Source organism: Gilliamella sp. B14384G10, assembly GCF_016101685.1.
Classification (GTDB): Bacteria; Pseudomonadota; Gammaproteobacteria; order Enterobacterales; family Orbaceae; genus Gilliamella; species Gilliamella apis_A.
The window spans coordinates 749,728-807,398 of sequence record NZ_JACFQA010000002.1 but is presented as its reverse complement, the minus strand read 5'-3'; the positions used below and the strand labels follow the sequence as shown (position 1 = coordinate 807,398).

Sequence of the window (57,671 nt, the reverse complement as noted above, 5' to 3'; positions counted from 1 at the left end):
AACCGGCGCACCTAAAGTAAGAGCAATGCAGTTAATTGCTGAATCAGAAAAAATAAAACGTGGCAGTTATGGTGGAGCAGTGGGGTATTTAACCGCTAGTGGTGATTTGGATACCTGTATTGTTATCCGTAGTGCTTATGTTGAAGATGGCATTGCCACGGTGCAAGCTGGTGGTGGGGTGGTTTTAGACTCAGAACCTCAATCAGAATCCGACGAATCACGTAACAAAGCTCGTGCTGTTGTTCGCGCGATTATGGCAGCACATAATGTAGAAGGTGTATTTTAATGGCTAATATCTTATTTATTGATAATGTTGATTCGTTTACTTATAACTTAGTTGATCAGTTACGTCATAATCAACATAACGTGACGATTTACCGTAATACTATTCCGGCGGATGTGATTATCGAAAAATTATCACATATGCAAAATCCTATCTTAATGTTATCGCCAGGACCAGGTACGCCAAGCGAAGCTGGTTCAATGCCTGAATTACTAAAACGTTTAAAAGGGAAATTACCGATTATTGGTATCTGCTTAGGCCATCAAGCGATTGTCGAATCTTATGGTGGTATGATTGTACCAGCTGGTGATATTTTGCATGGTAAAGCCTCATTAATTGAACATGATGGTCAAGCTATGTTTAAAGGCTTACCAAATCCATTACCGGTGGCTCGTTATCACTCTTTAAAAGGTGAAAATATACCGAAAACATTAACGATTAATGCCATGTGTAATAACATTGTTATGGCAGTACGTAATGATGAGGATCGGGTTTGTGGCTTTCAATTTCATCCTGAATCGATTTTAACCATTCAAGGGGTAAAATTATTAGAGCAAACCATTGAATGGGCTCTTAATCCAGTCCAAAAACAACCGCAAGCAAAACAAGAGGCAATTGTCGATAAGCAAGAATACAACATTCAACCGATTTTAAATAAATTGTATTTAGGACAAGTATTGTCACAACAAGAGAGCAAAATACTATTTAACTTAATTATTCAAGGTAAAATTGAACCAACTGTTTTGGCAACTGCGATTATAAGTATGAAAGTGCGAGGTGAAAAACCAGATGAAATTGCTGGTGCTGCGCAAGCATTACTTGAAAATGCAGATGCTTTTGAAGTCCCTGATTATGATTTTACCGATATTGTTGGTACAGGTGGTGATGGCACTAATAGTATTAATATATCAACAGCTAGTGCTTTTGTTACTGCAGCCTTAGGGTATAAAGTCGCTAAACATGGTAACCGAGGGGTATCAAGTAAATCAGGATCTTCCGATGTACTATCTGCTTTAGGTATTAAATTAAACATGTCAGCGGAAGCCTCACGTAAAGCGCTTGATGAATTAGGGGTATGTTTCTTATTTGCTCAACAATATCATTCAGGTTTCCGTCATGCTGCGCCAGTTCGTCAACAATTAAAAACACGAACAATTTTTAATGTGCTAGGTCCGTTGATAAATCCATCACGACCAAAACGTATTTTACTCGGTGTTTATCATCCTGATTTGATAAAACCGATTGCAGAAACATTAAAAATGTTGAACTATACCCATGCATATGTAGTACATGGTGCAGGTATGGATGAAGTGGCTATTCATGGCGAGACTCAAGTAGCCGAAGTAAAAAATGGTGAAATCAGCTATTTTACGCTAACACCAAAGGATTTTGGTTTACAACAATATACTTTAAAAGATATTGAGGGTGGTACACCTGAAATGAATCGTGATTTGTTGTTAGCTATTTTACAAGGACATGGTAAACCAGCTCATGAAGCGGCTATTGCTGCAAATGTAGCTATGTTAATTAGCTTGTTTGGTGAACCAGACTTAAAACAAAATGCACAACGTGCAATTGAATTGATGCATAGTGGCAAGGCTTATGAGCTATTACAAAAGTTAGCAGCAAGATAATAAGTGGAGAATAACATGGCAATTGCAGCATTAACCGAAAATGTTGAAATGGCAACAGTATTAAAAAAAATCATTGAAGATAAACAACTATGGCTGGCTGAACAGCAAGCTAAAAATCCACTGGCTAACTTTAAAAGCAAAGTTGTACCGAGTGATCGTGATTTTTATCAAGCATTAACACAACCGAAAACGGTATTTATCTTAGAATGTAAAAAAGCGTCACCATCTAAAGGCTTAATTCGTGATGATTTTGATCCGGCAACTATTGCTAAAGTTTATAAAGATTATGCTTCAGCGATTTCAGTTTTAACTGATGAAAAATATTTTCAAGGTAGCTTTGAATTTTTGCCTATGGTACGTAATGAAGTCACACAACCAGTACTTTGCAAAGATTTTATTATCGATGAATATCAAATTTACTTAGCTCGATATTATCAAGCGGATGCTATTTTGTTAATGTTATCCGTGGTAAATGATGATGAGTATCGCCATCTTAGCCAAATTGCTCATCAACTTAAAATGGGAGTTTTAACTGAAGCAAGTACGGAACAAGAAGTTGAACGAGCCATTAATCTTGGCGCCAAAGTTATTGGTATTAATAATCGTAATCTTCGTGATCTGTCAGTAGATTTAAATCGAGTAAAAACATTATCTAAATCTATCCCCGATGATCGAATTATTATCAGTGAATCGGGTATTTACACTCATAATCAAGTTAAAGATCTTAGCCATTATGCTAACGGTTTTTTAATTGGTAGCGCGTTAATGTCTGAGTCAAATTTAAATCTAGCTATTCGTAAGGTGATCCTAGGTGAAAATAAAGTCTGTGGTTTAACCAGAGCGCAGGACGCGATAACTGTCTATCAAGCAGGTGCGATTTATGGCGGATTAATTTTTGTCTCTAATTCACCAAGATATATTACACCAACTAAAGCACGTAGTGTTATTGCAGCAGCACCATTAAATTGGGTGGGAGTTTTTAAAAATAGTGATATAGACGAAGTTTGCCAAATAGCGCAACAATTATCACTGTACGCAGTACAATTACATGGTCATGAAGATGATAATTATATTCAAACACTCCGCCAACAATTGCCAACAACTTGTCAAATTTGGAAAGCATTAAGTATTAGTGATAGTATTCCGAACCATGATAATCCATTAGTCTCTCGTTATATATTTGATAATGGTGCTGGCGGAACGGGTAAAAGTTTTGATTGGTCATTATTAAAGGGTAAAGATTTAAGTAATGTCATTTTGGCTGGTGGTATTAATCCACAAAATGTAAGTCAAGCACTCGCTACTGATGTTATTGGCGTTGACCTTAACTCAGGTGTTGAAATATCGGCCGGAATTAAAGATAAACAAAAAATTACAGCAGTATTTGAACAAATTTAACTAATTATATTGAAGGAATGGTTATGTCTAAATTAAATCCTTATTTTGGCGAATTTGGTGGTCAATATGTACCACAAATATTAATGCCAGTGCTAGAACAACTTGAGGATGCCTTTATATCGGCGATACACGATGCAAGTTTTCAAAAAGAATTTAATGACCTTTTGGTGAACTATGCAGGTCGACCAACCGCATTAACATTGTGTAAAAATCTTACTGCAGGTACCAAAACAAAACTTTATTTAAAACGAGAAGATTTAGTCCATGGTGGTGCCCATAAAACTAACCAAGTACTAGGCCAAGCATTACTGGCTAAAAGAATGGGTAAAACAGAGATTATTGCCGAAACGGGTGCTGGTCAGCATGGTGTCGCTTCAGCATTAGCTTGCGCATTATTAGGTTTAAAATGCCGAATTTACATGGGAGCAAAAGATGTTCAACGCCAAGCTCCAAATGTATTTAGAATGCGATTAATGGGTGCTACTGTCATTCCAGTTGAAACCGGTTCTGCCACGTTAAAAGATGCTTGTAATGAAGCATTACGTGATTGGTCTGGTAGTTATGAAACCGCACACTATATGTTAGGTACAGCTGCTGGCCCACATCCATTTCCGACCATTGTGCGTGAATTTCAACAAATGATTAGTCGTGAAGCAAAACAGCAAATTATGGAAAAAGAAGGTCGTTTGCCTGACGCAGTCATCGCCTGTGTTGGTGGTGGTTCAAACGCAATTGGTATGTTTGCTAATTTTATTGATGATAAATCAGTTAGATTAATTGGTGTAGAGCCCGGTGGACATGGTATTGAAAGTGGTGAACATGGTGCATCGCTAAAACATGGTAAACTTGGTATCTACTTTGGTATGAAAACACCAATGATGCAAACGGATGAAGGGCAAATTGAAGAGTCTTATTCGGTTTCTGCTGGCCTTGATTTTCCGGCAGTCGGACCACAACATGCATATTTAGATAGTATTGGTCGAGCAGAATATGTCTCTGCCACTGATGATGAAGCGCTTGAAGCCTTCAAAGCATTATCTCGAAGTGAAGGTATCATTCCTGCATTAGAGTCATCGCATGCATTAGCTTATGCACTGAAAATGATTAAAGAAAATCCAAATAAAGAACAATTATTAATTGTTAATTTATCTGGTCGTGGTGATAAAGATATCTTTACGGTTTATGATATATTTAAAGCAAAAGGAGAAATAGAATGAGTCGTTATCAAAAACTGTTTGATCGTTTAACAGTCGAAAAACGAGGTGCATTTGTTCCTTTTGTTCCAGTTGGTGACCCAAATCCACAACTTTCAAGTCAAATTATTCAAACCATGATTGATGCAGGGGCTGATGCGTTAGAATTAGGTATTCCATTTTCTGACCCAATGGCGGATGGACCAACAATTCAAAATGCTAATATTCGTGCTTTTAATGGCGGTATAACTGTTGAGAAATGCTTCGAAATCTTAACTAACATTCGAACTAGCAATCCAGATATTCCTGTTGGATTGTTAATCTATGCCAATTTAGTATTTAAAAATGGTATTGATAACTTTTATGCTAAATGCGCTAAAGCTGGTGTTGATTCTGTTTTAGTTGCTGATTTACCGGTTGAATATGCACAAGAGTTTACTGGTTCTGCAGAAAAACATGGCATAGCTCCGATATTTATCTGCCCACCTAATGCTGATGATGAGGTAATAAAAAATATTGCTAAGCATGGTAAAGGTTATACTTATTTAGTCTCACGAGCTGGTGTAACCGGTACTGAAAATCGTGCGAATAAACCGTTAACTCATTTACTGGAAAAATTGACAGAGTTTAAAGCACCGCCTGCGATTCAAGGATTTGGTATTTCAGAACCAAATCAAGTGAGTGAAGCAATTAAAACTGGTGCTGCTGGCGCAATTGCAGGATCGGCAACGGTCAAAATTATTGAGAATAACCTTAATAATCCAACCAAAATGTTGAGCGAACTAGCTAGTTTCGTTAAAACGATGAAAGCTGCAACGCAAAAATAATAACAGTAAAACTATCCGCTGATTATTCAGCGGAATTTATTACTTGAAAAAACAATAATTGTACTTATATTAATCATAACTTGAGATTAATTGTAATTAGTTGCGACACAAAATTATAGCTGCTTAGTTTTCAATGACTTTAAACGATTTTGATAATTCTAGTATGATTTTGGGTTGCATATTTTACAAAACATAGTATAATCTTCAGCCATCTATCGCGGGGTGGAGCAGCTTGGTAGCTCGTCGGGCTCATAACCCGAAGGTCGTTGGTTCAAATCCAGCCCCCGCAACCACTTAAATTTTCATTCATACATTAATCTATCCTATTATTATTGTCTGAAAGTTCGAATCAAGTGGCTTCATTATATTAAATTTTAAATGTAGCCTCGCTTGTCGGGGTTTTTTTATGCGTTATGATTCAAACGTGAGTTTAAAAGGAATGTTGGGCTTTATGCCCTTTTTTATTTTCTGCAGTGGAGGTTTGTTTGGCTAATTTAGAACAGCAATTGACCGATATCATTCAAGAACCAGTTAATGCGCTTGGTTTTGAGCTAGTTGGTATTGAATATATTCGTGGTCGCTATCCCGTTTTACGCGTATATATTGATAGTGAAAATGGTATTACCGTTGATGACTGTGCTGATGTTAGTCGACAAATTAGTGCGGTACTTGATGTTGAAGACCCTATCACAGACGCCTACAATCTTGAAGTTTCATCTCCAGGTATGGATAGGCCTTTGTTTACGCTTGAACACTATCAACGTTTTGTTGGTGAAGAAGTCATCGTCAGTTTGCGTATTCCTGTTGCCAATCGTCGCAAGTGGAAAGGACAGATTAAATCCATTGAGAATGAAATGATTACGTTTAATGTAGATGGAAATGATGAAGTGTTTGCTTTTAGTAATATTCAAAAAGCAAACATTGTACCGAATTTTAACCTTAAATAGAGTACAGGTGTAAAGGATGAATAAAGAAATTTTAGCTGTTGTTGAAGCAGTATCTAATGAAAAAGCACTTACCCGAGATAAGATTTTCGAAGCGCTTGAAACCGCATTAGCGACGGCCACTAAAAAGAAACATACTGTTGATATCGATGTTATTGTAAAAATCGATCACAAAACTGGCGATTATGATACGTTCCGTCGTTGGTTAGTGGTAAATGAAGTAACTCAACCTACCAAAGAAATAACCCTTGAAGCAGCACAGTTTGAAGATCCTGATGTAAAATTGGGTGATTACGTAGAAGAACAAATTGAGTCAGTCGCGTTTGACCGTATTACAACTCAAACCGCAAAACAAGTTATTGTCCAAAAAGTACGTGAAGCTGAGCGTGCAATGGTGATTGACATGTTTAGAAACCGAATCGGTGATATCGTTACTGGTATTGTTAAAAAGACCAATCGTGATAGTGTTATCCTTGATTTAGGTAATAACGCTGACGCAATGATGTCTCGCCATGATATGTTACCTCGTGAAAATTTCCGAATTGGTGATCGTGTGCGAGGTATTTTATATCTTGTTGAACAAGATAATAAACCAGCACAACTTTGTGTTAGCCGTTCAAATCCGAAAATGATGGAAGAGTTATTCCGCATTGAAGTGCCGGAAATCGGTGAAGAGATGATAGACATTAAAGGTGTATCTCGTGATCCAGGTTCTCGTGCAAAAATTGCGGTTAGCAGTAACGATCGTCGTATTGATCCTGTTGGTGCTTGTGTTGGTATGCGAGGCGCACGTGTTCAAGCGGTTTCAAATGAATTTGGTGGTGAGCGTATCGATATTGTTCTTTGGGATGATAATCCTGCACAATATGTTATCAATGCTATGGCGCCAGCCGATGTAGTGTCAATCGTGGTTGATGAAGATAAACACACTATGGATGTCGCAGTTAATGCTGAAACATTACCACAAGCAATTGGTCGTAATGGACAAAATATTCGTTTAGCATCACAACTTACTGGTTGGACGTTAAATGTTATGAGCACAGAAGATTTGCAAGAAAAACATCAAGCAGAATCTTTTGCAGCAATTAATAATCTAATGAAACATTTAGATATTGAAGAAGATCTTGCCCAGCTTTTAGTTGAAGAAGGTTTTACTTCATTAGAAGAACTAGCTTATGTACCAGTTGAAGAGTTATTAGAAATTGATGAACTTGATGAAGAGCTGGTTGAAGCATTAAGAAATCGAGCAAAAGATGCATTAACAACTATCGCTCTTGCTCATAGTGGTGACAAACGACCTGCTCAAGATTTATTAGATCTACCAGGTATGACACAAGAATTAGCCTATCAATTAGCACAACGAGATGTGGTAACTTTAGAAGATTTAGCTGAACAAGGTACAGATGATCTTGCGGATATTGAAGGTTTAACAAGCACACAAGCTGGCGATTTTATTATGGCTGCCCGTAATATTTGTTGGTTTGCAAATGAATAATTGAGGGAAAGTAATACATGACCAAAGTATCAATCGAAACACTGGCTCAAGAGATAAAAACTCCAGTGGAAACGCTTTTGCAACAGTTTGCTGATGCTGGTATTAAAAAAACTGCATCTGATTCTGTTACCCAAAAGGAAAAAGAAGCTTTGCTTGCGCATTTAAATCCTCAGCAAGGCCCAACAAAATTAACACTACAACGTAAAACACATTCAACATTGAATGTGTCAAGTGGCGGTGGTAAAAGCAAAGAAATTAAAGTTGAAGTTCGTAAAAAACGAACTATTGTTAAACAAGATCCAGCTGAATTAGAAAAAGCACGTCTTGAAGCAGAACAAAAAGCGCAACAAGAAGCTGAGTTAAAAGCGAGTAAAGAAGCCGAAGAAAAGGCAAAATTAGCTGCGGAAGAACAAAAGAAACGTGATGAAGCAGAAGCTAGAAAGCGTAGTCAAGAACAAAAGGCTAAAGCAGCTCAAGAACAAGCAGCTGATCCAAAAGTGAAAAAAGCACAAGAAGAAAAAGCACGTTTAGAAGCTGAAGCTAACGAAATTAAACGTAAAGCTGAAGAAGAAAACCGCCGTAAACTTGAAGAAGAAGCCAAACGTATGGCGGAAGAAGCGCGTAAACTTGCTGAACAATATAACGAAACAGAAGAAACCAATAATAACAGTGATGATGAAGATTATCACGTAACTACTTCTAAATATGCTCGTGCTGCTGAAGATGATACCGATCGTGAAGTCGAAGGCGGTCGAGGTCGTGGTCGTGGTACTAAACAGACTAAACAGAAAAAAGCCAGCAAATTATCTGAAGGTAAAGCTGAACGTGAAGAAGCTCGGGCTGTCACTCGTGGTAACCACAAGAAAAAAGGCAAAAGTACTTTACAACAAGGCTTTAACAAACCAGTTCAGGCTGTTAACCGAGATGTGGTTATTGGTGAAACCATTACTGTTGCCGAGCTAGCCAACAAAATGGCTGTAAAAGGCTCAGAAGTTATCAAAACCATGATGAAAATGGGGGCAATGGCAACTATTAATCAGGTTATTGACCAAGAAACAGCACAATTGGTTGCTGAAGAAATGGGACACAAAGTGGTACTTCGTCGTGAAAACGAACTTGAAGAATCACTAATGAGCGACCGTGATACAGGTGCAGAAAAAGTTTCACGTGCTCCAGTTGTGACTATCATGGGACACGTTGACCATGGTAAAACATCGCTTCTTGACTATATTCGTAAAGCGAAAGTTGCTTCAGGTGAAGCCGGTGGTATTACCCAGCATATCGGTGCTTACCATGTTAAAACCTCAAGTGGTGAAATCACCTTCTTAGATACCCCGGGCCATGCTGCATTTACTTCAATGCGTGCTCGTGGTGCTAAAGCAACGGATATCGTGGTATTAGTTGTTGCAGCAGATGATGGTGTTATGCCACAAACCATCGAAGCGATTCAACATGCTAAAGCCGCTAATGTACCAATTGTCGTTGCGGTTAACAAAATTGATAAACCTGAAGCCGATCCAGATCGTGTTAAAGGCGAACTAGCTCAATATGGCGTTATGTCAGAAGATTGGGGTGGGGATACTCAATTCGTTCATGTTTCAGCAAAAGCGGGAACAGGGATTGACCAATTATTAGAAGCGATTCTGTTACAAGCGGAAGTTCTTGAGCTTACTGCTTATGAAACGGGTATGGCTAGTGGTGTGGTTATTGAATCATTCCTTGATAAAGGTCGTGGTTCAGTAGCAACTGTGCTGGTTCAATCAGGTACTTTACGTAAAGGCGATATTGTATTGTGTGGTTTCGAATATGGCCGTATTCGTGCGATGCGTAACGAATTAGGTAAAGAAGTTACTGAAGCTGGTCCTTCAATTCCGGTAGAGATTTTAGGTCTTTCTGGTGTACCGTCAGCAGGTGATGAAGCGACAGTTGTTCGTGATGAAAAGAAAGCTCGTGAAGTAGCCCTATATCGTCAAGGTAAATTCCGTGATGTTAAACTAGCTCGTCAACAGAAAGCTAAACTTGAAAACATGTTTACTAACATGACTGAAGGTGATGTATCTGAACTTAATATCGTCCTTAAAGCTGACGTACAAGGTTCCGTTGAAGCAATTTCTGATTCATTACTTAAACTATCTACTGATGAAGTTAAAGTTAAAATCATTGGTTCAGGTGTAGGTGGTATTACTGAAACTGACGCATCACTTGCTGCAGCATCTAATGCAATCATTTTAGGTTTCAACGTTCGTGCTGATGCATCTGCGCGTAAAGTTGTAGAGGCTGAAAACTTAGACTTACGTTATTATTCAGTTATTTATGACCTTATTGATGAAGTTAAACAAGCAATGAGCGGTATGCTTGCTCCAGAATATAAGCAAGAAATTATTGGCCTTGCCGAAGTACGTGATGTGTTTAAATCACCTAAATTTGGTGCAATTGCTGGTTGTATGGTTACTGAAGGCGTAGTTAAGCGTCATAATCCAATTCGTGTATTACGTGATAACGTGGTTATCTATGAAGGCGAACTTGAATCACTACGTCGCTTCAAAGATGATGTTAACGAAGTTCGTAATGGTATGGAATGTGGTATTGGTGTTCGTAACTACAACGATGTTCGTGTTGGTGATAATATCGAAGTCTTTGAAACTGTCGAAATCAAACGTACTATTTAATTAATACGTTAACATGTTATAAGCAAGGTTTTAGCCTTGCTTATTCACATTTTAAGGAAAATAGATATGGCAAAAGCATTTAATCGATCATCTCGAGTTGGACATGAATTACAAAAAGAGATTGCGATTATTTTACAGCGTGAAATCAAAGATCCACGCTTAGGCATGGTGACTGTTTCTGGTGTAGATATTTCACGTGATCTCTCTTATGCCAAAGTATTTGTCACTTTTTTAAATGATGATGATCCACAAGTTATTGAACAAGGATTGAATGTCTTAAATGATGCAAAAGGGTATATTCGAACGTTGATCGGTAAAGCTATGCGTTTACGAATTATTCCTGAAATTAAATTCTTTTATGACGAATCGCTTGTCAAAGGTATGCAGATGTCTAGTTTAGTCTCTGATGTGATTAAGCAAGACAATGAACGTCATAAAGATTAATAATTAAAAGCACTCAATTTTTGTAAAAAATATTGAGGAGTGTTATCCGTTTCAAGTTAAATATCTATGATAAATATAAAAAAAATTCGCCGTGATGTTCACGGCGTTTTGTTATTAGACAAACCACAAGGCATGACATCAAATGATGCATTACAAAAAGTGAAAAGACTATTTAATGCTAAAAAGGCAGGTCATACTGGTGCTCTCGATCCTTTAGCAACGGGAATGTTACCGATTTGTTTTGGCGAAGCAACTAAATTTTCACAATACTTATTAGATTCTGACAAGCGTTATCGAGTAATTGCTAAATTGGGTGAGCGTACAGACACATCTGATGCTGATGGGCAAATAATCTGTACCAAATCCGTTGATGTTACTCAACTTCAAATTGAGCAAGCATTAACTCATTTTCGTGGTGATATTTTACAAGTTCCCACCATGTTTTCTGCTTTAAAATATCAAGGTAAGCCGCTTTATGAATATGCTCGTCAAGGTATTGTCATTGAACGGGAAGCCAGACCGATCACGGTTTACGAAAACCAGTTTATTCAATATGATTCGGCTAAACAGGAATTAACGTTAGAGATCCATTGTTCAAAAGGGACTTATATCCGTACTATCATTGATGATTTAGGTGAATTACTCGGTTGTGGAGCCCATGTGATTTATTTAAGACGTTTACAAGTGTCAAATTATCCAATCGATAAAATGATTAGCTTGGATGAGTTAGAAAATATTACTGATAAAACACAATTACTCATGCCGGTAGATAGTCCATTACAAGATAGTCCGAAAGTGCAATTGAATGATAGCCAAGGTAGCGATATCTTATTAGGTAGAACTATCAAATTAGCTGACAGTGTAGCAGTAGAAACTTTAGTTAGAATTTATCAAGATCAGCAATTTATTGGTGCAGGTATACAACTGTTGAATAAATTGTCACCTAAAAGATTGATTTCAACTTCCTAACTTTTTTAATTATCTTATTATTAACAAATAATTAGTTGATAAAAAAAGCTTCTGTTTCGATAATATGGCATCGTGCTAACGATGTCATATTTTGTTTAAGTAAATCACAAAGTAAGTGTACTGATTTATTGCCCATCTCATAGAGTGGTTTGTTAATTCTATTCAATTTATCCAAGTCATTATATTGATATTCATTGCTATGGCTAATATAAGCAATTGACAGCGATTTTAACAGATTTGATTGGCCTTTATTGACTTGATGTAAGGCACCAAATAGAGAACGATAACAAGATAAATAATTTTGTGCATGATAACTATCTGAATCGAAAAAAGATAAACTGCTTAAATCTTCAAAAATAATAGCTGTTGGTGGTTTATTACTATTTAATAAGGTTTTAATTGCATCTCGACCATGTTCATAAGTTAAACAGCCTTGAATGATATAGTCAGAATCAATTGATAAATTATGTCGTTGTAAGGATTGTTGATAACCTTGTAGAAAAAACGATGAGTTGATGCTTTTATCGCTATTAACAAAAATAGCGATCCGTTGGTTGCCTTTTTTAATTAATTGTTGCGTTGTTTTAAAACCAATTGTGAGATGATCAAAATAGACACAAGAAAAATTATGTTTAAAATGATTCACAAATACCATTGGCGGTAGTGATTTTTTATAACTATACAGATGGTCTAAATAAGGTGCTTGATTAATTATTAAAATACCAATAAAGCGATTTTGAGTAATGTACTGAATCAAATGATAAATATCACTGTCGTCTTGGTAAGAAAATTGTAAATAGCAAAATTGTAATTTAACTTCATATAAAGCTTGTTCAATACCAAAATTGATTAAACTTTTTGAAATAAGTTGGTTATCAATAATTAGTATTCTATTACTGGAATGATCTAGTTGGTAATCTTTCAAGTTTTCTGACAGATCAACATTTAAAGCTTTCATGGCTTGATAAACAATAGATTGAGTTCGTGACGATGTCATATTAGGAGTTCTTAGTACTCTAGATACAGATGCTACTGAAACCTTAGCTTTTTTCGCAATCGCTGATAATGTGATTTTTGCCATAATTCTCACTGCAATCGAATAACTGATAAAATCACTTTAACGAACAACAGCGAAATTGTAATTAGCTAATATCTATTTTTTCGAGCAATATTCCAAAGTTAGAAAACATCTTTTTTGCAAAATCTTTGGCAATATAGTGGTATAATTACTGCCATATTTTTTTAATTTGGGTTTAATATATGACTGCATGGAATATAGCTATTGTTGGTGCAACAGGGCAAGTAGGCTCTGCGTTGGTTGAGTTATTGCAAGAACATAGCTTACCAAAAAAAAGTTTTGAAATTGATAATCTTTACCTAGTAGGTAGTGATAACAGCGCTGGCGAAGTGGTGCGTTTTGCTGGTAAAAATTTAACGGTTATTGATAGTGAGCAGATGGATTGGAGTCAATGTCATTTTGCTTTTTTTGTTGCCGGCAGTAAAACCAGTGAAAAATATGCTCAAACAGCAGCGCAAGCAGGCTGTATTGTTATTGATGCTAGTGGTTTTTTTGCTGATCAGGATCATATTCCATTAATTGTACCGAAAGTAAATGACAGTGTACTCACCGAATATCGCAATGAAAACATTATAGCTGTTGCTAGCCCTACCGTTTCACAATTACTACGCTGTGTTGCTTCGCTAACCGATATTCAGTTATTGACTAATTTACATTTAAGTAGTTTTATTCCTTCTTCATTATATGGTAAACCAGGTGTTGACGAACTTGCTGGGCAAAGTGCTCGGTTACTAAATGGTATGCCTGTTGATAATCAACTGTTTGACAATCAACTTGCTTTTAATTTATTACCTGTTTCTCATGAGTCTGACCACTTAAGTTTAGGTGAACACTCACAAATTAATCAAATCCGTAAAGTGATAAGCAATTATGATTTACCTATCTCTATTGAATCAGTTATTGTTCCCGTATTTTATGGATTGGCCCAAGCAGTTAATGTTTCAAGCAGTTTACCAATTGAATTAGATATGGCCCGTTTTGGTGAATTTGGCGTTGAAGTAAAAAGTGAAGATTTACCAACACCGGTAACCGAAGTAAATACTGATGCTGAAAGTAATCTGACGATCAAACTTGCTAATTTACGACACAGTTATGGTAATTATGAGCAAATTCAATTTTGGTCAGTGGCGGATAATGTCCGTTATTCAGGTGGTTTAATGTTAATCGAGACGTTAGAGATCTTAATTAATGACTACCTGTAAGATTGCCTTAGGTATTGAATATGATGGTAGCGGTTATTTTGGTTGGCAACGTCAACAGCATGTTGATTCAGTACAACAAAGATTAGAATCAGCCTTGTCAGTAATCGCTAATGAACCTATCGCGGTATTTTGCGCAGGGAGAACTGATGCCGGAGTCCATGCAACAGGGCAAGTAATTCATTTTGAAACCACTGCTCAGCGTGCTGAAGGAGCATGGACAATGGGAGTCAATTCACATCTTCCTGACAATATCGCTGTACGCTGGGCAAAAAGTGTTGATGATAGTTTTCATGCTAGATTTAGCGCAACAGCTCGCCGTTATCGATATATCATTTATAATCATCGTTATCGTCCGGCTATTTTAGCTAAAGGTGTGTCACATTATTATTTGCCATTAAATGAAAAACTCATGCATCAAGCAGCACAATATTTATTAGGTGAAAATGACTTTTCATCATTTAGAGCTGCGCAATGTCAGTCACGGACTCCATGGCGTAATATTCACCATATTGAAGTTACAAGACAGGGTGAATATGTTGTTGTCGATATTAAAGCTAATGCTTTTGTTCACCATATGGTGCGTAATATTGTTGGCAGTTTGTTGGAAGTTGGTGCTGGTAACCAATCACCACAATGGATCGAAGCTTTATTAGTGTCAAAAGATCGTACCCAAGCAGCAGCAACGGCAAAACCTGAAGGATTATATTTGGTTCAGGTGGACTATCCATTAGAATATCAAATTCCTAATTGCGCTTTAGGTCCATTATTTATACAGTAAGCGAATTAGTTATAGGTTAAATTAATTTAAAAACACAAAGATGAATGCAATGAAAAATGATGAAACAAGTTCGAATAAAGAACTCAAAAATCAAGACGCAAAAAAATCAAAACTGCAAAATATAAAGTTGCCTCCTCATTCAATCGAGGCAGAACAAGCTGTGCTTGGTAGCCTAATGTTGGATAATCAACGTTGGGATGTTGTCGCAGAAATGATTACAGACCGTGATTTTTATTCTCGTCATCATCAATTAATATTTTCGGAAATGCATACCTTAGTCAGTCGTGGAACTCCGATAGATTTAATAACACTTTCTGAAAGTTTAGAAAGTAAGGATTTGCTGATCGATGTTGGTGGATTTGCCTATTTAGCTGAACTTTCTAAAAATACCCCTAGTGCGATTAATGTGGTTGCATATACCGATATTATTCGTCAACAAGCTATATTGCGTGAACTGATTAGTGCTTCAAATGAAATAGCCGACAACTGCTATTCAACTGAAGGTCGAGATAGTACGGAAATTTTAGACTTAGCTGAAAGCAAAATTTTCCAAATTGCCGAAAGTCGTACCAAGCAAGGTGAAGGGCCTAAAAATATTACCGATGTGCTTGAAGCTACGGTAGCAAAAATTGAAGAACTATTCCAACGCCCACATGATGGAGTGACTGGAGTATCAACAGGCTTCCTTGACCTAGACAAGAAAACCGCAGGTTTACAACGTTCAGATTTAATTATTATTGCTGCTCGTCCATCAATGGGTAAAACCACATTTGCTATGAATCTTTGTGAAAATGCCGCCATGATGCAAGAAAAACCGGTTCTTATTTTTAGTCTTGAGATGCCGTCAGAGCAAATTATGATGCGTATGTTAGCATCGCTATCACGTGTCGACCAAACTCGTATTCGTACTGGTCAACTACAAGATGATGACTGGGCTAGGATATCGAGCACTATGGGCTTACTCCTTGAGAAGAAAAATATCTATATCGATGACTCATCAGGATTAACACCTATGGAGTTGCGTTCACGAGCACGACGAATCTATCGTGAACATAAAGGATTAAGTATGATCATGGTCGATTATTTACAGCTTATGCGTGTACCTAATATTTCTGAAAACCGAACACTTGAGATAGCTGAAATTTCACGCTCATTAAAAGCATTAGCAAAAGAATTGCAAATCCCAGTGGTTGCACTTTCTCAGCTTAACCGTAGCTTAGAGCAACGTGCCGATAAACGACCTGTTAACTCTGACTTACGTGAATCAGGATCTATTGAACAAGATGCTGACGTGATTATGTTTATCTATCGTGATGAAGTCTATAACGAAGCTTCGGAACATAAAGGTATTGCCGAAATCATTTTAGGTAAACAGCGTAATGGTCCAATAGGTAAAGTGAGATTAAAATTCCAAGGTCAATTTTCAAGATTTGATAATTATGCTGATGCCGGTAAATATTTAGATGATGAATAATAAACTCAACTAAATAACTAGTGTAAATGTGAAAAAATATAACATTTACACTAGAGCAATTAACGCTTTATCTTATGGTTAGCATAGACTCGATAAAACTGAGCAACAATAAAGATAAACGCCTGTAAAATCACAATACAAGCACTGGTAGATGCATCTAAATGAAAACTGATTAATGTGCCCGTTACTGTCGAAAAAACCGATACAATCACGGCAATTATTAACATTTTCTCAAATCGTTTGGTTAATAAAAATGCAGTGATACCAGGTGCAATTAGCATTGCAATAACCAATATAACACCCGCGGCTTTTAGTGATCCAACAATGGTTAATGCTAAAATACTTAATAAACCGTAATGCAATAATTTAACAGGCAAACCTACCACTTTGGCTTGTACGGCATCAAAGCAGTACAACATTAAATCACGGCGCTTAACAATCACTATAACCGAAACAATGCCCGCAATAGCAATAATCTGTATTAATTCTTGATAACTAGTACCTAATACGCTACCAAATAGAATATGGTTTAAATGTTGGGATGTTTCAACTTTAGAAAATAGCACCAAGCCAAAAGCAAACATTCCCGAAAAAACAATACCCATCACGGTATCTTCTTTAATTCTACTGTTTTCCTTAATATAACCGGTGGCGACAGAACAAAATAATCCTGAAGTAAACGCACCTATCATTAGGGGGATTCCAATTAAATAAGCGAGTACAATACCAGGTAATACTGCATGAGAAATAGCATCCCCCATTAATGACCAGCCTTTTAATACTAAAAAGCACGATAGCAAAGCACAAACAATCCCCGTAGCTAAGGCAGCCAGAATAGCACGTTGAACAAAAGGAATTGTTAGGGGATGATAAATAAGCTCCCATAACATAGTCATACCACTCCCCCTTTAATGCGTCTTGCTTGTCTAATTCGACGATGGTTGGAAATCAATCCTTGTCTTGGCGCAAAGAAGAAAGCAGTCAAAAAGATTAAGGTTTGTAGTGTCACAATCACGCCACCAGTTTCGCCATTTAAAAAATAACTTATCCAAGCACCAATTGCACTAGTTGATGCACCAATAACCACTGAAATAATTAATAACCTTGTAAACCTATCAGTGAGTAAGTAAGCGGTTGCGCCTGGCGTTACCACCATTGCAATGACTAATATTGCCCCCACAGTTTGCAGAGCTGCAACCGTACAAGCACTTAAAATAGTGAAAAATAGAATCTTTAATGGTAATGGTTTTAAACCAATAGAGCGTGCATGTGTTTCATCAAAAAACACCACTAACAGATCTTTCCAGAATAAGAGTAACAAAATAAACGAAACCAAAATGATGATTTGCACTTGTCTCATATCACTATCATCAATTCCCAAAATATTCCCAAAAATAATGGTTTGGGCATTAATTGAGGTTGGATTTAATGAGATGATTAAAAGGCCAATAGCAAAAAAGGTGGAAAAGATAAAACCTATAATTGCATCTTCTTTTAAACGAGTAAAAGCACGGACAATGATTATTGATAAAGCTGCCAACAAGCCAGTAAAAAATGCCCCAACCGAATAAGGGTAGCCGATCGCATAGGCACCAGCTACACCAGGTACTACAGAGTGGGAAAGGGCATCACCCATTAAAGACCAGCCTTTTAACATCAAAAACGCCGATAAAAATGCACAAGCGGCGCCAACTATACTACTTACCCAAATTGCTTTTAACATAAAGCCATAGGTAAAAGGTTCCAGAAGTAGTTCCATTTAGTTTTGCCCTTTAGGTTCAACTATCGTTGGTTCGACTAATAAATCTTGATGAGGTGAACTATCACTATCTTCACCGTAAAATACAGCAGCACGTTCATCATCAGTTAAAATCGACATCTTGCGAGGATCTTCATCCTCATGCAATTGTTCACCTGACAAGCTTAAATAACGCAATGCACCACCAAAAGTTGTCATCAAATTTTGTGGTGTAAAGGTGGTTTTGGTTTCGCCAAAAGCCAATACAGTTTGGTTAATTAACACCACTTGATCACAAAATTCAGGTACGCTACCTAAATTGTGGGTAGAAACCAAAATTAAATGGCCTTCATCACGAAGATCTTTAAGCAGATCGATAATAGCATTTTCTGTTTTAACATCGACGCCGGTAAATGGCTCGTCTAACAACAATACCTTACCTTGCTGAGCTAAAGCTCTTGCTAAAAAAACACGTTTTTTTTGACCACCAGAAAGTTGACCAATCTGGCGATGTTTAAAATCCAACATATTGACCCGTTCTAGCGCCAAATCGACTTGTCTTTTGTCCTCTTTACTTGGTATTCGCAAAAAAGACATGTGACCATAGCGTCCCATCATTACCACATCAGAAACTAAAACCGGAAAATCCCAATCGACTTCCTCTGTTTGTGGAACATAGGCAATAATATTTTGCTTCAATGCTTGTTTTACCGAAATATTATTAAAAGTCACTTGTCCTTTAGTTGGTTTTATCATTCCCATAATGCTTTTAAATAGTGTTGATTTACCACTACCATTAACGCCAACCAGCGCACAGATTGTGCCACCATTTAAACGAAAGCTTGCATCATGAATTGCGGTGTGACCGTTATTATAAGTCACGGTAATATCATCAACATTTAAGCAAATTTGAGTCATTATTTTTCAAATCCTTTAGCGATTGTTTCAACAGTCACTTTTAATAAATCGATATAAGTTGGTACTGGGCCATCTTGAGTTGAAAGTGAATCAACATATAACACACCACCGTATTTAGCACCGGTTTCTTTACTGACTTGTTTAGCAGGTTTATCTGAAATGGTGCTTTCACTAAATAAGACAGGGATATTATTCGCTCGAACTAAGTCAATAAGATTCTTAACTTGTTTGGGAGTACCTTGTTGTTCCGCATTAATTGGCCATAAGTAAGCTTCTTTAAGATTATAATCACGAGCTAAATAACTGAATGCCCCTTCACTGGTGACTAACCAACGTTTTGATTCTGGAATTTTAGCTAAACGCTCACGAAGTGGGGCATCTAGCGCTTTAATTTTAGCTACATAATCTGCGGCATTCTTATTATAAATTTCAGCATTTTTAGGATCATATTTAACAAAAGCGGCTCGAATATTTTCAATATAGGTTAAAGCTAAGGTTGGTGACATCCAAGCATGTGGATTTGGGTTACCTTTATAACTGCCTTCTTGAATTGGCATAGGATCGATTCCTTCTGTAACTACAACTGAAGGTACATCTTTAATATCCTCAAAAAAACGTTTAAACCAAAGTTCCAAATTTAAACCATTCCAAAGCACCAAATCGGCAGAGAGAGCTTTAGTAATATCTTTTGGGGTGGGATCGTATTCATGAATTTCGGCTCCTACCTTGGTAATGGATTCAACAATTGCAGCATCACCGGCAACGTTTTGGGCAATATCTTGAATGACGGTAAATGTGGTAACCACTTTAAATTTCTTTTCATCAGCCGATGCTGAATTAGCTAAGCCAGTTAAAACTAACAATGATGTTAATATCATATTTAATAACGTTTTGCGGCTTTTAAAAAAATTAAATTTCATTAGCGAATCCTTATTAATACTACTTGCTCAAGCTAGATCGAAATACAAAAATAAGTTATAGATAAAATTAGTCAGAAATGAATGAAATCCTTTTCTAAATAAATTATTAATAACAAAACCGTAACATTTAAATGTTAATGAGAATTATTATCATTTAATTAGTGAAAGTCAAATTATTTTTTATAACTAATTCTATTAATGTTAAATAAAGATACAAAAAAAGCGTAGATAGATACATCTATTAGATTGATAGCTAAAGTAGTGTTAAACTTAATGATAATTGAAAAAATCACACGCTCAGTTAATCAGCGTGTGATTGATATGATCGATTTAAATAAAGTTATGCATTAGAACGAATAGCGGTAACCACCATTAACTTGTAATAAATCGAATTTATTCCCTGGTGAGCTTTCTAAATCTAAATAAATATTATGATTTTGATTTATTTGAGCGTTTATACCAACGCCATTATTCCACCAATTGCCTTTAAATGAATGGCTTTCTTTATGGTTATTTAGTTTATAGTAAGTATCACCATCAAACTCTCTTACAATACCGGTTTTAGCATAGAGATTGATGCTATTTTTATCTGATTTATATTCATAACCAAATAGAGCTGATGCTCGGCCTAGTAATGAATTATAGTTGCCTAATTTAACATTAAGGCCATTAGAAGCATTAATCGTAGTACCATTTTGATGACTATATGATAACTGTGTTTGTGGTTCGATATAGAAATCATTAATTTTAAATTTCTGACCTAATTCCATTGATACACCAATTCCATTGGAATGTCCTGAACCTTGTACACGATTATTCGCTGTATCTCTAACTTTAAATTGATTTTTTAGACGGTCATATTTGGCAATACCATCAATATAAAAGCCACTATTATCTAAATAAGTTGCATATACACCGGTGTTAAATGAACGCAGTGAACCATCACCTTTACGATAGTTTGGGTCACCATAAGTCTGTCCGACAAAATTACCAATGACAAATGGTGAACTTTCAGATAACTGTTTGTCAGCCCCAAATTGGAAACCATGATAGCGCATATCGAATTGACTTAATTTACCACTAGAAAATGAATCTAATTTACCAGTGAAACCACGTAACCAAACATCACCAAATTCGCCACTAGTTCGCATATCACCTAAACGTTTTAAAAGGGTTTGAGTTTCAACATAATTCATTAAATAATTGGCATTAAGAAAACCAGCACTTGCCATTGCAGAAGATGTAATAGGTGCGGAAGATTCAATAGGTGTTGAAGACGTAATAGGTTGACCTGTTAAAACATAATCATTACCATCTTTATTCAAACTATATTGGTAACCACCAAGTTCAACATCGTGATTTGTTTTGAATTCCGCTGTGTTTATTGCATCGTCATCGATTTCAACCAATGTTAATTTTTCTTTACCAGTAGTTTGTACAGAACCATTATTAATTAGGTTAATCGTATGGGTTCCTTCTGCTGAAACTGTTCGGTTGGTATCAGATGATTTTGAGATAATAATTTTGTCGCTTTGTTGAGCGGCAATATCGGTACGTAAATTAAACGTCGAAGCTCCTTTTAAATTTTCGATAACGAGTTCACCGTAGTTATTACTTTTTGCAAAATTAGTGAAGGTTATATTTCCTTGTCCTGATAGTTCAGTAATATAAGAGTAGTCGCCTATAATTTCCCAAGAAGAGCCTTTGGCCAGATTTATTTTTATAATTCCTGTGGTATCTTGATTAGAATAGTCAATATCATCAGAGGGATCAAATGCTATGGCATTGCCAACAATTTTAGAGCCGGCGGCTAAATCCATAATTACCTTACCTCCATAATCAGCCCATATATCGCCTTTTATTATGGATTTATTTTTGATTTCTAATAATGCATCTCCATAAGATTCAATATTACCATTTATGTAAGAATCGCCATTAAATATTATATTTGTTCCTTCTCCTGCTAAGTAAATAGCATCAAAATTATTATCTATATGCGTTTCACCATTAAATACAAGTTTTCCACCCGTTATGTAAATTGTTTCATCATCATCATCATATTTGCTATCAACGCTTAAGTTTGCTTTCCCATTAATTATTACGGTACTATTTTTATTAGCTAAATTTATTGCGTACACATCTTCACCTTTTATTTTGATGTTTAGATCTTGTTCGAAGATGGTAGATGAAGGTGCCGTTATAGTTGGTAATATAAATCCTTGAACGCCGCTAATAAGAAAATTATTATCATCCGATAATTTATCTCTTGAGATGTTTATTGATACGTTTTTTTCAAAAACAGTTTCACTTCCAGAAGTTATATTTATGCCCGATGTAATCTTATTCTCAAATGTTTCAAAATCATGAGTAACTGGAATATTTACTTCATCAGTAAAAGTTTGTGTACCTTGTAAATTCAAAGCGTTAACCGTTAATGGCATAGCTAGGGATAATAGTGTAATTAGCTTCTTCTTTTTCATCTCTTTCCTCTTTTCTTTCCTTATATATTCCCAAACAGCTTAACAAAATGAAATAGGTTACTCAAATTAGTAATTGTTATTATCGAATAATTATTATTAAAAACGATTTATATCAACTATTAGTCGATTTTTGCTTATTAATGGTAAAGGTATATGATGGAGAAGTAATCAACGATATTTATACAACTTAAAAATCAGTAATTTAAAAAGGTGGATTTAAATATGAAACTACGTAAAGTAATGGTTATTGGTGTAGGTAATGTTGGTTCAACTACCGCTTATACATTGGTCAATCGTGGCTTTTGTGAAGAAATTGCACTGGTTGATCTTAATAAGGATTTAGCTTACGGGCATGGGCAAGATTTATTAGACGCCGCAGCATATCGACAAAATATGATTAAAGTCAGTTTGCGTGAATCGACGGACTGTGCGGATATTGATATTGCAGTCATTACTGTTACCTCCGGATTAGCGCAAAAAAGCAGGGCTGAAGAACTTGTAGGTACGTCTAAAATTATGGCTAATCTTATTCCTAGTATGATGAAAAGTGGCTTTAAAGGGATATTTTTAATTGCTACTAATCCGTGTGATGCGATTACTTATCAAGTGTGGAAGTTATCTGGTTTACCTCGTCATAGAGTTATTGGTACTGGTGTTTGGCTTGATACCGTGCGTTTACGACGGCTATTAGGAGAACAGATGGATATTGGACCACAAAGTATTGATGCATTTATTGTGGGCGAGCATGGTGATTCCCAATTTCCAGTTTGGTCACACTCATCGGTTTATGGTATCAATCTCAACGATTTAGAAAGTAAAAACATCGATTTTAATGATATTGGGCTAAAAGCAAAAAACAAAGGCTTTGAAATAGCCAAATATAAGCATTGTACTGAATATGGTATAGCTAGTACTATTGCAGAGATCTGCCAACATATTTTTACCAATAGTCACCGAGCATTAGCTCTTAGTTGTGTATTAGATGGTGAGTATGGTTATAAAGATTTGGCAATAGGCGTACCGGCAATTTTAGATCAACATGGTATTAAAAAAGTTATTGAACTTAATTTTAATGACAACGAAAAAAAATTATTCACTAATAGTGTCAATATAGTGAAAGGATATATTGATCATATTAGTTTCTAATTGTTAAAAAATTTGATTATAGGGGCGTTTTCAGACTTATTATCAGCTATTGATTACGCCCAATGTTATCTCAATACAAATTATCTAATTAAGATCACAAATGAAATATTCAATATATGATTTAGATTTTTTATCATGGTAAACCTTCAGTTGTTGTTTAGCATTTAGAATTTCATAAACTTGATTCGATTGATCAATCGTCTTCGCTAGATCCTTAGTAGATAATCTTTATTGTTATATTCTAATATTTATTATTTTAATGAGATTAACTGAAGTTAGTGGATAATTTTGAATGGTATATTTTTCAGTTAATAATATTATTTTTATAACTATCATACAATTAAATACTATTTACACAATTGCTACTATACAAAGTGGTTATTTGCCTATTTGATTGGAATCATTATTATGTAATATATCTTAGTGATAATCTTAACTTTAATTATTACTAATTAAATTTAATTCAATAACCTTAATGAGATTGTTTTAATAAAAGGAAGTAATACATGAAAAAAGTACTTATCTCTTTAATGTCAGTGGTGTTATTAACTGGCTGTAAAGTCGAATTAACTCCAACCGTAAATTTAAGTGATATAAACAGCGATACAGCGAAAACTATTTCATCAAAATTAATTGTAGAAGTGACAGCATGTGCTGATTATAAAGATTCTCGTAATGAATCATCTAGCTTAATCCAAGCTAAAAAGGGGATAACAGAAGTATTTGGTGATGCCAAATATATTGAATGTTATAGAGAAAAAATGGATTCCAAAGCGTTATTTGAAATTCCTACCACTGTTGGTGGTAAAGAGTTAACTGGTGATATCCAATTAGCTAATGCCGATTTTGGTGGAGGTCTGGTGGTAAAAATGTCACCAAACTTAAAAACTAAAATTGACAAAGTCAGTAAGTCAGGAATGTCTAAAATACAGCCATCAGTAACAATACAACTTAAAAATGATACTAGCGAAAATGTCGATATTGTTGCTCATGCATCATATATAAATGGTAAGCCCATGACTGTATCGACTTACACTCTGTTATCTGGAAAAGAAAGCACATTCAAATTATCTGATGTTTCTGTGTCATCTGCATTTGATAATGGTGTATCAATTATTTATGAAGATTTAAGCAATAGAATGAAATTAGAAAAATAAGAACCTAACTAAATAAAAAAACCTCGCATGAGGTTTTTTTATTCTATAAATGCTAATTAAATTAGTTTACCAAATTCATCTATTAATAAATAAAATTAATTTAAATCAATATGTAATCGCTTTTTTGAACAATGAAGACATTCAAATAAATATCCAATCATATCCCCATCTTTGGATAAATTGGCTTTAACAAAATCTGCAGAAAGTTCCTGTTGTTCTATATCTTCAATAAGCTCATCCCAAAAAGGTAATATCTCTTTTGCACCAACATAAGCTAAAAAAGCACATGGTTCATTACAATGTGATAGCCATACTTGTTGTTGCCAAGATATATAACTTGGTGTTCTATATAACACTTCATCAAGTTTATCCTTAGGTATAACTTCGACGCCAATATAATCATTGAATGAACCAGCAAATTTTTCCGCTGCTAGGCCATTAGCTATGCACCATGGGCAAATATATTCTGGTTCTTCTTCACTATAAAAATCTGCTGAATATTTAAGATGGCGTAATTGATTACAGACCGAACACTCCCCCTCTTCATGAATAAATATATCAAGTTCGTAGGCATTAGGATGATATTTAAAGGTTGGGCGACACATAATTAATTTCCCATATTAAATGACTTAGTGCATATCTCATAATAATCGAAAGATAATTATTGGCAATAAAATGTGAGGAACGACGTTTTTTAGTCTATTTAATTGCCAAAAATTATCATTATTAATTTATAAATTATGTTATTTATTAGGCAAAACAGCCCCTAATTTATTAGGGGCTGTTGAATTATTCATTGGTTAAGAATAATTTAAGTGATGGATTTTCAGTTTCATTATTAAAACCATAATCCAACTCGGTTAAATGTTTGGCAAAGGTTGTATGGCTGGCTTTATCAATTTCAAAAGCAGCTAGTACTCGGCCATAATCGGTACCGTGACTACGATAATGGAACATTGATATATTCCAATTAGTACCTAGCGTTTGTAAAAACTTAAGCAATGCACCTTGTGATTCAGGAAACTCAAAACTGTAAACTTGTTCGTTAAGAGGTTGGCATGGTTTACCACCAATCATATAACGAACATGTAGTTTGGCCATTTCGTCATCAGTGAGATCGACAACTTGATAACCAGCTGTGCTGAGTTCTTGCATGATTTCGTCTTTTTCATTGCTTCTAGCAATTTTAACGCCAACAAAAACGCAAGCCGATTTATCGTCATGATAGCGGTAGTTGAATTCTGTGACTGCTCGTCCACCTAATAATTGGCAAAATTTTAAAAAGCTACCCTTTTGTTCAGGTATAGTTACCGCTAAGAGTACTTCACGTTTTTCACCTAATTCACAACGTTCAGATACATATCGTAGATTATGGAAGTTTAAGTTAGCGCCAGATAAAATATGGGCTAAATTTTCACCACAGATATTATTCTTTTCGACATACTTTTTAAGGCCTGCTAATGCTACTGCACCCGATGGTTCTGCAATGGCACGTACATCATCAAATAGATCTTTAACTGCCGCACAGATTTCATCGCTATCAACAGTAATGATATCGTCAATATATTGCTGACAGAGTCTAAATGTTTCATCACCAATTCGTTTAACTGCAACACCTTCAGCAAATAAACCAACGCGATCAAGATCGACTGGATGTCCTGCCACTAAAGCCGCTTTCAAGCAGGCAGCATCTTCAGGTTCAACTGCAATCACTTTGATTGATGGCATGATTTGCTTAATTAATACGGCAATACCGGCAGCGAGTCCGCCACCACCGACAGGCACAAAAATACGGTCAAGCTTGGCATTTTGTTGCAACAGTTCCATAGCTATACTGCCTTGACCTGCGATAACTAGTGGATGATCAAAAGGTGGAATAAATATCCGGTTTTGTTGCTTAGCCAGTTCCATTGCTTTGGCTTTAGCTTCATCAAAATTGGCTCCATAAAGTAGTACTTCACCACCAAAGCCTTTTACGGCTTCGACTTTGATATCAGCTGTATTTAATGGCATGACAATTAGCGATTTAATCCCTAATTTAGTTGCTGAAAATGCAACGCCTTGAGCATGATTACCGGCTGATGCGGCAACTACGCCGCATTCACGTTCTTCGGGGGTTAAGCTGGCTATCATGGCTTGAGCGCCACGAATTTTGAAACTGTGGACTAATTGACGATCTTCCCGTTTAACAAAAATTTGATTTTTTAAACGAGTGGATATTTTTTCCATATGTTCCAGTGGCGTCACTTGAGCGACATCATACACGGCACTGCATAGCGTAGCTTTTAAATAATCAGCGCCGGTTAGTTTGTTAGCTTGTTGATTCACATTAACCACCTAATTTGCTTTTATCACGTACCGCACCTTTGTCTGCACTAGTTGCTAAGCTAGCATAAGCTTTTAGTGCATATGAGACATAACGGTCACGATTATGAGGAGTAAAGGCTTTATCACCACGAGCAAGTTCTGCGACACGGCGACGTTCTAATTCATCTTCTGGTACGATGAGCTCTAATTTACGATTTGGGATGTCGATATCGATAATATCACCGTCACGCACAAGACCAATCACCCCACCATTAGCGGCTTCTGGTGAAATGTGACCAATAGATAATCCTGAAGAACCACCAGAAAAACGGCCATCAGTGATTAATGCACAGGCTTTACCAAGCCCCATTGATTTTAAGTAACTTGTCGGATAAAGCATTTCTTGCATACCCGGCCCACCTTTTGGTCCTTCGTAGACAATTACTACCACATCACCTGCCACTACTTTGCCACCTAAAATTGCATCAACGGCATCTTCTTGGCTTTCATAAACTTTGGCCGGACCACGGAAAACTAGGTTTTCGGCAGCAACACTGGCGGTTTTTACAATAGCGCCATCTTGGGCAACGTTACCATAAAGGGTTGCTAATCCACCATCTTGACTATAAGCATGTGCCTTATCACGAATACAGCCATTTTCACGATCATCATCTAAGCTATCCCAATAACAATCTTGAGAGAAGGCCTTGGTGGTGCGAATGCCTGCTGGACCACTGCGATACATTTTTTTGACGGCTTCGTCAGTTGTTTGTGTAATATCATATTTGGCAAAGGTTTCTTGTAAACTTAAACCAAGTACGTTATGTACGTTACGGTTTAGTAATCCTGCTTTGTCCAATTCAGACATGATGGAGACCACACCACCAGCACGGTGGACATCTTCCATATGATAAATTGCGGTACTTGGTGCCACTTTACATAAATGAGGAACTTTGCGTGATAATCTGTCGATGTCTGACATTGTAAAGTCTATTTCACCCTCTTGCGCTGTGGCAAGTAAATGTAATACGGTATTTGTTGAGCCACCCATGGCGATATCAAGAGACATAGCATTTTCATAAGCAGCTTTAGTTGCAATTGATCGAGGTAAATAAGCTACATCATCATGTTCGTAATACTGTTTGGTTATTTCAACAATGCGCTTAGCCGCATTTAAGAAAAGTTGTTCACGCTGTTTGTGGGTGGCAACCAGTGAGCCATTACCCGGTAAAGAGAGACCTAATGCTTCGGTTAAACAGTTCATTGAGTTAGCAGTAAACATCCCAGAGCATGATCCACAAGTCGGGCAGGCAGATTGTTCAATAGCCTCGCTGTCGGCATCGCTAACATTGGGGTTAGCACTTTGGATCATAGCATCAACTAAGTCGAGTTTGATGATTTGATCTGACAGTTTAGTTTTACCAGCTTCCATTGGACCGCCAGAGACGAACACAGTTGGAATGTTTAAACGCAGTGACGCCATTAACATCCCTGGGGTAATTTTGTCACAGTTTGAGATACAGATCATAGCATCAGCACAGTGTGCATTAACCATATATTCAACTGAATCGGCAATGAGTTCTCGAGATGGTAAGGAATAAAGCATACCACCATGGCCCATAGCGATACCATCATCAACAGCAATAGTGTTAAACTCTTTGGCAATACCACCACAAGCTTCAATTTCTTTTGCCACTAGTTGACCAATATCTTTTAAGTGGACATGGCCAGGTACGAATTGTGTGAATGAATTAACCACTGCAATGATGGGTTTACCAAAGTCTTCATTTTTTACGCCTGTTGCACGCCATAAGGCGCGGGCGCCTGCCATGTTGCGACCTTCAACTGAGGTTGCTGAACGATATTTAGGCATTTGTTGCTCCCAATTTTTCCTAATGCAAGCGACCGATTTCTATCGGTACATTTTTGAGTTCTTAATAAATAGTAAAATGATGACACCGCCGAATTAATCTTAATCGGCGGCTCTTATCAATGCTTATTTAATTAGATCTAACCAACCATATTTATCTTCAGTCTTGCCATTGAATAATCCGAAGAATGTCTGTTGAATTTGTTTAGTGATTGGGCCACAACGACCAATACCAACTTGAATACGGTCAACACTGCGTACAGGTGTGATTTCGGCAGCAGTACCGGTCATAAACACTTCGTCAGCAAGATATAGTGATTCACGAGACAGAGTCTGTTCACGTACTTCAATGCCTAAATCACGAGCAAGAGTAATGATCGCATCACGAGTGATCCCTGGAAGGGCAGATGATGATAGTAAAGGAGTAAATAATATACCGTCTTTAACGATGAATAGGTTTTCACCTGAGCCTTCCGAAAGCTGACCGTTTACGTCTAATGCAATCCCTTCTTGGAAGCCATTAGCACGAGCTTCAGATCCGATAAGTAGTGAAGATAAGTAGTTACCACCAGCTTTTGCTGCTGCTGGAATGGTATTTGGAGCAAAACGGTTCCATGATGATACCATTGCATCAATACCTTGTTCTAAGGCGTCTTCACCAAGGTAGGCTCCCCATGGGAAAGCGGCAATCATAACATCTGTTTGATAACCTGCTGGTGGAATAACACCCATACCAACATCGCCAATAAATGCTAATGGACGAATGTATGCGCTTTTTAAGTTGTTTTTCTTAATTACTTGACGTGTTGCTTCCATGATCTCTTCAAGTGAATAAGGAACAGGAAAACGATAAATTTTAGCTGAATTTAATAGGCGCTGCGCATGCTCTTTATGACGAAAAATTGCTGGCCCCTTGTTAGTTTCATAACAACGGACACCTTCAAATACTGAAGTACCATAATGCAGAGCATGTGACATTACGTGAATTTTCGCATCTGCCCATGGAACCATTTCGCCATTGAACCAAATATAATCAGATTTTGCTGTAGTACCCATTTTTGTTTTCCTCTTAAATTTACTTTTATTAAGCATGTATACTGCTTTTATTCATTTAATGGTAAGTATTATACATCACTTTTTTGTTTGTTTAACTGCTAAAAAAATTACTTTTTTTATTTAACTTATTGTTTCACTAAGGTTTATTTTATGCTTTATTCTATCGCTATAACATCTTCCAATTTGCTAATTTGGCTTTGTAATGAAGATAGTGATCGTTCCGTGGTTAATGTTAGATTTAAGATAAATAAATGATTATCAATTGATTGCATTTGCATCTGTTGTATATGTCCGCCACGGTGGCGAACAACGCGTAAAATGCGTTCAAGAGAACCCAATTTATCATTGGCTTTTATAGTAAATTGATGTGTTGCTATTTGATTCATCACTTACTCCTTATTACTTTTATCTAACATATTTTCATTTGCTGCCCCTGGTGGTACTAGTGGCCATACATTTTCTAGTTCATCAATACATACATGCAGTAAGTAAGCTCCAGATGAATTAAATAGATTGTCAAGCGCTGATTCGATTTCCGACTTTTTACTGATCATTTGTCCCGGAATATCAAATGCTTTAGCTAACATTAGAAAATTAGGGTTGTCCGATAAATTGGTTTCGCTATATCTTTCATTAAAAAACAGCTCTTGCCATTGTCTCACCATACCTAAACGTTGATTATCAATTAGTACAATTTTTACTGGCAATTTTTTACGTTTTATTGTGGTTAATTCTTGTACGTTCATCATAAAAGAACCATCACCAGATACACAAATCACCATATCTTCAGGTCTGGACAGTTGTGCACCTATAGCTGCGGGTAGACCAAAGCCCATTGTTCCTAATCCACTAGAAGTAATAAAGTTTTGTGGATGATTAAAACTCATATGTTGCGCTGTCCACATTTGGTGTTGACCAACATCAGTGGTAATTACGCTGTTGACTGGCCTTCTTTCCGAAATACGTTTTAATAATGCTGGCGCATAAATTGCTTCACCTGGATGATCATAGCGAGTAGGGTGCTGCGCCTTCAATTGTTTAATTTTCTCGTGCCAATCTTTAATAGAGACAGTTTGATGAAGCATTGGCAAAACATGTTTAATATCGCCTTGCAATCCTAGATGGCTTTGGCGTAATTTATTTATTTCAGACTGATCAATATCAATATGAATGACTTTAGCATGTTTAGCAAATTCATTGAGTTTGCCAGTTACTCGATCGTCAAACCTAACTCCTAAAGCAATCAGTAAATCACACTCTTGTACCGCTAAATTAGCTGCTTTGGCGCCATGCATACCAATTAATCCTAAGTAATAAGGATTGTTAAGATCAGCAACACCGAGTCCTTTTAATGTCGATACACTAGGTATTTGCGTTAAGTTCATAAATTCACGCATTTCAGCAATTGCATTTGATAGTCCAACGCCACCACCAATATAAAGCATGGGTTTTTCGGCTTGGCCAATCATTTGTTTAGCAAGTGCTATCTCGTCAGATGAGATTGGATATAATTGAGCATTATCAGAAGGAGTTTTTATGGTTGTCGGTGTTAAATAGGTTTGGTAATCATGTTCGGCAAGCTGGATATCTTTTGGGATGTCAATTAATATTGGTCCCGGCCTACCCGAATTGGCTAAATTGAAGGCCTCTTGTAAGGTATTTGGCAACTGGGTGGCATCATTAATTAAATAGCTATGTTTGGTGCAAGCTAAGGATAAGCCTAAAACATCAACTTCTTGAAAGGCATCAGTACCAATTAATGTGGTTGGAACTTGTCCTGTAATGGCTATAACAGGTACTGAATCAATTAATGCATCAGCAAGGCCAGTAATAATATTGGTCGCGCCAGGGCCTGATGTTGCAATACAAACTCCAATTTTTCCGGTGGCGCGAGCATAACCAATGGCTGCCATTGCGGCACCTTGTTCATGACGACATAATACGTGTTCAATTCCACCATCATAAAGTGCATCGTATAGAGGCATAATTTGACCACCAGGATATCCAAAAACGGTGGTAATGCCTTTTTCTTTTAAGGTTCTTACTATCCACTGTGTTCCTAACATTTATTCCTCACTTGTTACTTTTGCTCATTTATTGTTAATGTCAAAATTTTTCATAAAAAAAACCCCGCTTTTTGGGGCGGGGGTTTTTGAAATATGGTAACCATATATTTAACTCAAAAGACGCCCCCGCGTTGGAATAATGACCACGCTGACAATAATGTTAATGAGGACGACGATGAGTGAAAAAATCATAATGCTTTTGTAATTATTTTGTCATTTTCGAAAGATGTTTAATCAAAATACTCGTTTTAAAAAAAAGTGCAACAATTTTTTATGCTTTTTTCAAAAGCAGCTTTAATTAATTTGTTTATTGTTTGAAAAAAGTTTGAGGAAAGGGGTTTTTTAGACTTAAAAAAAAGATTATTTTCGGTTTTAATTTGGCTTTTTATGGCTGGTTAGTGTATAAATATTAATCATTGATCTTAAAAGTAAGCTAGCTGTTTTAACCTAGTATTGTTAATTATTATTTATTACTCATTAAGAGATGTTTATATGAAAATACTTAGATTGGTTGCATTTTTGCTAGTGAGTTTTTTAGTGTTTGGTTGTAAAAAAGCAAAAGACAATACCGTGGATAACGTTAATGATGAATCACTTGTTGCGGTACAAAATGCAATGATTGAACCCATCAAGAAAGCTTTACCCATTGTGATTGATGAGTTAACGACTTTGATCGGTATCGATAAAGATAAAGATCATAACATCATTAATTACCAATATGAGGTTAAAAATACCTCTGAACATACGTTATTATTGCCAAGTACACTTGATACTATCCGTCAAACTTTGTTTAAGGCTTATTGTGAAAATAATGAAGAAATGCAACAGTTAAAAACAGCATTTCCTGATGGCGCAAACTATCATTATTTTATTGATAATAAAGAGATTGTCGTGGTTGAATTAACCCCGGTAGATTGTCATGTTAAATAATTATCTGTAATTGATAAAATGATCATTCTTCAAAGAAGGTATAAGAAATAGGCTAGCTAAGGATTATGGATGAAGACAATTATTTATTTTATTGTGTTGGTCATGCTCCAATTTGGTTGTGATAATTCATCGATAGGTAATAAGAAAATTGATAGACTTGTGTAAAATGTTGGAGCTGAAAAGACCGAGAAGCGATTATAACTGATCGATCAAGCTAATTATGCAAAATACAATGCGTTAAAAAATAATAAACCTTATGGTTTAGATGATGATAAAGCTGCTGCCATCAGTATAATTAAGGAAATATTGTCTATTACTATTGATGTTCATACGATCTTATTTGATGTTACAGCTGAAAATAATATTATTGTTTATCATTATAAAATTAAAGGGATAGCTAGAAAGTTTTTAATGTCGCCAAAAAATAAACAGCAAATTCGTCAGGGAATGGTTGAAAGTTATTGCAAAGAGATTCCCCAAATGAAAAGGGTGAAAAAAATATTTTAATCAAGGTGCGAAATTTATCTATTATATTGAAGGGAAAAGTGTGTTAACTATAGTCGTGATTGCTTGCTCAACTAATAAATAGCGATTATTAAGCAGGCGTTGCTAGCTTAATGTTTATTTATTTGTTACACTATTTTTGCTGTTCAATTTATAATCAGTCATGGTTTTAGCATAAGTCTATTCTGTCCTCGCTAGGCCATTCAAGGAAGTCACTGTTACTTTATTCTCAAATTTTGGTTATTAATGATTAATATTTTTACAGTGTTTTATCGGTTAATATAATTAATTGAATTAATTAAATATTTTAAAGATATAAAATAAATCTAGCAATAGGAATTTGTGATTATTAATTGATTTCATTTAAGTTATATTGAATTTGTCTACAAATACATGTCTAACTTAGGAGAAAATTATGAGCAAGCAAACCTATAATCCGATAACTAAATATCATCATGACAAGTTTCCTAAACAAAAGCAAACTCCTCCCGGCTTACAATATGAAATGAATCCAGTGCCTGATTGTGGTGAAAAAAGTTATCAAGGTCATCAACGGTTAGAAGGTCGAAAAATGTTGGTTACTGGTGGGGATTCAGGGATTGGTCGTGCAGCAGCTATTGCTTATGCAAAAGAAGGTGCTGATGTGGCAATCAACTATTTGCCAGCTGAACAAAAAGATGCTGAAGATGTTGCTAAAGTTATCGAATCTGTAGGGCGTAAAGTAGTGTTGATTCCTGGGGATTTAAGTGATGAGGGATTTTGTAAAAAATTAGTTGATGAAGCGCATAAAAAATTAGGTGGGCTTGATAATCTAACCTTAGTTGCTGGTAAACAAACAGCCGTTGAAGATATTATGCATCTCTCTACTGAACAGATTAAAAAAACCTTTGAAATTAATGTTTTTTCACTCTTTTGGCTAACTAAAGCTGCATTGGAGTATTTAAAACCAGGGGCAACGATTATTACCACTTCTTCAGTTCAGGCTTATCAACCAAGTGCTAATTTATTGGACTATGCTGCAACTAAAACTGCAATTATAGCTTTTACTCGAGGTTTAGCTGCACAATTAGGTGGTAAAGGTATCCGTGTCAACTGTGTAGCTCCTGGTCCAGTTTGGACGCCATTACAAATCTGTGGAGGTCAACCAAGCGAAGTAATACCGGAATTTGGTAAACAGACGCCATTAAAACGTGCTGGTCAGCCTGTTGAACTTGCTGGCGTTTATGTTCATCTTGCATCAGAAGAATCAAGCTATACCACCGCGGAAGTATATGGTGTAACTGGCGGTATGCATATTAATTAATTTTCAATAATTATAATATGTTAAAGGGCTGTATTAGCCCTTTTTTTATATTGTATATGAACGATTTTTTCTTTCTTTTTCAATATGAAAAGTTGTATATTTTTTTATAGTTATAATTTACAATTTAATAGTCTTTTTAATCTGATTAAATCATTAATTAATTTTATAATAAGGAATTTATATGAAAGGTTTAAAATATTCGGCATTTGTCCTAATGGCTGCCGCTCTATTCGGTTGTGATGATTCAAAATCTAAACCAGCAGATAACAGTGCCAATAGTGAGCCAGCCAAAACTGCACCAGCTTCTAATGATGCGGAGGCAGCCAAGACAGATCTAAGTAAAGCTCAAGACAATTATATAAGTGAAGCTAAAGGTTTCTTACCAACAAAAGTGAATTCAAATTCAAGCCTAGTTGATCTTTATAAAGAAAATAATTCAATTAACTATAAATATGTAATGGATATATCTAAAGATGAGTTAGATATTGACCAAAGTAAAAAAATTACTGCTGATGCATTAAAAACTCTCTATTGTTCAGATAATAGTGAAATGAAAGCTTTTAAAAATGCTTTCCCTGATGGTGCGATTCATAATTATTATATTAAAGATGAAGTGGTATTTAGTATTCACTTAAAACCTTCTGATTGTGATGCAAAATAGTTAAAAATAACTATTACTTTTATTAGTAAAATAGGGCTATTTAGCCCTGTTTTTTTATGTAATTATTCTAATGCTTTGCCTTTGGTTTCAGGGATCAAGAAGATAAAGGCTATTGCTGATAATAAGTAAGCTCCAGAAAGTAATGCTAATGCATAACTGATAGAGTAAACAGTTGCTAAATAGGCAATGAGTACTTGCGAGACACCCGCAATACCACGACCCACGTTAAAGATAATATTTTCAGCACTAGAACGGGCATCAGTAGTGTAATGTTCAGCCAGTAAAGCCCCATATCCACCCATCATACCATTAACAAAAAAGCCAATTACTGAACCAAATAGAATTAAAACTAACATATCAGTTTGGTGAAAATAAAACCATATTGAAATAGCTGATATAAGTAAGAATATTATATAAGATGGGCGACGACCAAATTTATCACACAACCAGCCGAAAATTAAGATCCCTAATGACATACCAATCGTGGTTGATATGGTCCAAAACATCGTGTTTTTGAACGGTAATTTTAATTCAGTCGCAATCATGTTTGGCATCCAAACCATAAGCCCATAAAAACCAAAGTTTTGTACTGCACAAGCAATAGTTAAGCCAATAGTAGTAGCTGTGATTCTAGGGGATTTAAATAGTTTACCGATAGCAATTTTATTTTTGTTTTGGTCTTTTAAGTTTTGCCAAATTTCAGGCTCTTTTAATCCTTTACGTGTCCATGCAACAAATAGTGCTGGTAATACACCCATAGCAAATGCCCAACGCCAGCCATGCACTTCACCAATAAAATTAACTGTTAAAGCGGCAAGAATTATACCCACTTGAAAGCCTAATGCCACAATCGATGTTGCTCTGGAACGTTTGTGTTTAGGCCAGCTTTCTGATACCAATGTCATGCCGATACCAAATTCACCACCTAGACCAAGGCCACTAACAAAGCGAAAAATTAAAAAGCTTTCGTAATTTGGTGAAATAGCACAAAGGCCTGTAAATAATGAAAAGATTAAGATTGTCCATGAAAATACTCTAACACGGCCAAATTTATCAGCAAGCACGCCGAAAAGAATTCCACCTAATACAGCTCCTAATAATGTTACTGAAGTTAATGTACCTAGATCGGGTTTAGTTAGGTTAAAAGTGGTTGCAATTAGACTAAAACAAACACCTAAAATCATCATATCTAAACCATCTAATGCATATCCTACCGTTGATGCAAATAAAGTACGTTTTTGATAAGGAGTTGTTTGTGCGCTTTCACTCTCAGCTTGGTTGGTCATGTTTGCGTTAATATTCATGTTTACCTCAAGTCAATAAAAAGATAGTGGTTCAATATAAGCGTTATTTTGTTTAACTCATCATTAAACGAAGGGGCTCAAAAAGCGGGGGCAAGTATATACTTAAAAATGGCAAAAAGCTAAATGAAAATCCAAAAATATCAACTTTTATTTTATTTATTGTTGTTTTGGCAAAATTATCTGTTTAATATTGAAAAATATCTAATTTTTTAGACAAATTAACCGATAATTTTGCCATTTTACGGATGTTAGCTGATAGCTTAGTAACCGATATTATTGAGATGAAATTTTACTCTTCAGCAAAATACCAATAACCGAGATTAACAAATTTTAACATGACATCTAAGGTTGTTTGGTCTTGTATTTGCTCGTAGTAAAGTACTTCAGTTTCACATAACAGATTGATTGTTGTCATTGGTAAAGGTATTTTTTTGCCGTTGATATAGGCGGTATCATCGATTTTTAAGATACGAATACTAGGAACTCGGTAGAGTTCAGCTCCAGCTTTGAGAATTGCTTCGAATTCATCTAAATCATAAGCTGGTTCAATAGGAATGATGTTTAGTTCATGCATAGGCATTGTGATATGTTTACCAAACCAATCATTAAACAAAGCAGGATTTTTTATTAAATCAATCATTTGACTTTGAAGCTTTTCAATTTCATATGGTTGAATTAAATAAGGATCTTTTGGTAATTTTAACTCTGGATCTTGATAAAAAATACCATTAGGCAAATTATCGATAATATAATCGGCAAATCCACTGAGTAAGTCTTGTGATGTTTGGGTTCTAAATCCTACTGAGTAACTAAGTGATTTGCCAATCGATACTCCATTGTGTGGAAAACCAATTGGTATATATAAAATATCTCCAGCAGTGATTTCTTCATCAATAATAGGTTGATAATCTTCAACATGTAATAAAGCTTTATGAGCACTAAACTGTTTATAGTTAGGATTGCGATCACCGACTTGCCAACGGCGGCGGCCTTTACCTTGAATGATAAAGACATCATAATTATCAATATGAGGGCCAACACCAGCACCTTGGGTTGCATAAGATATCATTAGGTCTTCAAATTGCCATTGTGGAATGCATTTAAATGGTTCGACTAAACTGGCTGCTTGCTCATGCCAATGATCGACAGCTTGGACAAGCAGGCTCCAATGATCTTCACCTAAGTCACTATAATCGATAAATGGCCCATATTTTGCGTCCCATTCCCCATTTTTGTTGGTAACAATTCGACTTTCGATTTCTTCTTCCATGGCAAGACCAGCTAGTTCTTCAGGAGAAATTGGGTCGATAAAATTACTAAAAGCATTACGTAAAATAACTGGTTTTTTTTGCCAATAATTAGTTAAAAAGTCATCCCAATTGATTGTTAATTTATTACTCATTAATTACTCCTTGTAAATTGAATAATTGACAAAAGTTTGTTGTAGTTTGTTGTGCAATAGTGTCAAGAGTTACGCCTTTTAGTGCGGCTAAATAGTTAGCTACCTCTCTAACATAAGCGGGCTGATTTTCTTTTCCCCGATAGGGAACAGGTGCTAAATAAGGGGAATCAGTTTCAATCAACATACGATCTAATGGCACAAATCTTGCTACTTCTCGAAGAGATTCGGCATTTTTAAAGGTGATAATTCCTGAAAATGAAATATAAAAACCAATATCTAATAAAGCTTTAGCTGTATCAATATCTTCAGTAAAACAATGTAAAACCCCCGAGTAAACTTGCTCTTCTTTTAATATTTTTAGGGTATCTTGTTTAGCGTTACGGGTGTGGACAATTATTGGTTTTTTTAATTGCTTACCTAAATGAATGTGTTGTATAAAATTGTATTGCTGTAGTTCAAGATTATCTTGTTGATAGTAATAATCAAGACCTGTTTCGCCAAGAGCGATAACATTGTCTTCTTGAGCGAGGCGGGCAAAACGCTCGGCATCGTAAGGTTCATCATCTAAATTGAGAGGGTGAATACCGCATGAAAACGAGCACTGTTTTTTATAGGGCATTAGCATTGCTTTCATCGATTCATAACCCGACAACGTTGTTGCAACACTTAGACAATGTTTCACATCATTGTGTAGTGCTTCTTGCAAAACGCTATCAAGCGTTTTATTAGTATAGTCCAAACTGTCTAAATGACAGTGCGAATCAATTAGAAACATATTAAACTCTTTTAATTATTTGAATGATGTTCGAAATCACGAACAGGTTTTATGGTTGACCATGAGCGACAACTTGGGCACAACCAATAGAGAGTATTAACGGTAAATCCACATTTTTGACACCGGTAATTAGGAACTGATTTTATTTGTTCGCCTACCATATTTCGAAGTAGTAGTAGACTTTCTTTAGCCTTTCCTTGTTCAGCATCTGCCACATGGTAATCCATTAAACGGTAGAATCCTTTAAGATTTGGGTGTTTTAATAGTTCACGATAAAGGTAATATTGGGCGGCATCTAATCCGTTGTTCTTTTCAACAATATCGGCAAGCATTAGTTCGGCTACATTACCAGTGTCCTGTTTGACACAAATTTCTAAAAACTGTTTTAATAGTTGTGGCTGATTTATTTTTTCATAACATGCTTTTAATAGTGGCAATGCTTCGCCAATAAAAGCCTTGTCTTGGTTTATTATTTGTTGAAAAGATTCAATTGCTTGTTCGGTTTTGTCTTGGACCATGAATACTCGTCCAAGCATTAATGACGTGCGAGCACAGTTAGCATCGGCTGTAGCAGATTTCTTTAATAGGTTGTATGCTTGATCTAAATCATCATTAGTTATAGCGAGTGCGGCTAGTTCACAATAAAATTGGGCGATTTCGATTTTATATTTTTCATTGCCAAGTTTCACTAGTCTAGATGCGGTATTTATTGCATTTATCCACTCACTTGTAGATTGATAAATAATAAGTAATTGTTGTAGAGCATGTTGCTGGAAGTCTTCTTCATCAACTAATTGTAAAAACATCTCTTCAGCACGATCATAAAGGCCTGCAACCATGTAGTCTCGGCCGAGTTGCTGAATTGCCAATAATCGTTGATCGAATGATAATGATGAACTTTCCATTAATGCTTGATGAATACGTATTGCTCGATCAACTTCGCCTCTCGAACGGAACAAGTTTCCTAATGTTAGATGCGCTTCGAGAGTACCTTCATCCTCTTTAAGTAGATCAAGGAAGATGTCAACCGCTTTATCTTTTTGATTAGACAAAAGAAAATTTAGACCATCTACGTATTCTCGAGATAATCGATTCGATTGATTTAAATATTTTTGTTTGGCATTCCTGTCACCCATATACCAGCCATAGGCAGCGGCTATTGGCAGTAACAGAAATAACAATTCAAACATAATTACCTATTTTAATTGGTATTGGTTAAATTCATTTTTTGATGATTTGATATGTCTTCATCATATTTTTTTTGCAATTTATTTAATTTACGTTTAGTCGATGAATGTTGGAATTTAGATTTTAAGAAATATATTCCAGTTAATATCCAACCAACTAAAAAACCTGAGCCAAATAATATTGCCAATAATACTGATAATCTGACTTCAGTTTTAGCAATTAAATAGTTAAAAGTCACTATTTGATTATTAGCCGAACCTATTGTTATCGAAATGGCGAAAATAAGAATTATCAATAAAATTGATATTACTAATTTCATAATGCTAACCTTATTATTTTATTAAAAATATTGATTTAATCTAATTCTTTTCTTTAAAACTATTCTTTTTCCTAGTGTTATTCCATTACTATATGCCATTTTTTAACATAAAAACAGCAGATAAGTGAAATTAACCAAGCAAGCAATATCCCTAATATTAAATCATAAGCAGAATGCATGCCTAGTAATAGCCGACTCGTTTCAATGAGCAATGACCAAATAGTAATGATTGATACAATAAAAAAATGTCGTTTAAAACTTAGTAGTATTATGGCTAATAAAGCCCAAGTTACTGCAAATAAGGTGTGCCCAGAAGGAAAAGCATAACCTGTTTCATTCTGCCAATGATTAGATAGCCATCTAGGAATAATGGTTGAATTGGCTAACAATTTTTCAATATTAGCTTTACGTTCTGCTCTTGCTTGTGAATAAAATTGCTGTTGATTAAGATTAAACTCTTTATCTAACCATATCACATAAGGTCTGGCTTCAGCAGTTTGTTGTTTGATTATGCTTTTAATAATTTGACCACCTAACATAGCACTGACTAAAACTAGCCATAATAGTAATAATGTTTTTTTATTTTTATTAACTAGTTTTAGGTAAAAGAGTAAAAAAAACAGTCCAGATGTTATTATTGCCCACGGAAAACTAGCAGTTTCAGTTACCCAAAATAAATATTTAGATGTATTATTTATTGACGTTGGTTGCCACTGCCAATTTACGGTTATAACAGATAAAGGTATAATCAGAAATAAGATCAATGGCACTATTGTTTTTTTTATTACTAACCCCATTTAAAACTCAATTAAGCATAAAAATTTATTTATTTTAACATGGAAATACGATTTATTTTTAAAAAATCTTAATCATGTTGTGACGAAACTTGGAGATAATAATGCAATTAAAACATGTTGCACAAGCTAAACTACCAACCCCTTGGGGATGTTTTACTATTGTTGGTTTTGAAGAAATTGCAACAGGTAAGGATCATGTCGCATTAGTGTTTGGTGACATTAATGATCATTCATCCATATTAACACGCGTTCATTCAGAATGTTTGACGGGCGATGCATTATTTAGTTTACGTTGTGATTGTGGTTTTCAATTAGAAGCTGCATTGAAGCAGATAGCTAAAGAGGGTAAAGGTGTCTTGATTTATCATCGTCAAGAAGGGCGTAATATCGGTTTGCTAAATAAAATTAGGGCTTATGCGCTTCAAGATCAGGGGTTAGATACGGTTGAAGCAAATGAGCAATTAGGTTTCGCTGCTGATGAGCGTGATTTTACTTTGTGTGCTGATATGCTAAGGTTATTAAATGTTTCTCAAGTTAGATTATTAACGAATAATCCAGAAAAGATAAAAGTTCTTGAGCAAGCAGGTATTAATGTTACTGAAAGAGTACCTTTGGAAGTAGGCGAAAACCCGAGCAACGAGCATTATTTAGCGACTAAAGCTAATAAATTGGGGCATTTATTACATTTACACCACTGTAATCACTAACACTTTAAAAGGTGAGTTTTACGAAGTTGCCGTATTGTTAATTTAGTTGTTATAATTATTTAATCGTTAACCTCAAAATCTATCAGCGGTTTTGAGGTTAATTTTTATCTGCTAATAAAAAATTTATTAATCTTTGTCACATCTTAGTACGCCACCATTAGCAATTTGATCTTTTGAGACTTCATGCATAATAATTTGTACCGCTTCAGGTTTACAGTTAAGCGTTTCAACAATGGCATCAGTTACCCGTTTTGCCATTTCACGTTTTTGTTCAATGGTACGACCTTCTAAAAAATCAATCACTACATTTGGCATAAATATTTCCTAATTATTAATGGAGGCTAGTTGTTCATCGGTTAATGCGATGTCTTGATTATGGCATATTCCAATTCCAGTTTGGATAATTTTTTCAGCAATCGCTTTGGCTTCATCTAAAGAATGCATGGTATAGGTTCCGCATTGATATTCATTCAATTCAGGAATTTCTGATTGAGATTTTACATTCATAACATCATGCATAGCTTGCAACCAAGCATTAACAACTGAAGACTCTTCTGGTTTGCCAATTAAACTCATATAAAAACCAGTTCGGCAACCCATTGGTGAGATATCAATGATTTCAACTTTATCACTGTTTAAATGGTCACGCATAAAGCCTGCAAATAAATGCTCTAAGGTATGAATACCTTTTTCAGGTAATAGTGCTTTATTAGGAATGGTAAAGCGAAGATCAAATACCGTAATATCATCGCCTTTTGGGGTTGCCATGGTTTTGGCTATTCGTACAAAAGGCGCTTTCATTTTGGTATGGTCAACTTTAAAACTGTCTAATAAAGGCATAATTTTCTCCTTGAATTTGGGATTAAGCCATTTTGCTTGATTAGCTTAATATACTCCACTATTTTATATTCATTGATTTAATAAGTTTATCAATTCTTGTTCATCAATCACTTTTATTCCAAGTTCTTGAGCTTTGGTTAATTTTGAACCAGCTGCTTCTCCAGCAATTACAAAGTCGGTTTTTTTTGAAACACTACCTGTTACTTTAGCACCAAGTTGTTTTAATTTAGCTTTTGCTTCGTCACGTGTTAATATTGATAAAGTTCCTGTTAACACGACGGTTTTGTCAGAAAATGGTGAGTCAGTTGTTAGCAGTTGTATTTCAACGTCTGGCCAGTGTATACCAATTTCCTCACTAATTAACTGATCAATTACTGTGCGGTTATGAGGTTCTTGGAAGAAGTCGATAATACTTTCTGCAATAACTGCGCCAATATCATTTACCGATTGTAATTGTTCTAAAGATGCGTTTTCAATTGCGGTTAAATTTCCTAATTGATTAACTAAATTTTCCGCAGTGACTTCACCAACATTCGGAATACCAAGCGCAAAAATAAATCGATTCAAACTTGTATTTTTAGATTTATCTAATGCGCCCAATAAATTATTGGCTAGTTTTTCGCCAACTTTATCTAATGAACATAAAATTGGCACTGTGAGTTTATAAAGATCTGCTGGTGTTTCGACATATTCTTTATCAACTAATTGTTCAATTATTTTATCGCCTAAACCTTCGACATTCATCGCTCGACGAGAAACAAAATGTTTTAAAGCTTCTTTGCGTTGTGCTTGACAAATTAATCCCCCTGCGCAACGAGATATCGCTTGCCCTTCATCACGGACAATGATTGAACCACAAATCGGGCAGTGAGTTGGAAAAATAATTTCTTTAGTATCAGCGGGTCTTCGATCTTTAATCACTGCGACAATTTGTGGAATAACATCGCCAGCTCGACGAACGGTGACATAATCACCCTCACGAATACCTAACCGGATGATTTCATCGCTGTTATGCAGTGTGGCATTGCTGACAATTACCCCGGCAACTGATACTGGTTCTAATCTGGCTACTGGCGTTATCGCACCAGTACGCCCGACTTGAAAGTCAACTTTATTTAACTTTGTTACTTCTTCTTGTGCTGGAAATTTGAATGCAGTAGCCCAACGAGGTGCACGAGCAACGAAACCAAGTTGTTCTTGTTCAGTAATGCTATTGACTTTGATTACAACACCATCGATATCAAAGTCTAATGACATTCTTTGATCACCAATTTGCTTAAAATAATCTAGTGCTTCTTGTGCTCCATGGCGAATTTGAACTTTGTCACTTACTGGTAGGCCCCAAGCTTTAAATTGCATTAGTCTTGCATAGTGAGTATTGGGTAAATCTGCTCCTTCATTAATACCAACGCCATAACAGAAAAAAGTAAGTGGTCTTTTAGCCGTGATTTTAGGATCTAACTGTCTTAATGAACCGGCAGCAGCATTACGAGGGTTAGCAAATATTTTTTCGTTACGTTTTTCAGCTTCTGCATTTAATTTAGCAAAACCTTTATGCGTCATAAAAACTTCACCTCGAACTTCTAGGCGAGACGGAATATTCTCACCCTTCAATACGAGTGGAATAGTTTTTATTGTTCGAACGTTGGCTGTAATATCTTCACCAGTCGTTCCATCTCCTCGTGTAGCAGCTTGAATTAATTGGCCATTTTCATATAACAGACTTACCGCCAATCCATCAAGTTTTAACTCGCAACAGTATTCAACGGCTTGCTCTTCATCAAGCTCTAAGCGATCTTTTATTCTTTTATTAAAAGCGATAAAACTCGATTCATCAAAAACATTATCCAATGATAACATAGGTAATTGATGTCTGATCGACGAAAACTGTGATAATGGTGCTCCTCCAACACGTTGGGTTGGTGAGTCAGGGGTAATAAGTTCAGGATGAGCCAGCTCCAGATTTTGCAGCTGTTTAATTAATTTATCATATTCCACATCGGGTATTTCGGGAGCATCTAACACATAATAACAGTATTCATGATGTCTTATCAGATCACGTAAAGTCGAGATCTGTGTTATTACATCTTGGTTAGAGCTAGATGGCGCTACTGAATGTTCAGTTATATTTGATTGTGGCATGATTTTAAACTCTTAATTTATCAAGAAGGTTTTTAAGCTTATTACTAAAATAGTATTTAACTGTATTTAGGACAACAGATTTTACTAAATATAGTCAATTATCTAATATAAGTCAGACTATTCCACTAATTTTTTAGTGGAATAGTAGCAAAAATGAGGAATTTTAAATAGCTAGCTTAAATTTCATTACAAGCTTTTTTTATGCGTTCTTTATAACTATCGATTTTTTGAGGTGTCATCATATGATGTTCATCATCCAAAACGACACCATTAACATCATCGGCAATACGTTGTGCTGTTTGTAGCATTAATTTGAAATTTTGTTGATTGTTTCCATGGGTTGGTGCAACCATAAAAATTGATACACCTGGTGTTGTAAATTCGTGCATAGTTTCGGGATCTAGATGCCCCGGACTAATCATATTTGCTAAACTAAATAATATCGGCCCATTACCTGCTGGGTCGACATGGCGATGAAAAATACGCATATCACCAAATTGGAATCCTGATTGCATGATGCTAGCTAATAACATATCACCTTGTAATTCCTTGCCATTTAAGCCAGTAACATTTAATACAATAATTTCAGTTTTGCTTTCTTCACTATCGTCTATCGTTAGTTTGTCTTGTTTTTCGAGTTTTTCTTCAGGTTGAGGAGCATCTGTTTTTATATCCTCGTTAGCTTTGGTTGTTTTTTCGATTTCAGAAGTTTCTTTCATTGGCTCATCAGTAAAGATATCCTGTTGAACATCGTGAGTCGACTCATTAGAAACCTTAGTTTCGATTTTTGGTTGTTGTTCGTCATCATCTGAAAATAGATCAACTTGAAGGGGTAGTTGTTCTTCTTCTACTACTAGTGCTTTATTAATAGAAATATTAGCATCGTCCTGATTTGTTTTGCTTTTTGGCGTGAGTAAAATCACATCATCTTCATCATTATAGATGTCTTCATATTGCTGAGTATTTGTTGTGAATTTATCTTTTTTGCCTAACTTAAATAAAGAAGAACGTTCTTTCTTATTGATCCAAAGCCCATGAATTAATAATGCAATGATGACCAAGGATGCCACTACAATTAGAACAGTACGTAAATTATCCATAATACCCACTCAGAATTAAATTAAATATAGATTCAAATTATTCAATAATATAATTGAAAAAAAAGGATTAAAAAATACCACAACGAAATTTTTTTACTTTTTACATTTAAGTTAAATCCATACTCACTTATTACAGCGCAAAAAAACTATTATTCTATATTACTTTATTTCTAGCAATAATCATAATTATCAATAGAATTTTTTTATTAATTTGCTTTTAAGGCTTATAAGTCAGATAATTTTTAGAACTCTGTGCTATTAAGGCGTTAAGACTCTTACAATCTATGCATATTTTTTGTAAAATCTCCGATCACTTTTGAATAATATTCATTGTTTTTATTTAAAAAATAATTATTAAGTTACCGAGGTCTTTTTTATATGAGATTTAATAAGCTATTACTTACTCTGCCAGCGGCATTAACTAGTCTATTGTTATTAACAAGTTGTGATAATAATCAATCACAAGATGGTGCTGGCCAATTACCAAAGGTAACTGTTTTTAAAGTTGAACCTTTAGACTATACTCTAAAAATAAACTTACCTGGACGGGTCGTTGCTTCCCAGATCGCTGAAATCCGACCACAGGTTAGTGGGATTGTACTAAATCGAGAATTTGAAGAAAGTTCAAATGTTAAAGCTGGTCAATCACTTTATCAAATTGACCCAGCCATTTATCAAGCGAATTATGATAGTGCGGTGGCCAGTGTAGCTAGTGCGAAAGCTAACGCTAATATAGCTCAACTAACCTTAAAGCGTTATGCTGGACTTTTGAATACTAAATCTATCAGTCAACAAGAATATGATAAAGCGGCTGCCGATGCCAAACAAGCTGAGGCAAGTGTTTTAGTTGCTCAAGCAGCAGAGCACGCAGCCAAAGTTAATTTGGACTACACGAAAGTATACTCGCCAATTGATGGGTATATTGGTAAATCAAGTGTCACGGAGGGGGCATTAGTGTCAGCAGGGCAAGCTGCTCCATTAGCTTTGGTACAGCAACTTGATCCAATTTATGTTGATATGACTGAAGCTGCAACTCGTTATAATAAATATCTTCAAGATGAAAATATAATTTATGAACCAGCTCAAGGTGATAATGTTGAATTGTTTTTTAATGATGGATCAAAATATGCTCTATCAGGAAATATTAAATTTTCAGATATGACGGTTAATGAAACGACTGGAACAGTTACTCTGCGATCACAATTTTCAAATGCTGAAGGTAAAATTTTACCGGGGATGTTTGTAAAACCACAATTGACATTAGGTACTATCAAAAATGCAGTACTAGTTCCTCAGCAGGGCATTACTAGTAACCAAAAAGGTCAATATACAGCTAAGATTTTAAAACCAGATAATACAGTTGAATATCGTCAAGATATTAAAGTTTATACTGGCATCAGTGGTTATTGGGTTGTTACCAGTGGCATTGATGTTGGTGAACAAGTGATTACTACCGGTTTACTTAATTTAACCGCAGTAGAAAGGGGGCAACCAATGAAGGCTCAAGTAGTAGATAAGCCAGCTACTCTTTCTCAAGAGCAATTAGACAATATCATCAAAAGCAGCGTGAAATAAAACAGGGGTAGAGTTAATTATGGCTAAGTTTTTTATTGATAGACCTGTTTTTGCATGGGTAATTGCTATCATGATGATGCTGGGCGGTGCTTTATGTATTAAGCTACTCGCTGTTGAACAGTATCCTGATATCGCACCACCAGCTGTTACGGTTTCTGCTGTTTATCCAGGGGCTGATGCTCAAACTATTGAGAATACAGTTACCCAATTGATTGAGCAAAACTTGACTGGTTTGGATAATTTGATTTATATGAAATCAACCAGTAGTGCTCAAGGGGTTGTACAAACCACTCTGACTTTTGCTCCCGGCACTAGCCCTGATTTTGCGCAAGTACAGGTCTTAAATAAAGTAGAAAGTATTAAATCTCGTTTGCCAGAAAGCGTGCAAAAAAATGGGGTATCGGTTGCTAAAAATAATACCAACTTCTTAAAAGTTATTGGTTTCTATTCTACCAATCCTCAAAAAACACAAGCAGATATCGCTGACTTTATTTATTCAACAGTACAAGATCAGATACGTCGTGTACAAGGTGTCGGTGATACTCAGTTATTTGGTTCTGAATATGCAATGCGTATTTGGTTAGATCCTAATAAACTAAATTATTTTAATTTATCTATTGAAGAAATTATTGCTGCTATTCAAGCACAAAATGCGCAGGTTACTGCAGGGCAATTAGGTGCTTTACCAGCAACTGAAGGTCAAGAGCTCAATGCAACTATTACAGCTCAATCACGGTTAAAAACACCTGAGCAATTTCAAAATATTTTAGTACGTGTTAACACAGATGGCTCAAACATCTTATTAAAAGATGTTGCCAATGTTGAAATTGGTGCTGCTGATTATAACTTTCTTTCACGTTATGACGGTAAACCATCAGCTGGTTTAGGTATTTATTTGGCGACAGGAGCAAACCAACTCGATACATCAGCAAAAGTTGACCAAAAAATTCAAGAATTATCACAGATTTTTCCTGAAGATATCAAATTTGCCTATCCTTATGATACAACTCCGTTTGTTAAATTATCGATTAATAACGTTGTGCATACATTAATTGAAGCAATCATATTGGTTGTTATCGTTATGTATGTCTTTTTACAAAATCTGCGTTCTACACTTATTCCAACTATTACCGTACCAGTAGTATTGTTAGGTACCTTTGCAGTTTTATATATATTTGGATTTACCATTAATACGTTATCTATGTTTGCTATGGTGCTGGCCATCGGTCTTCTGGTCGATGATGCCATCGTAGTAATTGAAAACGTTGAACGTATTATGCATGACGAAGGCCTTTCGCCTTATGATGCAACGGTTAAATCGATGGAACAAATTACTTCGGCATTAGTGGGGATTGCTGTGGTATTATCCGCCGTATTCGTACCAATGGCATTTTATGGTGGTGCTGCAGGGGGGATATATCGTCAATTTTCAATCACAATTGTAACGTCAATGGCTTTATCAGTATTGATGGCAATTGTATTAACGCCAGCACTTTGCGCACAAATTTTAAAAGCACCATCGAAAAATAAAGTTAAGATAACAACATTAGGCGAAAAATTACAAACCATACCTCCGTTTACGTGGCTTTCAATTGGAACTAAATGGTTTTTCAATAAGTTCAATAATTTGTATAACAAAAGTTTATATGCCTATGAAAAAGGGGTAATTAAGTTTATTCGTTATCCACTGATTTCATTTGTTTGCTATGTCTTGATAGTTGTTGGCTTAGTATTTGGCTTTAACCGTTTACCAACTGGTTTCTTACCAAATGAAGATCAGGGGGTGTTGATTGTAATGGTTGAGTTACCACCCGGTGCGACATTAGAACAAACCATGGGTGTATTGAACAAAACCTCTCAATTTTATATGAATGAAAAAGCTGATTCAGTCAGAGAGATTTTTACCGTTGCAGGTTTTAGCATGGTTGGTCGTGGACAAAACATGGGACTTGGCTTTATTCGATTAAAAGATTGGGATGAACGTAAACGCCCGGATCAAAAAGTTGATGCATTAGTTGGTAGTGGTTGGGGATTCGCTTCTACTATTACTGAAGGTCGGGTCATTATTACGAATGTACCGGCTGTACCATCACTTGGTATGGCAAATGGTTTTTCTTACATGTTAAAAGATACCGCTGGACTTGGCCATGAGGCACTAATGGGGGCATTTTTCCAATTATTGGGGCAAGCTGCACAGAATCCTAATCTACAACAAGTTCGTCCAGGTAGTATGCTAGATGTCCCACAATATAAGATTAATGTCGATTTTGAAACTGCTCAAGCACTTGGTGTTGCAGTAAGTAGCGTAAATACCGTACTTTCAACAGCATTGGGTTCAGCTTATATTGATGACTTTGTTTATAACAATCGGGTTAAAAAAGTCTATTTACAATCAGATTCGGCTTATCGAATGTTACCTGATGATTTCAGCTTTTGGCATGTTAAAAATCAAAAAGGTGAAATGGTTCCTTATGATGCATTTGCCACTACAACTAAGAGTTATGGTTCGCCATCTCTTGTTCGTTATGATGGCGTTGCAGCCATGGGCGTCAGTGGAGCCGCTGCACCAGGTATGAGTTCAGGACAAGCTATGGCAATAATGGAAGAACTATCTAAAAACTTACCGAAAGGTTTCTCGTATGATTGGACAGATATTTCTTACCAAGAACGTCAAACAGGTTCACAAACGACAACACTTTATATTATCTCACTTATCGTAGTGTTCCTATCGTTAGCTGCATTATATGAAAGTTGGACTGTACCTATTTCTATCTTATTCGTTATCCCATTAGGTATTATTGGTACTGTATATGCAACTATGTTTAGAGGCCTTGATAATGATATCTACTTTATCGTTGGTCTATTAACAACAATGGGTCTATCGGCTAAGAATGCTATTCTGATCGTAGAATTTGCTAAAGATGCGCTTGAAAAAGAAGGTAAGTCATTAATTGATGCAACATTAGAAGCGTGTCGCTTACGCTTACGCCCAATTTTAATGACTTCATTTGCCTTTATTCTAGGTGTTTATCCACTGGCTACCAGTAGTGGTGCCGGTTCTGTAAGTCAGAATGCGGTAGGTACGGGGGTTATTGGTGGTATGTTAACGGCAACGTTCTTAGCGATTTTCTATGTTCCGTTATTCTTCTTATTTATAACTAAACTATTCACTAAACATAAGAATAAAGTGGTGTTGCCAACTAACTATACTGGTAAAACTGAGAAATAGTTAATGAATAATTAATATGAATTTAAAGCACCAATAATATTGGTGCTTTTTTTTATCTAACTTTTAATAGATTGCCTATTTGATATTTTAATTTAACAGTTTTCATACAGTTGGATAAAAGTTGAGGAAAGGGGTTTTTAAGTTATAAACGCAGGGCGTTAATATGGAATAGTATTAGATTATTTACGTGATTTGATTAATTGTTGACTCATATGGGCATGGGTAATTGCTATAGCTAGTGCATCTGCCGCATCTGCTTGAGGACTTGCAGGTAATTTTAATAGTAGTCTAACCATATGTTGAACTTGTTTTTTGTCGGCAGCTCCAGTGCCAACTACACTTTGTTTGACCAAGCGTGCAGCATATTCAAAAATGGGTAAATCATGATTGACTGCTGCGACAATTGCAGAGCCTCGTGCTTGACCCAATTTTAAAGCAGAATCGGCATTACGTGCCATAAATACTTGTTCAATAGCAAACATGTTCGGTTGAAATTGAAGAATGATTTCGCTTACTCCTGCATAGACACGTTTCAAACGTGTGGGTAAGTCATCGACAGCAGTGCGAATACAGCCACTGCCAAGATAGGTGAGTTGTCGTCCCGTTTGACGAATTACGCCATAACCCGTCAAACGAGAGCCTGGGTCAATACCCAGAATAATAGTCATTAGAGTGTTGCAGCAACTTCGTCTGACACTTCTCCGTTATGATAAACCTCTTGAACATCATCACAATCTTCAAGCATATCGATAAGACGTAGTAATTTTGGTGCAGACTCAATATCAAGATCAACTTTGGTTGCTGGAATCATTGAAACTTCAGCGGATTCAGCCACTAAACCAGCTGCATCGAGTGCATCTTTAACTTCACCGAATGATTCAGGTGTAGTAAATACATCAATTGCACCATCATCATAAGTAACCACATCATCAGCACCAGCTTCAAGTGCCGCATCCATTACTTGATCTTCATCAGTGCCTGCAGGATAAGAGATCACACCTTTTTTAGTAAATAAATAAGATACTGAGCCGTCAGTACCTAGATTACCGCCAGTTTTAGTGAAAGCGTGACGAACTTCAGATACAGTACGGTTTCGGTTATCACTTAAGCATTCAACCATTACTGCAGTACCTGCAGGTCCATAACCTTCATAGATGATAGTTTCCATATTAGTATCATCTTCACCACCGACACCACGAGCAACAGCTCGATTCATGGTATCTCGAGTCATGTTATTAGATAATGCTTTGTCCATAGCAGCACGTAGACGAGGGTTAGACGCTGGATCGCCACCACCAATTTTGGCTGCCGTTACAAGTTCGCGAATAATTTTGGTAAAGATTTTACCGCGCTTAGCATCTTGAGCTGCTTTGCGGTGTTTGGTATTGGCCCATTTACTATGACCTGCCATAGAGTTCTCCAGATTAAATAATTTAAAAATCGCATCATTTTAACAAACTTTTAACTAAAGTTCATTATCAATCTATTTTTTCATTGGTTCATGTCATTTTAATAATGAATAATTATATTGATTTGTATCAAATATTCATATTTTATTCATTGCAACTCATTTAGTTTTAATTCATTATATCTTTAGTCTTGATAGATTAAGCCTTCATCGAAACGTTTCGATAAACAATTTCATTATTATTCTTAGGATTGCATTATGTATAAAAGTAAGTTGTTCAATTCAGTAATAGTTCAGACTTTAGCCAAAATGGGACATACCGATCAAATTGCTATTGGTGATGCAGGTTTACCCATACCTGAAAATGTTGAAAGAATAGATCTGGCGCTGACATTTGGCGTGCCATCTTTTATGCAAGTTTTGGAAACTGTAACTGAATCTATGCAAATTGAAAAAGTTCTTCTGGCAGAAGAGATCCTTGAACATAATCCAGAGATAAATAAAAAAATATTAGCTCAGATTAAACAAATTGAGGAATCACAACAAAATATAATTGATATAGAATATGTCACTCACGAAATGTTAAAACAGCAAACCAGCGAATGCAAAGCGGTAATTAGGACTGGTGAATGTTCACCTTACGCGAATATTATTCTACAGTCGGGAGTAATTTTTTAAAAACAACAATTAAAATAATGGGAATTTTATGAGTGATATTTTATTACAGCTTACTGATATATCTAAATCTTTTCCCGGTGTTAAAGCGCTTTCAGGCGCTAATCTGACTGTTAAAGCTGGTCAAGTTATGGCCTTAATCGGCGAAAATGGCGCGGGTAAATCTACGTTAATGAAAGTACTCACAGGAATATATAAAAAAGATTCTGGTGAAATTATTTATCAAGGTAGTAAAGTTAACTTCAATGGTCCCAAAGCTTCGCAATTAGCCGGAATAGGTATAATTCATCAAGAATTGAATTTAATACCGCAATTATCCATCGCCGAAAATATCTTTTTAGGTCGAGAATTTACCAATAAATTCGGTTGTATTGATTGGCAAAAAACCTATGCTGAAGCCGATAAATTATTAGCGCAATTGCATTTGAATTATAACAGTCGAAGATTGATTAGTGATTTGTCGATTGGTGAACAGCAAATGGTTGAAATTGCCAAAGTGCTAAGTTTTGATTCTAAAGTTATCATTATGGATGAACCAACCGATGCTCTCACCGATACAGAAACCGCTTCATTATTTGAAGTCATTAATAAACTCAAAAAACAAAATTGTGGCATTGTCTATATCTCTCATCGTCTAAAAGAAATCTTTCAAATTTGCGATGCAGTAACCGTATTACGTGATGGTCAATTTGTGGGGGAAAAGAAGATCACTCAATTGGATGAAGATAGTTTAATTGAGATGATGGTGGGTCGTAAGCTTGAAGAACAATATCCACGCATCGAAATGGAAAAAGGAAATATCACGTTACAGGTTAACCACCTTATTGGTGATGGTGTGAATGATGTTAGTTTTTCTCTTCATGAAGGAGAAATATTAGGTATCTCTGGTCTTATGGGGGCTGGACGAACCGAGTTGATGAAGATGATTTATGGCGCAAATCCCGCTAAATCAGGAACAATAACTTTAAATGGCAAAGCCATTAAAACACGTTCGCCAAAAGATGGTTTAATGAACGGCATTGTTTATATCTCTGAAGACCGCAAAAGAGATGGATTAATTTTAGGCATGTCAGTTAAAGATAATATGTCACTCAACTCCCTTGGTTATTTTGTTAATCAATTTAAACAGTTAAAACTAAAAAATGAACGACGAGCGGTTGATGATTATGTGGGACTATTCAATATTAAAACCCCATCAATTAATCAAACAATAGGTTTATTATCAGGTGGTAATCAACAAAAAGTTGCTATTGCTAAAGGATTAATGACACGTCCAAGCATATTAATTTTGGATGAACCAACCAGAGGTGTTGATGTTGGCGCTAAAAAGGAAATTTATCAACTGATTAATCAATTCAAACAACAAGGATTAAGTGTTATCTTAGTTTCGTCCGACATGCCCGAAATTCTTGGCATGAGTGACCGCATTTTAGTTATTCATGAAGGAAAAGTAACCGGAAATTTTACTATTAATGAAGCAACACAAGAAAAACTTATGGCCGCTGCCGTAGGAAAAATACAGGAGAAATCTGATGCTGCAAAATAAAACGCTCAAAAATGTATTAGTTGAGCAGAAGTCATTAATAACGTTACTGGTATTAATCTTAATCGTTTCATGTTTAAGTGATAACTTTTTCACGTTAAATAATATTTTTAATATTTTGCAGCAAACCTCAATTAACGCCATTATTGCGGTTGGAATGACCTTAGTCATTCTAACATCCGGTATTGATCTTACAGTTGGCTCGATATTTGCACTAGCGGGCGCTGTGACCGCATCGATGATTGGTTCCGACATTTCCCCATTTATTGCTATATGTGCTGCTTTAATTTTAAGTGCAATATTAGGGGCCTTTTCTGGAGTCATTATCGCGAAAGGAAAGCTTCAAGCTTTTATTGCAACATTAGTGATGATGTTAATCTTACGTGGTGCAACACTGGTATATACAAAAGGAAGTCCAATTTCTATTGGTACTAATGATAATTCCGAAATGTTTGAATGGATCGCATTTGGTCGAGTATTCGGTATTCCAGTACCAATTATCATTATGTTGGTTGTGTTTGCCGCGGCATGGTATTTGTTGAAATATACGCGTTTAGGTCGCTATATTTATGCCCTTGGCGGTAACGAATCAGCAACACAATTATCAGGTATCAATGTTGATAAGGTAAAAATTATTGTTTATGCGATGAGTGGTTTACTGTGTGCTGTTGCCAGTACAATTGAGGTTTCAAGATTGTCCTCAGCTCAACCTACAGCAGGAACTGGTTACGAGATGGATGCAATTGCTGCTGTTGTTCTTGGCGGCACAAGTATGTCAGGAGGGCGCGGTAAAATTATTGGGACCCTAATCGGTGCGTTAATTCTAGGTTTTTTGAATAATGGCTTAAATATGTTAGGGGTCGATGCGTATTATCAAATGATAGTCAAAGGTGGCGTCATATTACTTGCGGTTTTAGTTGATAAAAAAACTAATAAGTAATTTTTTTAATAAAAGTAGCTAGGAGAAAGTTATGAGATTAAATAAGTACATTGCTGTATTAATAAGTTTTTTATTTGTCTTTCAAGCTTCGGCAAAAGAGAATATTGCTTTAATAATATCCACGCTAAACAATCCATTTTTTGTTACTTTAAAAGAGGGAGCCGTAAAAAAAGCTAATGAACTAGGTTACGATTTAGTAGTGTTAGATTCCCAAAATAATCCCGCCAAAGAGTTAGCAAATGTTGAAGATACAATTGTTAAAGGAACAAAGATTATTTTAATTAATCCGACAGATTCGGAAGCAGTTGGTAACGCTGTTCTAGCGGCTAACAAAGCAAATATTCCTGTTATAACCCTTGACCGTGGTTCAGTGAAAGGTGAGGTAGTTAGCCATATAGCATCAGACAATGTTGCTGGCGGTAAAATGGCTGGTGATTTTATTGTTAATAAGTTAGGTAAACAGGCAAAAGTCATTCAACTACAAGGAATTGTAGGTACTTCGGCTTCACGTGAAAGAGGTGAAGGATTTAATCAGTCACAACAAGAAAATAATTTTACCATTTTAACTGCACAGCCTGCGGATTTTGATAGAGCTAAAGGTATGAATGTTATGCAAAATTTATTAACGGCTTATCCCACTGTTCAAGCTGTATTTGCAGAAAATGATGAAATGGCATTAGGTGCAATGCGAGCGATTCAAACCGCTGGTCGAACTGACATTTTGATCGTTGGATTCGATGGTACTGATGATGGTATCAAATCTGTAGAACGCGGTAAATTAGCTGCAACTGTGGCACAACAACCCGATAAAATTGGCGCAATTGGGGTAGAAATCGCTGATAAAGTTATAAAAGGTGAAAAAGTCAGTCCGAGTATTCCTGTGGAGTTAAAATTAATTAGTAAATAGATTAGTATAGGACGTGATAAACGTCCTATTTAATTAGGAATTAGATAAATGAAACGTAAAAAATTGATTGTCTTAGGTAGTGTTAATGTTGATCATATTTTAAATGTTCCTAAGTTTCCTAAACCGGGTGAAACATTATCAGGATCAAACTATAAAATTTCTTTCGGTGGTAAGGGGGCAAACCAAGCTGTTGCAGCAGGTCGATTGGGTGCAAATATTCAATTTATTGCTGCTGTCGGAAATGATGAACTAGGTAACAAAATTAAACAGCAGCTTAACAATGATAATATTAATACTTGTTCAGTAGCTTGTATTGAAGGGCAAAATACTGGGGTAGCTTTGATTTTAGTTAATGCACAAGGTGAAAATCAAATTGCTATCCATGCTGGTGCAAATGCACAAGTTACTACAGAATATTTACTTAAATATAAAGAAGATATTATCAATGCTGATGCTATTTTAATGCAATTGGAAACACCGTTGGCAACAATTGAACAAGCAGCAAAATTGGCTAAACAACATCAGACTCAAGTTATTTTAAATCCGGCTCCAGCACAAAAATTATCAGATGATTTACTTAAACACATTGATATTATTACCCCTAATGAAACTGAAGCTGAATACTTAACAGGTATTAAAGTTTTAACGGAAAAAGATGCCGAGCAAGCTGCGATTTTTTTACATAAAAAAGGTATCGAAACGGTTATTATTACTTTAGGCTGTAAAGGTGCCTGGGTAAGTTCTGCACAACAAGGGGCAATCATTGCTGGATTTAAAGTCAAAGCAATTGATACTATTGGTGCAGGTGATACTTTCAATGGTATGTTAGTTACCGCGTTGTTAGAAGGTAAAACTTTAGAACAAGCGATTAAATATGCCCATGCAGCTGGTGCATTATCAGTTACGAAATCGGGAGCTCAAACAGCAGTACCATCTCGAAATGAAGTAGAAGAGTTTCTTGAACAACAAAGTAAATAGGTAGTTTCGACTTGGCAACTATGAAGGATATCGCAAATTTTGCGAAAGTATCGACATCAACTGTCTCTCATGTCATTAATAATGACCGTTATGTTAGTCCAACTATTCGAAAAAAAGTTGAATTGGCAATCAAACAATTAAATTATACACCTTCAGCCATTGCTCGAAGTTTAAAAAGTAATAAAACATTTACTATTGGTATGGTAGTAACAGCAAGTAATAACCCCTTCTTTTCAGAAATAGTGCAGGGCGTTGAGAGATGTTGTTATAGGCTGGGGTATAATTTAATATTATGTCATACCGAAGGTGACCAGCAACGAATGTTAATTAATATTGAACATTTATTACAAAAACGTGTTGATGGTTTACTAACAATGTGTACTGAAACTCAGCCAATC

Annotated in this window: 52 protein-coding genes and 1 tRNA gene (2 of these 53 only partly in view); 29 read left to right on the top strand and 24 right to left on the bottom strand. The window is 35.7% G+C overall.

Annotated elements, in window-relative coordinates:
- The 11 genes from H3T54_RS07915 to truB form a co-directional block, all read left to right on the top strand.
- On the top strand, nt 1-286 hold the 3' portion of the coding sequence (locus H3T54_RS07915; RefSeq protein WP_198221895.1) for an anthranilate synthase component 1. 1,277 nt of this gene lie to the left of the window's left edge; only the last 286 of its 1,563 coding nucleotides appear in the window; the start codon falls outside the window, past its left edge; it ends in the stop codon at nt 284-286.
- On the top strand, nt 286-1,917 hold the full coding sequence (gene trpD, locus H3T54_RS07910) for a bifunctional anthranilate synthase glutamate amidotransferase component TrpG/anthranilate phosphoribosyltransferase TrpD (protein WP_110448326.1): 1,632 nt from the start codon (nt 286-288) through the stop codon (nt 1,915-1,917). The genes H3T54_RS07915 and trpD overlap by 1 nt, the downstream gene beginning before the upstream one ends.
- A gap of 15 nt (nt 1,918-1,932) precedes the next feature.
- On the top strand, nt 1,933-3,315 hold the full coding sequence (gene trpCF / locus H3T54_RS07905; protein ID WP_232351539.1) for a bifunctional indole-3-glycerol-phosphate synthase TrpC/phosphoribosylanthranilate isomerase TrpF: 1,383 nt from the start codon (nt 1,933-1,935) through the stop codon (nt 3,313-3,315).
- A gap of 23 nt (nt 3,316-3,338) precedes the next feature.
- Nucleotides 3,339-4,532 carry a tryptophan synthase subunit beta gene (trpB, locus tag H3T54_RS07900; RefSeq protein ID WP_110448324.1) on the top strand — a complete coding sequence of 398 codons (1,194 nt, stop codon included), beginning with the start codon at nt 3,339-3,341 and terminating at the stop codon, nt 4,530-4,532.
- On the top strand, nt 4,529-5,335 hold the full coding sequence (gene trpA / locus H3T54_RS07895) for a tryptophan synthase subunit alpha (protein ID WP_198221891.1): 807 nt from the start codon (nt 4,529-4,531) through the stop codon (nt 5,333-5,335). Before trpB ends, trpA begins: the two co-directional genes overlap by 4 nt.
- 216 nt (nt 5,336-5,551) lie before the next feature.
- Nucleotides 5,552-5,628 (top strand) — tRNA-Met (locus H3T54_RS07890).
- Nucleotides 5,629-5,820: 192 nt separating this feature from the next.
- Nucleotides 5,821-6,282: a ribosome maturation factor RimP gene (rimP, locus tag H3T54_RS07885; protein WP_065578449.1), complete on the top strand. Its 462-nt coding sequence runs from the start codon at nt 5,821-5,823 to the stop codon at nt 6,280-6,282.
- Between the two features lie 16 nt (nt 6,283-6,298).
- A complete protein-coding gene (gene nusA, locus H3T54_RS07880; protein ID WP_198221890.1) occupies nt 6,299-7,774 on the top strand; it encodes a transcription termination factor NusA in 1,476 nt (491 codons plus the stop codon).
- 17 nt (nt 7,775-7,791) lie between these two features.
- The gene (gene infB, locus H3T54_RS07875; RefSeq protein WP_198221888.1) at nt 7,792-10,443 is read left to right on the top strand and encodes a translation initiation factor IF-2; all 2,652 of its coding nucleotides are present in this window, start codon (nt 7,792-7,794) and stop codon (nt 10,441-10,443) included.
- Nucleotides 10,444-10,509: 66 nt separating this feature from the next.
- Nucleotides 10,510-10,887, top strand: a complete 378-nt coding sequence (rbfA, locus tag H3T54_RS07870; protein WP_034882735.1) for a 30S ribosome-binding factor RbfA — start codon at nt 10,510-10,512, stop codon at nt 10,885-10,887.
- Nucleotides 10,888-10,953: 66 nt separating this feature from the next.
- Nucleotides 10,954-11,856 carry a tRNA pseudouridine(55) synthase TruB gene (gene truB, locus H3T54_RS07865; RefSeq protein WP_198221886.1) on the top strand — a complete coding sequence of 301 codons (903 nt, stop codon included), beginning with the start codon at nt 10,954-10,956 and terminating at the stop codon, nt 11,854-11,856.
- 31 nt (nt 11,857-11,887) lie between these two features.
- On the opposite strand, the gene H3T54_RS07860 is transcribed toward truB, so the two are convergent.
- Nucleotides 11,888-12,937 (bottom strand): LacI family DNA-binding transcriptional regulator, encoded by a 1,050-nt coding sequence (locus H3T54_RS07860; protein ID WP_198221883.1) that lies wholly within the window; start codon nt 12,935-12,937, stop codon nt 11,888-11,890.
- A gap of 179 nt (nt 12,938-13,116) precedes the next feature.
- Here H3T54_RS07860 and H3T54_RS07855 point away from each other — a divergent pair, with 179 nt between their 5' ends.
- From H3T54_RS07855 to dnaB, 3 genes are read left to right on the top strand one after another with little or no spacing between them, the layout of a single operon-like run.
- Nucleotides 13,117-14,136: an aspartate-semialdehyde dehydrogenase gene (locus tag H3T54_RS07855; protein WP_198221881.1), complete on the top strand. Its 1,020-nt coding sequence runs from the start codon at nt 13,117-13,119 to the stop codon at nt 14,134-14,136.
- Nucleotides 14,123-14,914, top strand: coding sequence for a tRNA pseudouridine(38-40) synthase TruA (gene truA / locus H3T54_RS07850; protein WP_198221879.1), 792 nt, complete (start codon nt 14,123-14,125; stop codon nt 14,912-14,914). Before H3T54_RS07855 ends, truA begins: the two co-directional genes overlap by 14 nt.
- Nucleotides 14,915-14,963: 49 nt before the next feature.
- Nucleotides 14,964-16,388, top strand: a complete 1,425-nt coding sequence (gene dnaB, locus H3T54_RS07845; protein WP_086321043.1) for a replicative DNA helicase — start codon at nt 14,964-14,966, stop codon at nt 16,386-16,388.
- Between the two features lie 59 nt (nt 16,389-16,447).
- Here dnaB and H3T54_RS07840 read toward each other — a convergent pair whose 3' ends face one another.
- From H3T54_RS07840 to H3T54_RS07820, 5 genes are all read right to left on the bottom strand, one after another.
- Nucleotides 16,448-17,284 (bottom strand): metal ABC transporter permease, encoded by an 837-nt coding sequence (locus H3T54_RS07840; RefSeq protein WP_110448314.1) that lies wholly within the window; start codon nt 17,282-17,284, stop codon nt 16,448-16,450.
- Nucleotides 17,281-18,147 carry a metal ABC transporter permease gene (locus tag H3T54_RS07835; protein WP_198221878.1) on the bottom strand — a complete coding sequence of 289 codons (867 nt, stop codon included), beginning with the start codon at nt 18,145-18,147 and terminating at the stop codon, nt 17,281-17,283. The genes H3T54_RS07840 and H3T54_RS07835 overlap by 4 nt, the downstream gene beginning before the upstream one ends.
- The gene (locus H3T54_RS07830) at nt 18,148-19,044 is read right to left on the bottom strand and encodes a manganese/iron ABC transporter ATP-binding protein (protein WP_198221876.1); all 897 of its coding nucleotides are present in this window, start codon (nt 19,042-19,044) and stop codon (nt 18,148-18,150) included.
- Nucleotides 19,044-19,922: a metal ABC transporter substrate-binding protein gene (locus tag H3T54_RS07825; protein ID WP_370527367.1), complete on the bottom strand. Its 879-nt coding sequence runs from the start codon at nt 19,920-19,922 to the stop codon at nt 19,044-19,046. Before H3T54_RS07825 ends, H3T54_RS07830 begins: the two co-directional genes overlap by 1 nt.
- 389 nt (nt 19,923-20,311) lie before the next feature.
- Nucleotides 20,312-22,444, bottom strand: coding sequence for an autotransporter outer membrane beta-barrel domain-containing protein (locus tag H3T54_RS07820; RefSeq protein ID WP_198221871.1), 2,133 nt, complete (start codon nt 22,442-22,444; stop codon nt 20,312-20,314).
- A gap of 222 nt (nt 22,445-22,666) precedes the next feature.
- On the opposite strand from H3T54_RS07820, the gene H3T54_RS07815 reads away from it, so the two are divergent.
- Together H3T54_RS07815 and H3T54_RS07810 are read left to right on the top strand one after the other, a co-directional pair.
- Entirely contained in the window at nt 22,667-23,590 is a 924-nt protein-coding gene (locus tag H3T54_RS07815) for an L-lactate dehydrogenase (protein ID WP_198221869.1), read from the top strand.
- A 506-nt stretch (nt 23,591-24,096) separates the two neighbouring features.
- A complete protein-coding gene (locus H3T54_RS07810; protein WP_198221867.1) occupies nt 24,097-24,747 on the top strand; it encodes a hypothetical protein in 651 nt (216 codons plus the stop codon).
- Between the two features lie 95 nt (nt 24,748-24,842).
- Here the strand turns inward: H3T54_RS07810 and H3T54_RS07805 are convergent, their stop codons facing one another.
- The 6 genes from H3T54_RS07805 to ilvG all read right to left on the bottom strand — a co-directional run bounded on the left by H3T54_RS07805 (nt 24,843) and on the right by ilvG (nt 32,046).
- Nucleotides 24,843-25,352 carry a CbrC family protein gene (locus H3T54_RS07805; protein ID WP_110448308.1) on the bottom strand — a complete coding sequence of 170 codons (510 nt, stop codon included), beginning with the start codon at nt 25,350-25,352 and terminating at the stop codon, nt 24,843-24,845.
- 184 nt (nt 25,353-25,536) lie between these two features.
- Nucleotides 25,537-27,075 carry a threonine ammonia-lyase, biosynthetic gene (gene ilvA, locus H3T54_RS07800; protein WP_370527355.1) on the bottom strand — a complete coding sequence of 513 codons (1,539 nt, stop codon included), beginning with the start codon at nt 27,073-27,075 and terminating at the stop codon, nt 25,537-25,539.
- A 1-nt stretch (nt 27,076) separates the two neighbouring features.
- On the bottom strand, nt 27,077-28,927 hold the full coding sequence (gene ilvD, locus H3T54_RS07795; protein WP_065614101.1) for a dihydroxy-acid dehydratase: 1,851 nt from the start codon (nt 28,925-28,927) through the stop codon (nt 27,077-27,079).
- 123 nt (nt 28,928-29,050) lie between these two features.
- The gene (locus tag H3T54_RS07790; protein WP_110448305.1) at nt 29,051-29,980 is read right to left on the bottom strand and encodes a branched-chain amino acid transaminase; all 930 of its coding nucleotides are present in this window, start codon (nt 29,978-29,980) and stop codon (nt 29,051-29,053) included.
- Between the two features lie 155 nt (nt 29,981-30,135).
- A complete protein-coding gene (gene ilvM, locus H3T54_RS07785; protein ID WP_198221863.1) occupies nt 30,136-30,366 on the bottom strand; it encodes an acetolactate synthase 2 small subunit in 231 nt (76 codons plus the stop codon).
- 3 nt (nt 30,367-30,369) lie between these two features.
- Complete coding sequence (gene ilvG / locus H3T54_RS07780) at nt 30,370-32,046, bottom strand: acetolactate synthase 2 catalytic subunit (RefSeq protein WP_110448303.1); 1,677 nt, start codon at nt 32,044-32,046, stop codon at nt 30,370-30,372.
- 492 nt (nt 32,047-32,538) lie between these two features.
- Between ilvG and H3T54_RS07775 the strand changes: the two genes are divergently transcribed.
- From H3T54_RS07775 to H3T54_RS07760, 4 genes are all read left to right on the top strand, one after another.
- Nucleotides 32,539-32,976: a hypothetical protein gene (locus H3T54_RS07775; protein ID WP_110448302.1), complete on the top strand. Its 438-nt coding sequence runs from the start codon at nt 32,539-32,541 to the stop codon at nt 32,974-32,976.
- 306 nt (nt 32,977-33,282) lie between these two features.
- Nucleotides 33,283-33,483 carry a hypothetical protein gene (locus H3T54_RS07770; RefSeq protein WP_198199165.1) on the top strand — a complete coding sequence of 67 codons (201 nt, stop codon included), beginning with the start codon at nt 33,283-33,285 and terminating at the stop codon, nt 33,481-33,483.
- A gap of 412 nt (nt 33,484-33,895) precedes the next feature.
- Nucleotides 33,896-34,783 carry an SDR family oxidoreductase gene (locus H3T54_RS07765; RefSeq protein ID WP_198199166.1) on the top strand — a complete coding sequence of 296 codons (888 nt, stop codon included), beginning with the start codon at nt 33,896-33,898 and terminating at the stop codon, nt 34,781-34,783.
- 181 nt (nt 34,784-34,964) lie between these two features.
- The gene (locus H3T54_RS07760) at nt 34,965-35,444 is read left to right on the top strand and encodes a hypothetical protein (protein ID WP_110448300.1); all 480 of its coding nucleotides are present in this window, start codon (nt 34,965-34,967) and stop codon (nt 35,442-35,444) included.
- Between the two features lie 62 nt (nt 35,445-35,506).
- Here H3T54_RS07760 and H3T54_RS07755 read toward each other — a convergent pair whose 3' ends face one another.
- The 6 genes from H3T54_RS07755 to H3T54_RS07730 all read right to left on the bottom strand — a co-directional run bounded on the left by H3T54_RS07755 (nt 35,507) and on the right by H3T54_RS07730 (nt 41,229).
- Complete coding sequence (locus tag H3T54_RS07755; protein ID WP_110448299.1) at nt 35,507-36,748, bottom strand: MFS transporter; 1,242 nt, start codon at nt 36,746-36,748, stop codon at nt 35,507-35,509.
- 289 nt (nt 36,749-37,037) lie between these two features.
- Complete coding sequence (locus H3T54_RS07750) at nt 37,038-38,150, bottom strand: cupin domain-containing protein (RefSeq protein ID WP_198221861.1); 1,113 nt, start codon at nt 38,148-38,150, stop codon at nt 37,038-37,040.
- Nucleotides 38,143-38,925, bottom strand: a complete 783-nt coding sequence (locus tag H3T54_RS07745; RefSeq protein ID WP_198221859.1) for a YchF/TatD family DNA exonuclease — start codon at nt 38,923-38,925, stop codon at nt 38,143-38,145. Before H3T54_RS07745 ends, H3T54_RS07750 begins: the two co-directional genes overlap by 8 nt.
- An 11-nt stretch (nt 38,926-38,936) precedes the next feature.
- A complete protein-coding gene (lapB, locus tag H3T54_RS07740) occupies nt 38,937-40,115 on the bottom strand; it encodes a lipopolysaccharide assembly protein LapB (protein WP_198221857.1) in 1,179 nt (392 codons plus the stop codon).
- Nucleotides 40,116-40,126: 11 nt separating this feature from the next.
- Nucleotides 40,127-40,432 carry a LapA family protein gene (locus H3T54_RS07735; RefSeq protein ID WP_198199171.1) on the bottom strand — a complete coding sequence of 102 codons (306 nt, stop codon included), beginning with the start codon at nt 40,430-40,432 and terminating at the stop codon, nt 40,127-40,129.
- 77 nt (nt 40,433-40,509) lie between these two features.
- A complete protein-coding gene (locus H3T54_RS07730) occupies nt 40,510-41,229 on the bottom strand; it encodes a phosphatase PAP2 family protein (protein ID WP_110448294.1) in 720 nt (239 codons plus the stop codon).
- Between the two features lie 101 nt (nt 41,230-41,330).
- On the opposite strand from H3T54_RS07730, the gene ribA reads away from it, so the two are divergent.
- The gene (gene ribA / locus H3T54_RS07725) at nt 41,331-41,936 is read left to right on the top strand and encodes a GTP cyclohydrolase II (protein ID WP_110448293.1); all 606 of its coding nucleotides are present in this window, start codon (nt 41,331-41,333) and stop codon (nt 41,934-41,936) included.
- 126 nt (nt 41,937-42,062) lie between these two features.
- Here the strand turns inward: ribA and H3T54_RS07720 are convergent, their stop codons facing one another.
- The 4 genes from H3T54_RS07720 to zipA form a co-directional block, all read right to left on the bottom strand.
- Nucleotides 42,063-42,251, bottom strand: a complete 189-nt coding sequence (locus H3T54_RS07720) for a 2-hydroxymuconate tautomerase (protein ID WP_034901609.1) — start codon at nt 42,249-42,251, stop codon at nt 42,063-42,065.
- A gap of 9 nt (nt 42,252-42,260) precedes the next feature.
- The gene (luxS, locus tag H3T54_RS07715; RefSeq protein ID WP_198221855.1) at nt 42,261-42,776 is read right to left on the bottom strand and encodes an S-ribosylhomocysteine lyase; all 516 of its coding nucleotides are present in this window, start codon (nt 42,774-42,776) and stop codon (nt 42,261-42,263) included.
- 69 nt (nt 42,777-42,845) lie between these two features.
- Complete coding sequence (ligA, locus tag H3T54_RS07710) at nt 42,846-44,918, bottom strand: NAD-dependent DNA ligase LigA (RefSeq protein ID WP_198221853.1); 2,073 nt, start codon at nt 44,916-44,918, stop codon at nt 42,846-42,848.
- 176 nt (nt 44,919-45,094) lie between these two features.
- Nucleotides 45,095-46,021: a cell division protein ZipA gene (gene zipA, locus H3T54_RS07705; RefSeq protein ID WP_370527366.1), complete on the bottom strand. Its 927-nt coding sequence runs from the start codon at nt 46,019-46,021 to the stop codon at nt 45,095-45,097.
- 375 nt (nt 46,022-46,396) lie between these two features.
- Here zipA and H3T54_RS07700 point away from each other — a divergent pair, with 375 nt between their 5' ends.
- Nucleotides 46,397-47,593 (top strand): efflux RND transporter periplasmic adaptor subunit, encoded by a 1,197-nt coding sequence (locus H3T54_RS07700; RefSeq protein ID WP_110448289.1) that lies wholly within the window; start codon nt 46,397-46,399, stop codon nt 47,591-47,593.
- A gap of 19 nt (nt 47,594-47,612) precedes the next feature.
- Nucleotides 47,613-50,822, top strand: a complete 3,210-nt coding sequence (locus H3T54_RS07695; RefSeq protein ID WP_198221849.1) for an efflux RND transporter permease subunit — start codon at nt 47,613-47,615, stop codon at nt 50,820-50,822.
- Between the two features lie 179 nt (nt 50,823-51,001).
- Here H3T54_RS07695 and ruvC read toward each other — a convergent pair whose 3' ends face one another.
- Nucleotides 51,002-51,490, bottom strand: a complete 489-nt coding sequence (gene ruvC / locus H3T54_RS07690) for a crossover junction endodeoxyribonuclease RuvC (RefSeq protein ID WP_198221847.1) — start codon at nt 51,488-51,490, stop codon at nt 51,002-51,004.
- Complete coding sequence (locus tag H3T54_RS07685; protein ID WP_110448286.1) at nt 51,490-52,233, bottom strand: YebC/PmpR family DNA-binding transcriptional regulator; 744 nt, start codon at nt 52,231-52,233, stop codon at nt 51,490-51,492. The genes ruvC and H3T54_RS07685 overlap by 1 nt, the downstream gene beginning before the upstream one ends.
- Before the next feature lie 255 nt (nt 52,234-52,488).
- Here H3T54_RS07685 and rbsD point away from each other — a divergent pair, with 255 nt between their 5' ends.
- The 6 genes in view from rbsD to H3T54_RS07655 are tightly spaced (at most 48 nt apart) and all read left to right on the top strand, a layout consistent with a single transcriptional unit that may run on beyond the window.
- On the top strand, nt 52,489-52,908 hold the full coding sequence (rbsD, locus tag H3T54_RS07680; RefSeq protein ID WP_198221845.1) for a D-ribose pyranase: 420 nt from the start codon (nt 52,489-52,491) through the stop codon (nt 52,906-52,908).
- Between the two features lie 28 nt (nt 52,909-52,936).
- The gene (gene rbsA / locus H3T54_RS07675) at nt 52,937-54,451 is read left to right on the top strand and encodes a ribose ABC transporter ATP-binding protein RbsA (RefSeq protein ID WP_198221843.1); all 1,515 of its coding nucleotides are present in this window, start codon (nt 52,937-52,939) and stop codon (nt 54,449-54,451) included.
- On the top strand, nt 54,438-55,388 hold the full coding sequence (rbsC, locus tag H3T54_RS07670) for a ribose ABC transporter permease (protein WP_198221841.1): 951 nt from the start codon (nt 54,438-54,440) through the stop codon (nt 55,386-55,388). The genes rbsA and rbsC overlap by 14 nt, the downstream gene beginning before the upstream one ends.
- A gap of 31 nt (nt 55,389-55,419) precedes the next feature.
- On the top strand, nt 55,420-56,295 hold the full coding sequence (rbsB, locus tag H3T54_RS07665; RefSeq protein WP_110448282.1) for a ribose ABC transporter substrate-binding protein RbsB: 876 nt from the start codon (nt 55,420-55,422) through the stop codon (nt 56,293-56,295).
- Between the two features lie 48 nt (nt 56,296-56,343).
- Nucleotides 56,344-57,273: a ribokinase gene (gene rbsK, locus H3T54_RS07660; RefSeq protein WP_198221839.1), complete on the top strand. Its 930-nt coding sequence runs from the start codon at nt 56,344-56,346 to the stop codon at nt 57,271-57,273.
- 11 nt (nt 57,274-57,284) lie between these two features.
- Nucleotides 57,285-57,671, top strand: the 5' portion of a protein-coding gene (locus tag H3T54_RS07655; RefSeq protein ID WP_198199179.1) for a substrate-binding domain-containing protein. The gene runs 606 nt beyond the window's last position; the window shows 387 of its 993 coding nt (coding positions 1-387); its start codon is at nt 57,285-57,287; the stop codon falls past the right edge of the window.

What these genes read in the sequence shown, in the direction of transcription:
- trpD (WP_110448326.1), top strand. Translation starts at nt 286, where the DNA reads ATGGCTAATATCTTATTTATTGATAATGTTGATTCGTTTACTTATAAC.
- trpCF (WP_232351539.1), top strand. Translation starts at nt 1,933, where the DNA reads ATGGCAATTGCAGCATTAACCGAAAATGTTGAAATGGCAACAGTATTA.
- trpB (WP_110448324.1), top strand. Translation starts at nt 3,339, where the DNA reads ATGTCTAAATTAAATCCTTATTTTGGCGAATTTGGTGGTCAATATGTA.
- trpA (WP_198221891.1), top strand. Translation starts at nt 4,529, where the DNA reads ATGAGTCGTTATCAAAAACTGTTTGATCGTTTAACAGTCGAAAAACGA.
- nusA (WP_198221890.1), top strand. Translation starts at nt 6,299, where the DNA reads ATGAATAAAGAAATTTTAGCTGTTGTTGAAGCAGTATCTAATGAAAAA.
- infB (WP_198221888.1), top strand. Translation starts at nt 7,792, where the DNA reads ATGACCAAAGTATCAATCGAAACACTGGCTCAAGAGATAAAAACTCCA.
- rbfA (WP_034882735.1), top strand. Translation starts at nt 10,510, where the DNA reads ATGGCAAAAGCATTTAATCGATCATCTCGAGTTGGACATGAATTACAA.
- truB (WP_198221886.1), top strand. Translation starts at nt 10,954, where the DNA reads ATGATAAATATAAAAAAAATTCGCCGTGATGTTCACGGCGTTTTGTTA.
- H3T54_RS07860 (WP_198221883.1), bottom strand. Translation starts at nt 12,937, where the DNA reads ATGGCAAAAATCACATTATCAGCGATTGCGAAAAAAGCTAAGGTTTCA.
- H3T54_RS07855 (WP_198221881.1), top strand. Translation starts at nt 13,117, where the DNA reads ATGACTGCATGGAATATAGCTATTGTTGGTGCAACAGGGCAAGTAGGC.
- truA (WP_198221879.1), top strand. Translation starts at nt 14,123, where the DNA reads ATGACTACCTGTAAGATTGCCTTAGGTATTGAATATGATGGTAGCGGT.
- dnaB (WP_086321043.1), top strand. Translation starts at nt 14,964, where the DNA reads ATGAAAAATGATGAAACAAGTTCGAATAAAGAACTCAAAAATCAAGAC.
- H3T54_RS07840 (WP_110448314.1), bottom strand. Translation starts at nt 17,284, where the DNA reads ATGACTATGTTATGGGAGCTTATTTATCATCCCCTAACAATTCCTTTT.
- H3T54_RS07835 (WP_198221878.1), bottom strand. Translation starts at nt 18,147, where the DNA reads ATGGAACTACTTCTGGAACCTTTTACCTATGGCTTTATGTTAAAAGCA.
- H3T54_RS07830 (WP_198221876.1), bottom strand. Translation starts at nt 19,044, where the DNA reads ATGACTCAAATTTGCTTAAATGTTGATGATATTACCGTGACTTATAAT.
- H3T54_RS07825 (WP_370527367.1), bottom strand. Translation starts at nt 19,922, where the DNA reads ATGATATTAACATCATTGTTAGTTTTAACTGGCTTAGCTAATTCAGCA.
- H3T54_RS07820 (WP_198221871.1), bottom strand. Translation starts at nt 22,444, where the DNA reads ATGAAAAAGAAGAAGCTAATTACACTATTATCCCTAGCTATGCCATTA.
- H3T54_RS07815 (WP_198221869.1), top strand. Translation starts at nt 22,667, where the DNA reads ATGAAACTACGTAAAGTAATGGTTATTGGTGTAGGTAATGTTGGTTCA.
- H3T54_RS07810 (WP_198221867.1), top strand. Translation starts at nt 24,097, where the DNA reads ATGAAAAAAGTACTTATCTCTTTAATGTCAGTGGTGTTATTAACTGGC.
- H3T54_RS07805 (WP_110448308.1), bottom strand. Translation starts at nt 25,352, where the DNA reads ATGTGTCGCCCAACCTTTAAATATCATCCTAATGCCTACGAACTTGAT.
- ilvD (WP_065614101.1), bottom strand. Translation starts at nt 28,927, where the DNA reads ATGCCTAAATATCGTTCAGCAACCTCAGTTGAAGGTCGCAACATGGCA.
- H3T54_RS07790 (WP_110448305.1), bottom strand. Translation starts at nt 29,980, where the DNA reads ATGGGTACTACAGCAAAATCTGATTATATTTGGTTCAATGGCGAAATG.
- ilvM (WP_198221863.1), bottom strand. Translation starts at nt 30,366, where the DNA reads ATGAATCAAATAGCAACACATCAATTTACTATAAAAGCCAATGATAAA.
- ilvG (WP_110448303.1), bottom strand. Translation starts at nt 32,046, where the DNA reads ATGTTAGGAACACAGTGGATAGTAAGAACCTTAAAAGAAAAAGGCATT.
- H3T54_RS07775 (WP_110448302.1), top strand. Translation starts at nt 32,539, where the DNA reads ATGAAAATACTTAGATTGGTTGCATTTTTGCTAGTGAGTTTTTTAGTG.
- H3T54_RS07765 (WP_198199166.1), top strand. Translation starts at nt 33,896, where the DNA reads ATGAGCAAGCAAACCTATAATCCGATAACTAAATATCATCATGACAAG.
- H3T54_RS07760 (WP_110448300.1), top strand. Translation starts at nt 34,965, where the DNA reads ATGAAAGGTTTAAAATATTCGGCATTTGTCCTAATGGCTGCCGCTCTA.
- H3T54_RS07755 (WP_110448299.1), bottom strand. Translation starts at nt 36,748, where the DNA reads ATGAATATTAACGCAAACATGACCAACCAAGCTGAGAGTGAAAGCGCA.
- H3T54_RS07750 (WP_198221861.1), bottom strand. Translation starts at nt 38,150, where the DNA reads ATGAGTAATAAATTAACAATCAATTGGGATGACTTTTTAACTAATTAT.
- H3T54_RS07745 (WP_198221859.1), bottom strand. Translation starts at nt 38,925, where the DNA reads ATGTTTCTAATTGATTCGCACTGTCATTTAGACAGTTTGGACTATACT.
- lapB (WP_198221857.1), bottom strand. Translation starts at nt 40,115, where the DNA reads ATGTTTGAATTGTTATTTCTGTTACTGCCAATAGCCGCTGCCTATGGC.
- H3T54_RS07735 (WP_198199171.1), bottom strand. Translation starts at nt 40,432, where the DNA reads ATGAAATTAGTAATATCAATTTTATTGATAATTCTTATTTTCGCCATT.
- H3T54_RS07730 (WP_110448294.1), bottom strand. Translation starts at nt 41,229, where the DNA reads ATGGGGTTAGTAATAAAAAAAACAATAGTGCCATTGATCTTATTTCTG.
- ribA (WP_110448293.1), top strand. Translation starts at nt 41,331, where the DNA reads ATGCAATTAAAACATGTTGCACAAGCTAAACTACCAACCCCTTGGGGA.
- H3T54_RS07720 (WP_034901609.1), bottom strand. Translation starts at nt 42,251, where the DNA reads ATGCCAAATGTAGTGATTGATTTTTTAGAAGGTCGTACCATTGAACAA.
- luxS (WP_198221855.1), bottom strand. Translation starts at nt 42,776, where the DNA reads ATGCCTTTATTAGACAGTTTTAAAGTTGACCATACCAAAATGAAAGCG.
- ligA (WP_198221853.1), bottom strand. Translation starts at nt 44,918, where the DNA reads ATGCCACAATCAAATATAACTGAACATTCAGTAGCGCCATCTAGCTCT.
- H3T54_RS07700 (WP_110448289.1), top strand. Translation starts at nt 46,397, where the DNA reads ATGAGATTTAATAAGCTATTACTTACTCTGCCAGCGGCATTAACTAGT.
- H3T54_RS07695 (WP_198221849.1), top strand. Translation starts at nt 47,613, where the DNA reads ATGGCTAAGTTTTTTATTGATAGACCTGTTTTTGCATGGGTAATTGCT.
- ruvC (WP_198221847.1), bottom strand. Translation starts at nt 51,490, where the DNA reads ATGACTATTATTCTGGGTATTGACCCAGGCTCTCGTTTGACGGGTTAT.
- H3T54_RS07685 (WP_110448286.1), bottom strand. Translation starts at nt 52,233, where the DNA reads ATGGCAGGTCATAGTAAATGGGCCAATACCAAACACCGCAAAGCAGCT.
- rbsD (WP_198221845.1), top strand. Translation starts at nt 52,489, where the DNA reads ATGTATAAAAGTAAGTTGTTCAATTCAGTAATAGTTCAGACTTTAGCC.
- rbsA (WP_198221843.1), top strand. Translation starts at nt 52,937, where the DNA reads ATGAGTGATATTTTATTACAGCTTACTGATATATCTAAATCTTTTCCC.
- rbsC (WP_198221841.1), top strand. Translation starts at nt 54,438, where the DNA reads ATGCTGCAAAATAAAACGCTCAAAAATGTATTAGTTGAGCAGAAGTCA.
- rbsB (WP_110448282.1), top strand. Translation starts at nt 55,420, where the DNA reads ATGAGATTAAATAAGTACATTGCTGTATTAATAAGTTTTTTATTTGTC.
- rbsK (WP_198221839.1), top strand. Translation starts at nt 56,344, where the DNA reads ATGAAACGTAAAAAATTGATTGTCTTAGGTAGTGTTAATGTTGATCAT.